This is a genomic window from Paracoccus sp. Ld10, from assembly GCF_045064235.1.
Classification (GTDB): Bacteria; Pseudomonadota; Alphaproteobacteria; order Rhodobacterales; family Rhodobacteraceae; genus Paracoccus.
Window position 1 is genome coordinate 1 of the sequence record NZ_JBISHD010000032.1, and the last position, 55,826, is coordinate 55,826.

The window sequence follows — 55,826 nt, forward strand, 5'->3', positions numbered from 1 at the left end:
CCAGGTTGCCCTTGGTGGTATAGCGCGCGGCGGCCTGCGGATCGGCCTTGATCTCCAGACAGGCCTCGGCCACGCCGGGGGAATAGGCGCGCGCCAGATCGCGGCCATTGGCCATCGGTTTGGTCGCCCGGATCTCAAGCTTGCCCGGTCGCGGAAACTCGTGATAATCCAGCGCCGCCTGTCGCGCGCTGTCCTGCCTGCGGTCATCCATCGGTATACGTGCCCCCCGTCATCGATTTGGTTGACCGTTAAACCATTCTGACGTCGGGGAACAGCAGCGTTCTGGACGTCTGCCCGCGTCTTGCACAAGCCCGCCCGCAAGCGCAGATTGGCGGCAGGATTGAATGGGGTGGACCATGACGATGTCATTGCTGGATGCGGCGCGCGATGTGCGTGAACGGGCCTATGTGCCCTATTCGAAATTCAAGGTCGGGGCGGCCATCCGCGGGGCATCTGGCACCGTCTATCGCGGCTGCAACGTAGAGAACGTGGCCTATCCCGAAGGCACCTGCGCCGAGGCCGGGGCCATCGCCGCGATGGTCGCCGCAGGAGAGACGCAACTGGTCGAGGTCGCGGTCATCGCCGACAGCCCCACCCCGGTGCCCCCCTGCGGCGGCTGCCGCCAGAAGCTGGCGGAGTTCGCCGAGGGCGACGTGCCGGTCCTGCTGGCCACCACTGACGGCGCCCAGATGCACACGACCGTTGGCGACCTGCTGCCGGGCCGTTTCGACGCGGGCCACATGGCGCGCACATGACCGATCCGCGTCCTGTCATATCGGCGATCCGCGACGGGCGCGGGCTGGACGGTCCGGGGGCGGCGCTGATCGCGCAGGGGCTGGCCGACGGGTCGGTCAGCGACGCGCAGGCGGGTGCCTTTGCGATGGCGGTGCTGACCAAGGGCGTGGGCCCGGCGGGACGCGTGGCGCTGACGCGGGCCATGCGCGATTCGGGGCATGTGCTGCACTGGGATCTGTCGGGGCCGGTGGTGGACAAGCATTCGACCGGCGGCATCGGTGATACGGTGTCATTGGTTCTGGCACCGCTGTTGGCGGTGCGCGGGGTGTTCGTGCCGATGATCTCCGGGCGCGGGTTGGGCCATACGGGCGGCACGCTGGACAAGCTGGAGGCGATCCCTGGCTATCTGTGCGATCAGCCCGAGGATGATTTCCGCCGCATCGTGCGTACCGTCGGCTGTGCAATCGTCGCGGCCACGGGCGACGTGGCCCCGGCGGACCGTCGCCTGTACGCGATCCGCGACGAATCGGGGACGGTGGAATCGATCGACCTGATCACCGCGTCGATCCTGTCGAAAAAGCTGGCGGCGGGGTTGGACGCGCTGGTTCTGGACGTCAAGGCGGGGTCCGGCGCGATCATGAAAAAGGCCGACAGCGCGGGGCGTCTGGCTCAGGCCCTGGTCGAGACCGCAAACGGCGCGGGTTGCCGCACCACCGCCTTCATCACCGACATGGACCAGCCGCTGGCCCGCAGCGCCGGAAACGCGCTGGAGATCCATGAGGCGATCCGCACCCTGCGGGGCGAGGCGGGGGCCCTGCGCGATCTGACGCTGGCGCTGGCGGCGGAATGCCTGACGCTGGCCGGGCGGTCCGCCGACGGGCTGGCCGATACGCTGGACAGCGGCGCCGCGGCCGAAGTCTTTGGCCGCATGGTCGCGGCACAGGGCGGACCGCGCGACCTGCTGGAGCGCCCCGAGGCGCATCTGGCCCGTGCGCCGCTGATCCTGCCGATCCCTGCGCCAGCGGCGGGCCGCGTCGGGCGCATCGACGTGACCGCGCTTGGGCACGCGGTGCTGGCGCTTGGCGGCGGACGCGTACGCGCGGCCGAGGCGATTGATCACCGCGTGGGACTGGACCGCCTTGCCAAACTGGGAGAGGAGGTCGGCCCCGACCGCCCCTTGGGCATGGTTCACGCGGCCGACGACACGGCGGCGCAGGTGGCGATTGCCGCCGTGCAGGCGGCCTACGCCCTGGGCGACGGCCGGTCCGGCCCGCTGATCCGCGACCGGATCGGCGCATGAGCCGGGCTTTCCTGATCGTCATGGACAGCGTGGGCATCGGCGGCGCGCCCGATGCCCACGCGTTCTTCAGCGACGGCCGCCCCGATACCGGCGCAAACACCGTGGGCCATATCGCGCAGGCCCGCCCGCTGCGGATGCCGGTGCTGGACGGGCTTGGCCTGGGGGCTGCGGTGCGGTTGGCATCGGGCGCTGATGCGCCGGGTTTGGGCGCCGACCCCCACGGCCTGTGGGGCGCGGCATCCGAGGTGTCGCGCGGCAAGGACACCCCCTCCGGTCATTGGGAGATCGCCTGCGTGCCCGTGCCGTGGGACTGGACCTATTTTCCCGACGCCGATCCCGCCTTTCCGCCCGACGTGACCGCGCGCATCTGCCAGTTGGCAGGGACCGACGGTATTCTGGGCAACTGTCATGCATCGGGCACGCAGGTCCTCGATGATTTCGGCGCGCGGCATCTACAGACCGGCTGGCCCATCTGCTATACCTCTGCCGACAGCGTGCTGCAGATCGCGGCGCATCAGGAGGCGTTCGGCCTGGACCGCTTGATCGCGCTGTGTCGCGACCTGTCGCCGATGCTGCACGCGATGCGCGTAGGCCGGGTCATCGCGCGTCCCTTTGTCGGCCAGCCGGGTGCGTTCCGCCGCACCGGCAACCGGCGTGATTTTGCGATTGCGCCGCCGGGCGACACCATTCTGGACATTGCCCATGGGGCAGGGCGCATCACCCATGCCATCGGCAAGATCGGCGACATCTTCAGCCATCGCGGCATCGCGCATCTGGACAAGGGTGCCGATGATGCGGCCTTGGCCGACCATCTGATCCGTCTTGGTGCGCAGGCCGAACCCGGCAGCCTGACATTCGCCAATTTCGTCGAATTCGACACCAATTTCGGCCACCGCCGCGACATTCCCGGCTATGCCGCGCAACTGGAATGGTTCGATGGCGTTGCGGGGCGGTTCCTGGCGACGCTGGCCCCCGGCGATCTGGCGATCTTTACCGCCGATCACGGCAACGATCCGTCCTGGACCGGTACCGACCACACCCGCGAACGCGTGCCCGTCCTGGGCTGGGGCGCGGGCGCGCGCGGCGTGGGGCAGGTGGGGTTCGCGGATATCGGCGCGTCGATCCTTGCGCATCTGGGGCTGCCCGCCCCCCGACACGGGACATCATTTCTATGAAAAAGATCGAACTGCACCTGCATCTGGAAGGGGCCGCGCCCCCGGATTTCATCCGCGGCCTGGCCAAGGAAAAGCGTGCCGACCTGACGGGTGTCTTTGATGACCGCGGGCATTACGCCTATGACGACTTTCCCGGCTTCCTGCGCTGCTACGAGGCCGCGACCAGTGTGATCAACGGCCCCCGCGACTATGCCCGCCTGCTGGCCGAGGTACTGGAACGCTGCGCCGAAGAAGGCGTGATCTATGCCGAACTGTTCGTGTCGCCGGAATTCTGCGGCGGTGCGGACCTGTCGGCGTGGCGCGACCATCTGGCCGCGATGACCGAGGTCGCCGATCGCGCCCGTGCCGACGGCATCGACAGCCGCGGCATCGTCACCGCGATCCGCCATTTCGGCGCCGACCGTGCGCGCAAGACGGCCCGCTGCGCAGCAGAGACCGCGGGCGGCTGGATCACCGGTTTTGGCATGGGCGGGGCCGAGCAGGTCGGACTGGCCACGGATTTCGCCTGGAGCTTTGATTGCGCGGCCGAGGCTGGGCTGGGCCTGACGTGCCACGCCGGTGAATGGGGCGGTCCCGCCAGCGTCCGGCAGGCGCTGGACCTGGGGTGCACCCGCATCGGCCACGGTGTGCAGGCCGTTGACGACCCGGCGTTGGTGCGCGACATGGCCGAACGCGGCGTGACGCTGGAGGTCTGTCCGGGGTCGAACATCGCGCTTGGGGTCTATCCGTCCTGGCAGGCCCATCCCATCGCACGGCTGGCCGATGCCGGGGTGCGGGTCACTGTATCCACTGACGATCCGCCATTCTTTCACACCACGATGCGCGACGAATACGATCGGCTTGCGTCGACCTTTGGCTGGGGCGATACCGAGTTCCGCCAGATCAACCAGTGGGCCGCCGACGCCGCGTTCTGTGACGCGCCCACCCGTGACCGCCTGAAAAAGGAATTCGCCTGATGCAACACCTGACCGTCGTCGATCACCCGCTGGTCCAGCACAAACTGTCGATCATGCGGCAGAAAGACGTGTCCACCGCCGGTTTCCGCCGCCTGCTGCGCGAGATCAGCCTGTTGTTGGCCTATGAGGTCACGCGGGAACTGGAACTGACCACGATGCGGATCGAAACACCAATGTGCGAGATGGAGGCTCCCACGCTGGAGGGCAAGAAGCTGGCCCTGATCTCGATCCTGCGGGCCGGGAACGGGTTGCTGGACGGCATCCTGGAACTGATCCCCGGCGCGCGCGTGGGCTTCGTGGGCCTGTACCGCGACCCTGAAACGCTGAAACCCGTCGAATATTACTGCAAGGTGCCGCGCGAACTGGACGCGCGGATGACCATCGTGGTGGACCCGATGCTGGCCACGGGCAACTCGTCCGTCGCGGCCATCGATATGCTGAAGGAACGCGGCGCCAAGAACATGCGATTCCTGTGCCTGCTGGCCGCCCCCGAAGGCGTCGAACGGATGCGGCAGGCGCATCCTGATGTGCCGATCTTTACCGCAGCGCTGGACGAACGCCTGGACGATCACGGCTATATTGTGCCGGGTCTGGGCGATGCGGGCGACCGGATGTTCGGGACGAAATAGGCCTGCCCGTTAACCGCCGTTTCACGGTTCTGCGCTAGGTCTGGGGCAGAACAACGGAATGGATGACAGATGATCGGGCAATTGCGGGTCTTGGCGATGCTTTTGCTGGGCGGTGCGGCGCAGGCCGCGCCCACGCCGCCGCCGCCCGACGGCTTTGCCGGGGCCCAGTACATCGATGGGAACGGCTGCGTCTTTATCCGCAACGGCGCGGTCTGGGCCGCGCGTCAGGACGGTCAGGGGCAAACGCTGTGTGGATTTCCCCCCAGCCTGGATGTGCGGCGGACCGATCCCCTGACGGAACGCGCGCTGCCGCTGACACAGGCGCCACCCCCGGACGTCGAGACGCTGTTGCTGGAACAGTTGTCGCGCGATCTGCGCCCCGGCGAATGGGCCGCAGATCCGGCACCGGCGGAAACGCGTTCCGAACCGGCGCCCGTGCGGGTTCCCGACCCGATGCAAACCGCGTTGCAGGATGCGCTGAAGATGGCACCGGCGCTGCGCGAGGCATCGGGCCTTTCGGGCAATCCCGCATTGTGCGCGCGATTGGGCTACAAGCCGGACCCGTCGGGTTCGGTGCAGGGGTCAACCCTTGGCCTGTGCCCCGGCATGCGCGCAGTCTCTGCGACTGCTGCTCTGACAACTGGTGTGGCGACTGCCCGTCCTCAACCAGAACCGACCGCCTTACAGAAACCGATTGCCGCGACGACTGTCGCCGTCGCACCGCCCGCACCGGCACGCCGCGCGGCTGCTCCGACAGGCGCTGCGCCAGTCGTGACCGCGCCTCCCGCCGCTGCGCCGAGGCAGACCACCGTACCTGGACCCGAAATGATCCCGGCGTCGGCGCGCTACGTTCAGGTCGGGGCCTATGGCGAGGACGGGAACGCGATGATCGTGCTGCGGGCCTTGGCCGCGCGCGGCTATCCAACAGGGCAGGGGCGCACCAACGATGGGTCAAAGCCTCTGCGGCTGATCATGGCCGGACCGTTCACAGACCGTCAGGCACTGATTGCGGCACTGAATGACCTGCGCGCGAATGGTTATCCCAAGGCGGTGGCGCGCTAAGCGCTGCGCACTGCCTCGATCATTCTGGCGACATTGTCGGGGTCGGCGTCCGGAGTGATGCCGTGGCCTAGGTTGAACACATGTGGCCCGCCCCGCAGCGCGCGGGTAATGCGCTGCGCCTCAGCCACAAGCTCGGGTCCGCCCGTGACCATATGACGCGGATCCATGTTTCCCTGCACGCACCCCTCGGTCTGGACGTGGCGCGCAGCCCAATCGGTCGACACGGAATTGTCCAGCGCGACACAATCGGCGCCGACCGCTGCCCGGAACCCGATGTACCGGTCGCCAGCCTCGCGCGGAAAGGCGATAACGGGCACATTAGGATGGCGCAATTTCAGCGCCGCGATGATGCGCTTTGTCGGGGCAATCGCAAAATCATCAAAGTCCTGGCCGTGCAGGCTTCCCGCCCAACTGTCGAACAGTTTGACAACCTCGGCTCCGGCCTCGATCTGGCGCGACAGATAGTGGATGGTTGCGTCCGTGATCAGGTCAATCAATGCCGCGAACGTCGCCCTGTCCTGATCCTTCAGCAGATGAGCAGGTCCCTGATCCTTGGTCCCCCTGCCAGCCACCATATAGGTCGCAACGGTCCAGGGGGCGCCAGCAAACCCGATCAGCGCGGTTTCCCGTGGCAGCTCGCGCGACAAGATGCGGAGCGTTTCGTAGACTGGCGCCAGTTGCGCGTCGACCTGAGCGGCAGGTTTCAATTTGGCCAGGTCTGCCGCGCTGGTGACGGTGGAAAGGCGTGGTCCCTCTCCGGTGACGAACCATAGGTCGGCACCCAGTGCCTGGGGGATCAACAGGATGTCGGCGAAAAGGATCGCTGCATCGAAACCGAACCGGCGGATCGGCTGCAACGTCACCTCAGCCGCAAGATCCGGGTTGTAGCATAGCGATAGAAAATCGCCCGCCTGCGCGCGCGTGGCACGATATTCAGGCAGATACCGCCCAGCTTGGCGCATCATCCAGATCGGCGGTGTGGGCAGGGTCTTGCCCGCCAAGGCGCGCAGCAAAAGTTTGGTCATGGGGCCTCCTGCGCCCCTTGAAGGTCAGGCGACAGGCGTTGTCAAGCGCAGCCCCGGCCGCTATGGCGTGACCCATGACACAGATGCCCACTCCCACCCGCCCGCTGAGGATCGGAACACGCGGATCGATCCTGGCGCTTGCTCAGGCCCATGAGACCCGCGACCGGTTGATGGCTGCGCATGGTCTGTCGCTGGATGCGTTCCGGATCGTTCCCATAAAGACCACCGGTGATCGCGTCCTGGACCGTCCGCTGTCGCAGATCGGCGGCAAGGGCCTGTTCACCCGAGAGATCGAAGAGGCCCTGACCGAGGGCGCCATCGACATTGCCGTGCATTCCATGAAGGATATGCCCACGCTGCAGCCTGACGGACTGGTTATCGATTGTCTGCTTCCACGCGAGGACGTGCGCGACGCCTTTATCAGCCCGCACGTGGCGTCGATCGGTGCGCTGCCGCACGGATCAGTGGTCGGTTCCTCCAGCCTGCGGCGGCGTGCGCAGCTTGCTCATCGTCGCCCGGATCTGCACCTGGTCGAGTTCAGAGGAAACGTCCAGACGCGTCTCCAGAAACTGGCCGATGGCGTGGCTGTGGCAACCTTTCTGGCGATGGCCGGCCTATCACGGCTCGACATGCGCCACGTCGCGCAAAGCGTCATTGATCCCGAAGAAATGCTGCCCGCCGTGGCACAAGGTGCCATCGGCATCGAACGTCGTGCCGACGATCACGACTGCGCGGCGCTGCTTGCGGCCATCAATGACCCGGTGACAGGCATACGAATAGCTGCAGAGCGTTCGTTTCTGCGCCGACTGGACGGTTCGTGCCAGACGCCGATCGCGGGTTTGGCGACATTGGATGGCGACCATCTCACGCTGCGCGGAGAAATCTTGCGACCCGATGGCAGTGAGGTCGTGGCGTCTGCTCGTACCGGGCTCGCGTCCGATGGTCCGCTGATGGGCGTTGAATTGGCGGAAGACCTGTTGTCCCGCGCAGGCCCCGGATTCCTGCACGTGTAAGAACGGGCCGGGGCAGTGCCCCGGCTTAAAATCAATAGCTGCGGATCAGTCCAACCAGCCGACCTTGGATACGTACCCGATCTTCGGGCAAAAGACGCGTTTCATAGGCCGGGTTGGCAGCTTCCAGCGCGATCATTGAGCCCTTGCGCCGATAGCGCTTCAGCGTCGCTTCCTGGTTGTCCACCAGTGCCACGATGATGTCACCTGTTTCGGCCGTATCCTGTTCCCGGATCACCACGACGTCGCCATCGTTGATACCGGCCTCGATCATCGAATCGCCCGTCACCTCGAGCGCATAGTGGTGTTCGCGACCGGACAGCATCGTTCCCGGCACTGCGATGTGGTGTGACACCTCTGAAATCGCTTCGATCGGCACACCTGCCGCGATACGACCCATCAGCGGCAACTGGACCGCGGGGCTGTCCACGACCGTCATCGCGCCGCGCGGACGTGCAGGACGGGTGTTCGAGATCACCCGTGGCGTGAACGCGGGGCGTGGCTCATCCGCCTTAGCCTCTGTCAGGTGGGACAGTGCGTCCGGCAATCGGATCACTTCCAGTGCGCGCGCACGATGGGGCAGGCGGCGGATAAAGCCCCGCTCTTCCAACGCGGTCACAAGACGATGAATCCCTGACTTGGACCGGAGGTCCAATGCGTCCTTCATCTCATCGAACGAAGGCGGCACGCCGTCCCGCGCCATCCGCCTTTGGATGAACTCAAGCAGTTGAATCTGCTTTTTTGTCAACATGGCCCGCCCTTTTCTTAATGTTCCGCGTCTGTTCTAGCTTATCACTAGAATCTCGTCAATCATTTGACCCTGAAAGGGTGAAAATACAGTTAACCAGCGGAGAGAGGGACATAGTGAACCAGATCGCCTGCGTGTCTGGCGGGGTCGTTCGGCGGCCGGACCAACAGCGCATTCGCTTGCGCCATCAAAGCTAACCGCGCAGAGTCCTGATCATCGAAAGGCGCAATCACCGGCAGGTCAGGCCCCGGCCTCAGTGACGCCCGGAGGTAGTGCTGACGCGGCCCCTCGGCAGGAAGATCCTGTGCCAAACGCGCGTTCTGCACCATCGGTGCAGATGGCAGCCCCTGCAATGCGCGGATCAGGGGCTGCATGAATAATACCGCGCAAACCATTGCTGAAACAGGGTTTCCTGGAAGGCCAAGCATCGCTCCGTGTTTCATTCGCCCTGCCATCAGTGGCTTTCCGGGACGCACCGCGACTTTGTAGAATGACTGTTGCATTCCATGTTCTTCGGCCATCTTGCCGATCAGGTCATGGTCGCCGACCGACGCCCCCCCGATTGTGACCAATAGGTCGGCACCCGCTGCTGCCCGAAAGCTGTCGCGCAGGCTGTCTTCCGTATCCCGCGCAATTGGAAGAATGAACGGATCGCCCCCCACATCCCGCACCATGGCCGCGATCGCGAGGTCGTTTGAACTGATGATCTGACCCGCTGCCGGTTCCGTTCCGGGGGGTACCAGCTCGTCCCCACCCGCCAGAATGGCGACGCGTGGGCGTGCGGCAACCGTCACTGTCGCGACGTTCATGGCAGCCAGCAGACCGATATGGGCGGCGCCAAGAATGATTCCCGGCGCAACCGTGTCGCCCTGCGCGAAATCATTGCCGCGTGCGCGGATGTTGCTGCCGCCCGACACGGTCGACACGCGAATGGTGTCGCCGTCCCGGGTGACGTTTTCCTGAAGCTCGACGTGGTCAAAGCCGTGCGGGACAGGTGCACCGGTAAAGATGCGGATCGCGGTTCCAGGGCGCGGCGTGCCATCCCAAGGATGTCCCGCCGCGCTGGTTCCGATCACGGTCAGCACAGAGTGCATATCCGCCGCGCGCATCGCATAGCCGTCCATCGCAGACGCATCGAAAGGGGGCTGGGTCAGCCGGGATACCGCAGGCTGCAGCAATGCGCGGCCATGCGCGTCCGCCAAGGCCACCGTTTCGGCACGCGGTGCGTCGGCAAGTTCCAGAACACGGTCCAGCGCCTCTGCGACGGAGATCATCGTGGCGCCTCGTACGGCCCGGATTTGCCGCCGTCCTTGCGCAACAGGCGGATATCCTGAATTTCCATCGATTTCTGTGCAGCTTTCAGCATGTCATAAACAGTCAGGCAGGCGGTGGTGACGGCGGTCAGCGCCTCCATTTCGACGCCGGTGCGACCGGTGGTGCGCACCGTGGCGGTCACGCGGATGCCGGGCAGGTCGGGATCGGGCACCAGATCGACCGCGACCTTGGCCAAGGCCAGCGGGTGGCACAGGGGAATCAGGTCCGCGGTGCGTTTCGCGCCCATGATGCCCGCCAGCCGCGCCACGCCCATGACGTCGCCCTTTGCGGCACCGCCCTGCGCCAAGGCCAGCGTTTCCGGGGTCATGACCACGCAGCCGGTGGCCACGGCCTCTCGCGTGGTGTCGGATTTGGCCGAGATGTCGACCATATGCGCCTGACCGGCGGCGTCGAAATGCGTCAGGGTCATGCGGCCACGTCCAGAATGGCGCGGGTGGCCGCGGTCACGTCGGCCTGCCGCATCAGGCTTTCGCCGATCAGAAAACGGCGGGCGCCGGTCCGCATCATGGCGCCAAGATCGGCTGGGGTGAACAAGCCGCTTTCGCAGACCAGCTGACGGTCGGCGGGAACGCGCGGCGCAAGATCGCGCGTTACATCAAGTGTGACCTCGAACGTCTTGAGATTGCGGTTGTTTACGCCGATCAGCGGCGATCTCAGGCGCAGGGCACGGTCCAGTTCGGGGGCGTCATGCACCTCGATCAGGACATCCATGCCCCAGTCCATCGCGGCGTCCTCCAGATCGCGCGCCTGCGCGTCGTCGACCGAAGCCATGATGATCAGGATGCAATCCGCGCCCCAGGCCCGCGCCTCGGTCACCTGATAGGTGTCGTACATGAAATCCTTGCGCAGCGCCGGCAGATCGCAGGCCGCGCGTGCCGCCTTCAGGAAATCAAGCGCGCCCTGAAAACTGGGGCCGTCCGTCAGGACCGACAGGCAGGCCGCACCGCCGGCCTGATAGGCACGTGCCAGCGCGGGGGGATCAAAGTCGGGCCGGATAAGACCCTTGGACGGGCTGGCCTTCTTTATTTCGGCGATCAGGGCGGGGCCACTGGCGGCGGCCCGGTCCAGCGCGCGGGCAAATCCGCGGGGGGCGTCGGCCGCACGGGCCTGCGCGTCGAGGTCGGCCAGCGGACGCGCGGCCTTGGCGGCGGCGATTTCTTCCAGCTTGTAGGCCTTGATCTTGTCCAGAATATCCATGCGCCCGTTCTATCCCCACCGTGCGGGCGGGGAAAGGGGGCGCGGGGGCTCAGCCGGTCCAATCGATCGGCACATGACCCTGCTGTGCCAGCCAATCATTGATGCGGCTGAACGGACGCGATCCGAAAAACCCGCGCCGCGCCGAGAGGGGCGAAGGATGCGCCGTGGCGATCACCATATCCTGTGTCCGGGGCAGCCCCGCCAGTGCCTTGCGCGCATGGTTTCCCCACAGCAGAAAGGCCAACTGGCCGTGGGTCTGCGCCTCGGCAACGGCCTGCCGCGCCAGCCGGTCCCAGCCCCAGTTCGCATGGCCGCCGGCCTGTCCGGGTGGCACCGACAGCGCGGTGTTCAGCAACAATACACCCTGGCGCGCCCAGTGCGACAGATCGCCCGTCGCAGGCGCATCGCCCAGATCGTCGCGCAGTTCCGCAAAGATATTGCGCAGCGACCGGGGCAATGGCGTGTCGGGCGTGACCGAAAACGCCAGCCCATTTGCGTGTCCGGGCGTCGGATAGGGGTCCTGACCCAAGATCACCACGCGCACGTCCCGTGGCGGCGTCGCCTGCAGCGCGGCAAAGAGGCGGTCGGGATCGGGCAGGAACACGCGCTCGGCCAGCCGGTCGCGGATGGCAGGCCAGTTCTGGCGAAAGAACGGCAGATGCGCCCAGTCGGACGGTGGCGTCACGATTCAGGCGCGCCGGTGACCTGCGACAGCGCAATCAGCCGCGCCTTGGCCGCGCCGCTGTCCAGTGATTCGGCGGCCATCCGGGCCCCGTCGCGCAGATCGGACACGCGGCCCGCGATCAGCAGGGCGGCAGCGGCGTTCAGCAGCACCGCGTCGCGATAGGCGCCACGGTCACCGTCCAGAAGCGCGCGAAAGGCCGCGGCATTGTGCGCAGGCTCGCCGCCCACAATGGCGGCAAAGGGGTGGCGCGACAGGCCTGCATCCTCGGGCGCGACGGTGAATTCGGTGATCTGGCCGTCCCTCAGCGCGACCACGTGGCTGTCCTCGGCGATCGACAGCTCGTCCGTGCCGTCGCCACCATGCACCAGCCAGGCTGCGGTGGACCCCAGGTCGCGCAGCACTTCGGCCATGGGCCGCAGCCAATCGGCGCTGAAGGCACCGGTCAGCTGATAGCGGACCCCGGCAGGATTGGTCAGCGGTCCCAGCAGGTTGAAGACCGTGCGCGTGCCCAGTTCGGTGCGTGGCGGGCCGACATGGCGCATCGCCGGGTGGTGCATGGGCGCCATCATGAAACAGATGCCGGCCTGATCCAGCGCGCGTTGTGCCACGGTGGGTCCGCCCAGCACGTTGATGCCCATCTGGGTCAGCGCATCGGCCGCCCCTGATTTCGACGACAGGTTGCGGTTGCCGTGCTTGGCCACCGGAACGCCGGCCCCCGCCACGACAAAGGCCGTCGCGGTCGAGATGTTCAGCGTCCCCTTGCCGTCGCCGCCGGTGCCCACGATGTCCATCGCGCCATCGGGGGCGGTCACGCGGTTCATGCGGGCGCGCATGGCACGGGCGGCGGCCGCGATCTCGTCCACGGTCTCACCGCGCACGCGCAGCGCCATCAGCAGGCCGCCGATCTGGGCGGGGGTCGCGGCACCGTCGAACAGCGCGGAAAACGCGGCCTCTGCCTCGTCGCTGGTCAGCGGGCGTTCGGCGGCAAGGCCGATCAGGGGGCGGATGTCGGTCATGCGGCGTCCTTGCGGACGGTGCAGCGGTCCAGGAAATTGCGGATCATCTCGTGTCCGAACTGGGACGCGATCGATTCGGGGTGGAACTGCACGCCCTCGATCGGCAGGTCGGAATGGATCAGGCCCATGATCGTGCCGTCATCCGATGTCGCCGTCACGCGAAGGCAGTTCGGCAGGGTTTCCGGCTCGACCGTCAGCGAGTGATAGCGCGTGGCATTCAGCGGCGATTGCAGCCCGGCAAAGACGCCCGTGCCGTCATGGCTGATCGCATCGACCTTGCCGTGCAGGATGCGGTTGGCGCGCACGACGCGACCGCCAAAGGCCTGGCCGATCGCCTGGTGGCCCAGGCAGACCCCAAACAGCGGCACGGCGCGATCAGCCGCCACGCGGATCAGGTCCAGGCAGATCCCGGCCTGCGCCGGGTCGCAGGGCCCCGGAGAGATCACGATCCCGTCCGGCGCCATCGCCAGCGCCTCGTCCACGGTGATCTGGTCGTTGCGGCGCACCACGACCTCGGCCCCGGCCTCGCCCATGTAGTGGACCAGATTCCAGGTAAAGCTGTCGTAGTTGTCGATCAGGAGGATCATCGAAGTACCTTGCAGGCAGAAGAAGGGGGGCGGTTTCCCCCGGAAAAAGCGTCCGCTATAGATGGGCCAAAGCGCAACCGGGGGTCAAGGCCGACCGGACGCACAGCACGGACGGGGCAGGAATGGCACGGGGTTTTCTGGCGGGGGCGGCGACGGGCGGTCTGGTGGGGGTCGTCGCGCTGGCCGCACTGTCGCTGGCGGTGCCGCTGGCACCACAGGGTCACGACGCGCTGTCGGTCGGGCTGCCGATCGGGTCCGAATTCGGGCGCGGCGGCGATGTGGCACCCACGCTGCCCGCGCCCGGTGCGGTCAGCCAGCGCGATGCGGCAACCCGTGCCGCGATGCCTGCGCCCCGGGACGAAGCCGCCCGCGTGGCCGATGACACGATGCGCCCCGACCTGCAGCCGACCGACCGGATGCCCGCCCAGCCCGTGCCCGACACGATCGATGATGCGCCCGGCCTGGCCCTGCGCGGCGCGGCGCCCGCGACCGTGACCGGACCCATACCCCGGCCCGCTGTCCGTGCCACGCAGGACGGTCTGCCCCGGATCGCGCCGCCCGACGACGCCCCGATGGACCGGGCGCCCGCGATGCCCGCACCCGCGCTTGACCTGTCGCTGCCCCCGGATCTGACCGACCTTCGCAGAATGGAGCGAAACTGACATGCGCCCGCTGAACCCAGCCCTTGCCGCGACCTTTGCCCCGCCGGTGATGGAGGCGCGCCGCTGGCTGAGCGGTGTCAGCTTTCCGGCCGACCGCCCCCTGATCAATGTCAGTCAGGCCGCCCCCGTCGATCCGCCGCCCGAGGGTCTGCGCCGCGCCATCGCCGATGCGGCCCTGCACCGCCCCGAGGCGCATCTGTACGGCCCGGTCCTGGGCAACACCGACCTGCGCGATGCGGTGTCGGCGCAGTTTTCCACCGCCTATGACGGTGCCCTCACGGGGGCGAATGTCGCGATCACGCAGGGGTGCAATCAGGCGTTCTGTGCGGTGATGGCGACGCTGGCGGGGCAGGGCGATCAGGTGATCGTACCGACGCCCTGGTATTTTAACCACAAGATGTGGCTGGACATGGCGGGCGTGGCGACCGTGCCGCTGCCCTGCGGCGCGGACATGCTGCCCGATCCTGATCACGCGGCAGCCCTGATCACACCTGCCACGCGGGCGATCGTGCTGGTGACGCCGAACAACCCGTCGGGGGCGGAATATCCGGCTGATCTGGTAGGGCGGTTCTTTGATCTGGCGCAGGCGCACGAGATCGCGCTGGTCGTGGACGAGACCTATCGCGATTTCGACAGCCGGGACGGCGCCCCCCATGACCTGCTGACGCGGCCGGACTGGGACGGCACGCTGATCCAGCTGTACAGCTTTTCCAAGGCCTATCGCCTGACCGGGCACCGCGTGGGCGCGATCGTCGCCAGCACCGACCGGCTGGAACAGGTCGAAAAGTTTCTGGATACGGTGGCGATTTCCCCGTCGCAGCTGGGACAGATCGGCGCGGTCTGGGGAATGGAGAACCTGCGGGACTGGTTGGCCGGGGAACGGTCCGAAATTCTGGCGCGCCGTGCCGCGGCAGCAGCGGCGTTGGGCAGGCTGCCGGGTTGGCGACTGAAAAGCGCGGGGGCGTATTTTGCATGGGTCGAACACCCGTTTGCCGAACGCTCTGCTGAGCTGGCGCGGCGGATGGTGCGGGACGCAGGCGTGCTGGCGCTGCCCGGCACGATGTTCACACCTGACGGTGACGCTGCCGGAGCGCGACATCTGCGCATTGCGTTTGCGAATGTCGATGCTGACGGAATCGCGACCCTTGCGGCACGGCTGGCGGCGCTTTCGGCCTGATCCACTTGTGGCGGACCCGCCCGCGCCCTAAAGACGGGCGGGACACGACCACGAGGAAGGCCGCGCCATGTCACAGCTGCGTACCAAGGGCAAATCAACCGTCGTCTGGATCCTGATGGGTCTGATGGTGCTGGGGCTGGGGGGCTTTGGTATCACCAGCTTTTCGGGCGGCACGACCGAGATCGGTTCGGTTGGCGACACCAAGATCACCGCGGACGACTATGCCCGCGGCCTACAGGCGGAAATGCGGTCCTTTTCCCAGCAGACCGGCCAGCAGATCACCATGCAGCAGGCCCAGCAGATGGGTCTGGCGCAATCGGTTCAGGCCAACCTGATCGCGGCGGCGGCACTGGCCGAACAGGCGCGCGCCATTGGCGTGTCGGTGGGCGATGCGCAGGTCGCGCAGACAATCATGCAGGCGGGCGCGTTTCAGGGCCCGACGGGGACATTCGACCGCGCCGCCTATGCCGAGGTGCTGCGCCGCGAGAACCTGACCGAAGCCGAGTTCGAGACCACCGTCCGCGAGGACGAGGCGCGCCTGCTGTTGCAGCGGGCCGTTGTCGGTGGCGTCACCGCGCCGGCGCCGATGGTCGATCAGACCGCCCGCTGGCTGCTCGAGACGCGCGATTTCAGCTGGCGCGAACTGACCGAGGAGCAGCTGCCCGCAGCCGTCACCGAGCCCGACGAGGCGACGTTGCGTGCCTGGCACGAGGCCAACGGAGAGCGATTTACCGCGCCCGAAACCCGCGCCATCACCTATGCCTGGGTGACGCCCGACATGCTGTCGTCCGAGGTGCAGCTGAACGATGCCGCCCTGCGCGACACCTATGAGCTGAACATCGACCAGTTCCAGCGCCCCGCGCGTCGGATGGTCAGCCGCCTGGTCTTTCCCGACGAGGCACAGGCACAGGCCGCCCGCGAACAGATCGACGCTGACGAGGCGCCATACGAATCCTTTGTTCTGCAGCGCGGCCTGACCCTGGACGACGTCGATCTGGGCGAGGTCACCGAAGCCCAATTGGGCGCGGCCGCCGAGGCCGTCTTTGCGCTGGACCAGCCGGGTGTCGCGGGGCCGCTGCCGACCGATCTGGGACCGGCGCTGTTTTCGGTGAACGCGATTCTGGACCCGGTGGACATTTCGTTCGAGGACGCGCGCGAGGGTCTGCGCGGAGAGGCTGCGCTGTCCGCTGCGGCGCGCCAGATTCAGGATCGCATCCTGGATCTGGAGGACGAACTGGCAGGCGGCGCCACGCTGGAGGATCTGGCCGAGCAGAGCGAACTTGAATTGGGCCGCATCGACTGGACGGCCGAAGCGGTTCCTGCCGAAGGCAGCATCGCTGGATACGAGGCGTTCCGCGAACGTGCGTCGCAAATGGAGAGCACCGATTTCCCTGAATTGGCCGAACTGGCCGATGGCGGCGTGTTTGCTATGCGTCTGGACGAGATCGTGCCCCCGACCCTGCGCCCATTCGAGGAGGTTCGCGACGAGGTTCTGGCCGACTGGCGTCGCGCCGAGGTCCAGCGGCAGCTGCTGGAACTTGCCGCCGATCTGAGCCTGGCCGAGGTTGCCCAGACCGATGCGACGCCGGACGACGCACAGGCCGACGATACCGCCGCCTGGAGCGCGGAGACCGGTCTGGCGCGCAGCGACTGGATGGACGGCCTGCCCCCGCAGTTGCTGTCGCAGGCCTTTGAGGTGACCGAACCCGGTCAGGCCGAGGTCGTCGACGCGGGCGACCGGGTGTTTGTCGTGCGGCTTGACCAGATCAATGATGCCGACCTGTCGCAGCCAGATGCGGCGCAGGTTCTGGACGGTGTGCGATCGCGGCTGGATCAGTCGCTGCAGGTTGATCTGTTCGATTATTATGCGCGCCATGCGCAGCGTCAGTCCGCGGTCCAGCTGAACCAGTCCGCGATCAACGCCATCAACGCCCAGGTCCAGTGATGCAGCTGACGCCGGAGTTTCCGCAGTTCGAGGCCGAATGGGTCGCAGGGCGTAACCAGCTGGTCACGATCCGGCTGGCCGCCGATCTGGACACACCGGTCAGCCTGATGCTGAAGCTGGCCGAGGCCGCCCCGCAGAGCTTCATGCTGGAATCCGTCACCGGGGGCGAATTACGCGGCCGCTATTCGATCGTCGGGATGAAGCCCGATCTGGTCTGGGACTGCCGCGATGGCCGTGCGCGGATCAACCGTCAGGCACGGTTTTCGGGTGATTTTGAGGCCGATCCACGCCCCGCGCTGGACAGCCTGCGCGCCCTGATCGCGGAAAGCCGGATCGATGCGATGCCCGAAGGCGTGCCGCCGGTCGCGGCGGGGCTGTTCGGATATCTGGGGTACGACATGATCCGGCTGGTCGAGGATCTGCCGGATGTTAACCCGGATCCGCTGGACCTGCCTGATGCGATGCTGATGCGTCCGTCGGTCGTGGCCGTGCTGGACGGCGTTCGCGGAGAGGTGACGCTGTGCGCGCATGCATGGCATGATGGTACCGACAATGCGCGCGCGGCCTATGCCCGAGCCGCCGAACGGGTCATGGACGCGCTGCGGTCGTTGGACCGCCAACCGTCCGAGCCCCGGGTGATGGGCCATGAGACGCAGATCGGCACGCCGGTATCCAATTTTGCCAAGCCCGATTATCTTGCCGCGATCGAAACCGCCAAGGACTACATCCGTGCCGGCGATATTTTTCAGGTCGTTCCCAGTCAGCGTTGGCGGATGGACTTTCCACTGCCGCCCTTTGCGCTGTACCGCAGTTTGCGGCGGACAAACCCGTCGCCCTTCATGTTCTTCCTGAATATGGGCGCATTTCAGATCGTCGGTGCAAGTCCCGAAATCCTGGTACGCCTGCGCGACGGCGAAGTGACGATCCGCCCCATCGCCGGAACCCGCCCGCGCGGCGCGGACGATGCGCAGGACCGCGCGCTGGAGGCTGATCTGTTGTCCGACCAGAAGGAACTGGCAGAACACCTGATGCTGCTGGACCTTGGGCGGAACGACGTCGGCCGGGTTGCCAAACCGGGCACCGTTCGACCGACCGAACAGTTCGTCATCGAACGCTATAGCCATGTCATGCATATCGTGTCGAACGTGGTCGGCGAATTGCGTGACGGAGAGGATGCGCTGTCGGCGCTGTTGGCGGGCCTTCCCGCAGGCACGGTATCGGGAGCACCCAAAGTCCGGGCGATGCAGATCATCGACGAACTGGAGCCTGAAAAACGTGGCGTCTATGGCGGTGCAGTCGGCTATTTCGCCGCCAATGGCGAGATGGACATGTGCATCGCGCTGCGGACCGGGGTGGTCAAGGACAAGGCACTGTACATTCAGGCCGGTGGGGGCGTTGTCTATGATAGCGACCCGGAATCGGAGTTTGAGGAAACGGTGAACAAAAGTCGCGCGCTGCAACGTGCGGCCGAGGGCGCATCACGCTTTGTTCGCGGAAACGACTGACGTTACAACAGAAAACGGCGGCCACAAGGACCGCCGTTCGTCTGTCGTGAAGAAAGATCAGTTTGCCGGTGCAGGTTCGGTCGTCATGTCGCCGGTCGGCTCCGTCATCATATCGTCCGCAGGTTCGGTGGCCATCGGGTCTGCCATCGGATCAGCAGGTTCCGTCGCCATGGGGTCTGCCGGCTCTGCCGCCATCGGATCGGCGGCAGGTGCCATCGCCGGGTCTGCGGCAGGATCGGACATCATATCGCCGGCAGGTGCTTCCTGATCGCGGAACACATATTCCGGTGCCGCGTCTGCCTCTTCGCGCGTCAGATCACTGGTGATCTCCTGCGCGTCCGAATTCACCGTAAGATCAGCCCACGGCAGTGCGATTTGTTTCTGGCCTATGCCCAGAAAACCGCCAACGCCGATGATTGCGGCCTTCATCTCGCCGGTTTCGCTGTCGACGATCAGATCGCTGATCGAACCGATATCGGCTCCATCGGGTGACATCACGCTGGTGCCAGTGATCCAGTCGAGACGCCACTCGTTCTCAGCCTGCTGGACCTCGACCTTTTCCGCGGCGGATGCTGCGGCGGCGGAATCATCCGCGTCGTCTGTGGCCATATCGTCCGCTGCCATGTCCGGGGTCGCAGTCTCGGTCATCGGTGCAGTTTCAACGGGGTCCATCGCCGGGTCGGCGGCAGGCGCGGTATCTTGCGCAAACGCCGCGCCGAGGGTCAGAGGCAGAGCAAGGGTAGTGGTCAAAAGCAGCTTACGCATGTCTTTGGTCTCCTGTGTGTGCCTTGCGAGGTGCTTGGGCACCCCGCCATTGGATGCTCAATGCATCGGCACGACCTCAGGTTCCCGCATATGGTGTCGAACATATGGCAGATGAACATCAAGTCATTGATTATAAATCAGTCTTCGCCACGAAACGGTTGCACGTACTGCAATGCCATGTCCCAAGGAAAGAAAATCCATGTATCTTGGCTGACTTCGGTGACGTAGCTTGCGACCATCGGTTTGCCCTTTGGCTTGGCATAGACAGTCGCCAGGTGGGCCTTTGGGTACATTTCGCGGATCAATTCCAGCGTTCGCCCGGAATCGACCAGGTCGTCGACGACCAGAATGCCTTCTCCGTCGCCCATCAGCGCGGGGTCGGGGCGTTTGAGAACCTCCAGCTGGCCCTGGCCCGCTTCGGTTCCGACGCCCTTGTAGGACCGGATCGAGATCGTGTCGATCGTCCGGATGTCCAGCTCCCGGGCAACGATCATCGCGGGAACAAGTCCGCCGCGCGTTACGGCTACGACGGCACGCCAGTCGTGGCCATCCATGCGCCACGCCAGTGCGCGCGCGTCGCGATGCAGCTGGTCCCAGCTTACGTGAAAGCCTTTTTCGTGCGGCAGGCGGTCGTTCATCGTTGTCTCTCCTTCACGGGCGCAGGACCAGGGACAGGCCAAGGGCGGCAATCGCCAACCCGGCCCCCCGGTCGATCCAGAATTTCAGGGCCGCATAGCGTCGCCGCAACAGCGGCAGCGCCATCAGGCTGGCCAGTGCGGTATAGAAGAACAGTTCGACCGACAAGGCCACCGCATAGATCGCGCCCTTGTCGGCGGCGCTGAGGACGGCCGGAAAGATCGACAGCAGGACGGCCGAATAGAACAGCGCGGGTTTGGGGTTCGACAGGTTCAGTGCCATGCCGGACCACAGGCTCATCCCGCCGGAGGCGGCGTCGGGCATGGGGTCGCGGGCGTGGATCCACATCAGGATGCCGATGCGGATCAGATAGGCCCCGCCCAACAGCTTCAGCAAAACCAGCGTCCAGGGGGCGATGCGGAACAGCGCGGTCAGGCCCAGCAACGCGACCAGGCACCAGACCGATGCCCCGATCGCCAGGCCCCACCCATAGGTTAGCGCCCGTCGGCGGCCAAGGGCGAACGCGCCCTGGCTAACGGCGATGACCCCGGGACCGGGGGACAGGATCGCGGCCGACAGCGTGGCCACAAAGATGCCCATCTGTTCGGCCGTGATCTGGATCATCGGAACAGCGCGCCCGTCAGTCCTTCTTGACGGTAGCGATGTCGGGCGCGTCGACAGCCTTCATGCCAACGACATGATAGCCTGCATCGACGTGATGCGTCTCTCCGGTGACGCCGGCGCCAAGGCGGGACAGCAGATACAGGGCGGAATTGCCCACGTCCTCCTGCGTGACATTGCGTCGCAGCGGAGAGTTCAGCTCATTCCACTTCATGATATAGCGGAAGTCGCCGATGCCGCTGGCGGCCAGTGTCTTGATCGGACCCGCGCTGATCGCGTTGACGCGGATATTGTTCTTGCCGAAATCCTCGGCCAGATAGCGGACCGACGCCTCCAGCGCGGCCTTGGCGACGCCCATGACGTTGTAATGCGGCATCACGCGTTCGGCGCCGTAATAGGTCAGCGTCAGCATCGACCCGCCGTCCTTCATCATCGCCGCGGCACGGCGCGCGACAGCAGTGAAGGAATAGACCGAAATGTCCATTGTCATCAGGAAGTTGTCGCGCGTGGTTTCCGCGTACCGCCCGCGCAACTGATCCTTGTCGGAGAACCCGATGGCGTGGACCACGAAATCCAGGCCGTCCCATTTCGCGGCCAGATCGGCGAACAGGGTGTCGATCGACGCCTCGTTCGACACGTCGCAGGGCAGAACCGTGTCCGACCCAAGCTGTGCCGCCAGCGGGTCCACGCGCTTTTTCAGCGCATCGCCCTGATAGCTGAACGCCAGCTCCGCCCCTTCGGCGGCCAACGCCTTTGCGATGCCCCATGCGATCGACTTGTCGTTGGCCAATCCCATGATGAGACCGCGCTTGCCGGCCATCAGGCCGGGCCTCTGCTCGCTTGACATGTCCTGTCCCTCACGCTTTCAACCGTTTCAACGGTGATTAGGGCAACTGCCCTGTCGCAGCAAGCACAAGGAATGCGCGATGAGTGATCGGACCGGAATCTTCGCGGGCGACGACCCGTTCGACATCGCCCGCGCGTGGTTGGGCGAGGCGCGGGCGTCAGAACCCAACGACCCCAATGCCATCGCCCTGGCCAGCGTCGATGCCGACGGCCTGCCGGACGTGCGGATGGTCCTGCTCAAGGACATAGACGGGCAGGGGATGGACGGATCGTTCGTGTTCTATACCAATTATGACAGCGCCAAGGGCCACCAGATCGAGGCTTCGGGCAAGGCTGCCTTTGTGATGCACTGGAAGTCGCTGCATAGACAGATCCGCGTGCGTGGCACTGTCACGCGAGAAGACGGTCCGCAGGCCGACGCCTATTATGAAAGCCGCGCATTGCAGAGCAGGCTTGGGGCGTGGGCCTCGCGGCAGTCGCAACCGCTGGACGCGCGCGCGACGCTGGTGGCCGCGGTCGCCAAGGCCGGGCTGCAGCAAGGGCCGCGACCGGCGCGCCCGCCGTTCTGGGGCGGCTACCGTATCATCCCGTCGCAGATGGAGTTCTGGGCGGACGGCGCATTTCGCCTTCATGATCGCTTCCGCTGGACACGCGGTTCAGGTGCCGGATGGTCGGTCGAAAGATTATCGCCATGATTGCCGCAAATTTCAGATCGACGAACTGGAACAAACCTTTGTCAAGTCTGTTGGCATAGTGCCGTTTCTGCGGCACTGTTGTGTTGTAGTCGGTGCGGGGCGTCATTACTGTCGTGGGGAATTCGGATAGCGTGAACACGGAAATGAAATGACAGAAGAAGGCAGCCTCAAGCTTGTGACAGGGTTGGTCAAGTGGTTCGACCCCTCAAAGGGCTATGGCTTCATTCTGGACGAAAACGGCGGAAGCGATATTCTGCTGCACGGGAACGTGCTGCGCAATTTCGGACGCAGTTCCGTCGCTGATCAATCGCGTGTCCAAGTGCTGGTGCAGCATACAAGCCGCGGCGTTCAGGCCGCCGAGGTCGTGTCCGTAGAGCCGCCGGAAACGGACGGTCAGGCGCCGATCGCCGATCTAGACACTTATATCATTGATAACCTTGACAGCCTTCCGTTGCGCCCTGCACGGGTAAAGTGGTTTGACAAGTCGAAGGGCTTTGGTTTCGCGAATATCTTTGGCCATTCCGAAGATGTTTTTATCCATATCGAGGTGTTGCGCCATTCCGGTTTTGCAGACCTTGTCATCGGCGAGGCGCTCTGCTTGCGGGTCGTCCAAGGGCCCAGAGGGTTGATGGCGGCCCAGATCGCCGCGTGGGATGCGGCCCAGAACCCCGGCGACGCGTCGTCTGATGTCGGATCGTTGTCACATGTCGCTGAGTAAGCTTGCCCTTGCCATCACCCTTGCGCTCGCCGCGCCTGTTTCCGCCCAGCAGGTGGTTCCCGTCGCCGACGTGGAATGCCGCGCCGATCTGGCGCTGATCCAAACGTCGCAACAAGAGGCGCTGGCGTTTGACATAGAGATCGCCGACACACCCGAATCGCGTGCGCAAGGTCTGATGTTCCGCCGTGATCTGCCCGCCGGGCAGGGGATGTTGTTCATATATCCAAACGCACAACCTGTCAGCTTCTGGATGCGTAACACGCTGATTCCCCTTGATCTGGTCTTTGCGGACGATACGGGCGTCATTCGCCATATTCATCCCAATGCGCGTCCGCTGGACGAGACGCCTATTCCCGGGGCCGCTGTGGGCGATCCGCAGCCAGCGAGGATGTACGTCCTTGAAATCGCTGGCGGAGAGGCTGCCAGACTGGGCCTTGCACCCGGGCAACCGCTGGCCCATCCCTCGCTCGACGGCACCGCCGCGGCCTGGCCGTGCAGCTAGGGCTTTTCACCGGCGTCGGCTTGCGCTAAAGCGCGTGTGTCGGGGCGTAGCGCAGCCTGGTAGCGCGACGGTTTTGGGAACCGTAGGCCGTAGGTTCGAATCCTATCGCCCCGACCATTATTGAGCCCCGCTAGACGGTCGTGGGTTGCAAGTGTTGTGTCGGTTGCGCAGCTCACAGCGTCTCAGCCAAGCCATCCGAAATTGCCAGTAACAACGCCACCTACCGCTCGATCACCGCCGCAACGTGTTTCAAAGATCAGGCCATGTGCGTGGCGATTTCCTTGAGATCGGCACCTGTTTCCAGAAGACGCTTGGGCGCCGTGGAGTCCATTAGTCGCGGCGGTCCAACGAAAGGGATATGATTAGCCCGTTTGCCGCAGGAGTGGTGGATGGCTGGAAAGCCAGAGATACCCTAGGGTGTTGTGCTGAACCTGCGGCACGTTGGAGTTCTGCAAGAGGGGGTACGGCAAGTCGGTATAGGAAGCTGTGCGGCAGATCGGCGCGACGGTGCAGATCTATTGCCAGTGGCGCAAAGAGGATGTTGGGATCAGCCAGGATCAGCGCAAACGGCTGAAGGAGCTCGAGACGGAGAATCAGCGCCTCAGACGAGTGGTATCTGAACTAGCGTTGAACAACATAACTTTGGGGGAGGCTGCCTGGGCAAAACTCCCAGCCCTTCCCGCCGTCGAGAGTGCATCGATCATGTGCGGCAGATTGTCCGAATCTCCGAGCGTCGGGCCTGTTGCACACTGGGTCGACAACGGTCCATGTCAGCAGCAAAGGTCCCTGCGGTCTGGCCGACGAAGAGCGGCTGAACGAGGACATCATCGCGCTGACGCAAGAGTTCGGGCGCTATGGCTACCGCATGATCACCGGCACGCTGAACAACAGCGGCTGGCATTTGAACCATAAATGGGTCGAACGGATGTGGAGGCAGAAAGCGCTGCACGTCCCGCAAAAGCAAGCCAAGAAAGAGCGGCTTTGGTTGAACGATGATTCCTGCGTCCGGCTGAGGCCGGAAAGACTCGATCACGTCCGGTCCTATGATTTTGTCCAGGACCGCGCGTAGGATGGGCAATTTGCCTCACCATCATTGACGAGGTCACGACAGAGGCCCTGATGATACGGGACAAACGCAAGCTCAACTCGACCGACGTCGTCGACGCCTTGACCGTTCTGTTTTATCCTGCGCGCTCGTCCGGAGTTCAGAAGGTCGGACGATAGCGGTGAATTCACGGCCAAAAAAAATGCTGGTCTGGTTTGGGGCGGTCGGTACCAAAACAACCTCTATCACGCCAGGATCACCATGAGAGAACGGCTACTGCGAGAGCTTCATTCCCGGTTTCGGGACGAGTTCCTGAACGACGAGGTCTTCTCCACGCTGCGTGAGGCCCGGATCCTGATCGAGCGATGCCGCCGCCATTACAACATCGTAAGGCCGCATAGCTCCCTCCGATACCGCCCGCCCATGCCCGAGAGCGTCCTGCCAACATGCCGACCATGCACCAACAATCAAATCCGACCATTCGGGGCGCACGCCAGACCGCAGTTACGAATCCCATCGCCCAGACCACATCTTCCATCAAGGTATGGAAAAGGGGCCACAGGGCCCCTTGGTTTCGCGTTGTGTCTGTTTCAGGCAGCTTTGTAGGCGTCCAGCTCACTGACGATGGGCTGCATGCCGTCTCCGCGCGTATAGTATCCGTACATCTGCTCCAACGCGGCGTCTGCTTGCTGGCTGCGTTTGCGATCCGCGATGCTTAGCGGCTTTTGTGTCTGGTTCGACATTGTGATTCTCCGATCAGGGCGTTTCCTCCCACGGGGGTCAGATATCCACGAAGACGCCACATTACACCCGCCGTGACGCAAGGTCAGGGCGGGTGCAAGGCAGCCATGCGCCCGTAGAGGGTCAGCCGATGCGCAGCATCCGGTGCTTTTTCTTGCCGATCGAGATTTTGATCCCCCGCTCCAACGCCGACGGATCAATCGTCATCTGTGGGTCGGTGACCGGTTCGTTGTCGGCACGCAGGCCGCCTTCGGCCACCAGACGCTTGACCTCCTTGCCGCTTGCCACGATGCCCGACTGGACAAGGGCCTGCGCGATGGTCACGCCCTGGGCCTGGTCGGCGGGCAGCAGCGCAACTTCCAGATCGCCGCCGGCACCACCCTCCTGAAAGACCGCGCGAGCGGTGGCCTCGGCGCTGGCGGCGGCCTCGGCGCCGTGCAGCAGGGTCGTGACCTCGTTGGCCAGGCGGACCTTGGCCTCGTTGATCTCGGATCCTTGCAGCGCGCCCATGCGGTTGCATTCGTCCACCGGCAGTTCGGTGTACAGCTTCAGGAACCGGCCAACGTCAGCATCCGTGGTGTTGCGCCAGAACTGCCAGAACTCATAGGGCGACAGCATGTCCGCCGACAGCCAGGTGGCACCACCAGCCGACTTTCCCATCTTGCGCCCGTCGCTGGTGGTCAACAGCGGCGATGTCAGGCCCCACACCTGCGCATCGTCCACGCGGCGGGTCAGGTCGATACCGTTGACGATGTTGCCCCACTGGTCGGACCCGCCCATTTGCAACACACAACCGTGGCGGCGGTTCAGTTCGAGGAAGTCATAGGACTGCAGAATCATGTAGTTGAACTCAAGAAAGCTCAGCGACTGTTCCCGGTCCAGCCGCGACTTGACCGACTCGAACGACAGCATCCGGTTGACACTGAAATGGCGGCCAATGTTGCGCAGAAAGGTCAGATAATTCAGCCCGTCCAGCCATTCGGCATTGTTCAGCATCATCGCCCGGTCGGGACCATAGTCCAGATAGCGGGCAAACACGCGGCCCATCCCGTCGATATTGCTTTGGATCGCCGCGTCGTCCAACAGAGGACGCTCGTCGCTGCGAAACGATGGATCACCGACCTTGGTGGTGCCGCCGCCCATCAGGGTCAGGGGTCTGTTCCCGGTCTTCTGGAACCAGCGCAGCATCATGATGTTCAGCAGGTGGCCGACATGCAGGCTGGCCGCCGTCGCATCGTAGCCGATATAGGCCGTGATGGGCCCAGCCATCAGCGCCTGATCCAGACCCGCATAATCCGTGCAGTCGGCCAGATAGCCGCGTTCGGACATGATGCGCAGAAAGTCGGACTTGGGCTGATAGGTCATGGGCTTCATCCTTTTGTGTCCGCGCGATATACAAGCTGGAACAGCGAAGGAAAAGCGATGATCCGGGCTTTGGGGATGATGTCAGGTACGTCGCTGGACGGTGTCGATGCGGCGATGATCGACACGGACGGCGTGCGGATCGGTGGGTTCGGCGACAGCGCCTTTCACGCATACGGGAGCAACGAAGCGGCCGTTCTGCACGCAGGGTTGGGTCTGTGGCCCGACGCGCCACAGGTCCCTGACCTGGCCGAACTGGTGCAGGCGGTCCATGCTGATCTGGCGCGGCAGTTCACGGACGCCCAGCTGATCGGGTTTCATGGTCAGACGCTGGCCCATGATCCACGCGGGCGCGGCACGCATCAGGCGGGCGACGGTGCGGCGCTGGCGCGCGCCTTGGATCGTCCCGTCGTCTGGGATTTCCGCTCTGAGGATGTGCGTCAGGGAGGCGAGGGCGCGCCGCTGGTGCCGTTCTTCCATTGGGCCTGTGCGAACTGGGCCGTAGGGCAGGGGCATCTGCCTGCCGCTCCGGTGGCGTTTCTGAACCTTGGCGGGGTCGGCAACATCAGCTGGGTCGACCCCACGGCCTGTGCACCCGAGGCGTCGGGCGCCTGTATCGCGTTCGACACGGGCCCCGCGAATGCGCCCCTGAACGACCTGATGCGCCGGCGCAGGCACCAGTCGCACGACGAGGGCGGCGCCCTGGCCGCCAGCGGGACCCCTGATGCGACGGTCGTAGCGGCGTTTCTGGATGATCCGTGGTTTCGTAGGCCGCCGCCCAAATCGCTGGACCGTGATCATTTCGCGGACCTGTCGCATGCTGTCGCGTCGCTGCCGGACGGCGATGCGGCGGCGACGTTGGTCGCGGCATTGGCCGGATCGGTCGCCGCTGGCATGACATGGCTGCCGTCCGCGCCGACACAACTGTTGGTCTGCGGCGGCGGTCGGCACAATGCCGCGATCATGGCAGCGCTGAGACGCGTCGTACCGGGACCGGTGCATCCGGTGGAAGCGATCGGGCTGAACGGCGACATGCTGGAGGCGCAGGCCTTTGGCTGGCTCGCCGTCCGGGTGCTGCGGGGGTTGCCGATTTCGGGGCCGATGACCACGGGCGTTCCCGGGCCGGTCTGCGGTGGTCGCATTAGCCACCCACGCTGATGTGAGGAGACCAGACAAATGTTTAAGGAACGGTCGGCAGATTGACGGCGTTGATGCTGTGAAGATGACAAAAGATGTCGTTGAAACAAAGTATTGATGCGGAGATCTAGAATGAAAACCCTCATGGTGACGACGGCTGCTGCGATGGCATTTGCGACGCCCCTGTTTGCACAGGATGCGACGACCCCCCCGGCCACCGATGCGATGCCGGCAGAGACGATGCCTGCCGAGACGATGCCGACCGACGCGATGCCGGCGGAGACCATGCCTGCAGAAACGATGCCTGCAGACGAGATGGCGACCGACATGAGCGACATGGAAGTGATGCTCTCGGCCGAAAATCTGGGTCTGACCGCATCATGGCTGCAGGGCCGCGCGATCTATACGACCAATCAGCCGTCGACGACCGAATGGACAGATGCGACCGGCGACGCCATTCCGGATGAGTGGAATGAGATTGCAACCGTGTCCGATATCGTGATGTCCCCAGAGGGACAGGTCATGGGCTATATCGCGGATATTGGTGGTTTCCTGGGGATGGGCACGCACACCGTGCTTCTGGATCGCGAAACCCTGAACATGGCGATGTTCGGTGACGATACGGTTCTGGCAACCAACTACAGCCAGGAAGAACTGGAAGCGCTGCCGGAATTCGACATGGAAACGATCCGCGACTGATCCGGCTTTGTTCATTACCAGTTGCATGGTTCATCGGGGTGCCCACTGGGCGCCCCTTTTGCGTTGTTTGCGTTTTGTTTCAATGATTTGCCTAAAACCGGCAAAATTCGTGCAACGCGCCCTTGACGCCGTGCCACGGGCTGCGTAAACCCCGGCCTACTCCGGCGGGCGATCGTCCGGGGGATGAGTTGGGCGGTTGTAGCTCAGTTGGTTAGAGTACCGGCCTGTCACGCCGGGGGTCGCGGGTTCGAGCCCCGTCAACCGCGCCACAACTCATCATTCGCCCGAAGGAAATGCGCGGTTGTAGCTCAGTTGGTTAGAGTACCGGCCTGTCACGCCGGGGGTCGCGGGTTCGAGCCCCGTCAACCGCGCCATTTCTTCCCTTTCCCTCATCGACAGGATCACGCTAAGACAGCGGCGATTTTGCGTATCGGAGGATGTGATGACGGACACGGTCCAAGCCCGGCAACTGATCGAGGCACTTGGCGCTGCGGCACGCGACGCTGCTGTGGTGCTGGCGCAGACGCCAGCGGGACCAAAGCGTGCGGCCCTGCTGGCCGCAGCAGACGCCATCACGACCCGCACCCCCGACATTTTGGCCGCCAACGCCCTTGATCTGGATTATGCCCGGAAAAAAGGGCTTTCGGACGCGATGCTGGACCGGCTGAGACTGGATGAACCGCGCATACTGGCCATCGCGCAAAGCCTTAGGGATGTGGCCGAACAGGAAGACCCCGTCGGGCAGGTGATTGCGGAATGGGATCGGCCAACCGGTCTGCATATCCGCCGCGTGCGCACACCGATCGGTGTCATCGGGGTGATCTATGAAAGCCGGCCGAATGTCACCGCGGATGCCGGGGCGCTGGCGCTGAAATCCGGCAACGCGGTGATTCTGCGCGGCGGGTCCGAAAGCCTGCATTCCAGTGGTGCGATCCATGCCTGCATGGTCGACGGCCTTCGCGCGGCGGACCTGCCGGAAACCGCCATCCAGATGGTGCCGACGCGCGACCGCGCGGCGGTCAGTGCCATGCTGGGCGCGCAGGGGTTGATCGACGTGATCATTCCGCGCGGTGGCAAGGGTCTGGTGGGCCTTGTGCAGGAGCAGGCGCGTGTGCCGGTCTTTGCGCATCTGGAGGGGATCTGCCACATCTATGCGGACAGGGCCGCCGATCTGGACAAGGCGCGCCGGGTTGTGCTGAACGCCAAGACACGGCGCACGGGGGTCTGCGGATCGGTCGAATGCCTGCTGATCGACCGTGCGTTTTACGCGCGTCATGGCGATGTGCTGATCCGCGACCTGCTGGACGCCGGAGTAGAGGTGCGGGCCGACGGCGAACTGGCTCAGATCAGGGGTACAGTCGCGGCCAAACCGGATGATTTCGGGCGCGAGTTTCTGGACATGATCATTGCCGTCAAGCTGGTGGACGGCGTTGCCGAGGCCATCGCCCATATCCGCCGCTATGGCAGCCAGCATACCGAATCGATTCTGACCGAGGATGACGCGACGGCCGAACGGTTCTTTGCCGGTCTCGACAGCGCGATTCTGATGCGCAACGCCTCGACCCAGTTTGCGGATGGCGGTGAGTTCGGCATGGGAGCGGAGATCGGTATTGCGACGGGAAAGATGCATGCCCGTGGCCCGGTCGGGGCCGAACAACTGACCAGCTTCAAATATCTGGTGACAGGCGACGGCACGATCCGCGCCTGAAGGGCGGCGGCGGCGAAGGTTGAGTGTCATGCGCGGTTACATTCGCCCGTCCTGCCCCAATACGCACCTTTTGGTGCCGTGATCGCCTGTCTGGTGGTGTCCACCATGACCCGGCTGCGTCAGGCGTCTGTAATGCGCGCGGACATTATTGCGCTTTGCGTGATGGCAGTGGTGCCCAGCCGCGACGACGCGGCGGTCACGGACTTTCGGTTATCTGTCGTCCTGTTCTGAAACGGTCTGAACGCAAGAGACACGGTGCAACGAACATGCGCAGACCGGCCGCCAAACCCAGTGCTATCTAAACTCATCTGACATCAAATGTACGGACCCGATCGCGGCATTTTCCGACCGTGGTTTCGCGTATTTGGCGACCATGTTTTCGCAACGATCGGCCCTTTCCACCGTGGTGGCATAACGTGCGCACCATACGACCTGCACCTGAGGGGCGGTGTCACGACGGTCGAGATTGTGAGCCACGTCGGCTGTTGCAGATGATCGACGACTGCCCCGGGCGCTGGTTCACCGGCCGGTCGCATCCCGACCCTCAATACGTTTGGGATATGACCCGCGCATCTGCCACAAAAGTGTCATTGCTGATCTTTTTTCGGCCCATGCGGTGCAGGGTCAGAACGCGATCTCGCCTCCGGTATCGTCGAATTCGTGGTGCAGGGTGCAGTTCTCGGCGCGCGACGCCTCTGCCAACAGGGCAAAATGAACCTCGGACGGGGTCAGTGGGCGCGACTGAATTCCGTCCAACCAGCCCCACACAGCCGGGTCGATCTTGCTGCGGTCGCATTCCGCGACCAGGCGCCAACGCTGGCCGTCACGCAGCACGATGACCCGACCGCCCCAAGGCATCGCGCTTTCCATGCACATCACCGCCAGGATCAGCATTCGGATCTGCGGTCGCGAGAAATCTCCATCGGCGTCCAAGGTGATCGTCAATCGACCCTGGCCCGCCATGCCGTCCAGCAATCGCGCCAGCTCGGCCATGCCGATGCGCTGCTCGCCCTGCGCCATGCCGAACGCCATGCGATAGGCCTGAATGCGCGCGCGCGCAGCGCCGACCGCCTCGGCGATCAGGCGCAGTTCAGGGGACTGGGCCAGCCCCGGAAAGTCAGGTGACATTTCCAGAAGCTCGACGCCGTTGCCGATGGCACCCAAGGGCGACACCAGATCATGGCACAGCCGCGACCCCAGCAATGCGGCCAGATCGCCCGCCGCGATCCGCGTTGTATCGACCGTCATGTGTGATTACCTTCCAGACAGTAGAAAAATGGAGCTTTCGCGGTGAACGACATCCTTGAACCCGGCATGATCGTGCGTCACCCCGGCGCACCCGAATGGGGCCAGGGGCAGGTCCAGTCCCGGATCGGCGACCGCATCACCGTGAATTTCACCGAAGCCGGCAAGCAGGTCATCGACGGACGCAGGGTGACGTTGCTGATACTACGCATGGGCAACATGTAAATTCCTGAATTCGCTTGCACAAGATGCAACTACTGGTTGCGTCTGGCAAGGGGAACTTCGATGGGTCGCGCGCATGTGTTGCATTGCTGACGCGGCTTTCCTAGACAGGCTGCATCTCAAGCATCGAGGCCATTCGTGAACCGCGCCGACCCTGCCTTTTTCCAGATCCGCCTTGCCACGACGCCCCGCGACCTGATGGCCGCGCAGCGCCTGCGCTATCGCGTGTTCATCGAGGAACTTGGTGGCACCGGTCCGCTGGTCGATCACGACGCCCGGCTGGAAAAGGATGAATTCGACCCTGTCGTCGACCATTTGTGCCTGATCGACACGCGTCGTGACGCGGATGCGCTGGATCATGTCGTGGGCGTCTATCGCCTGCTGCGCAGCGACGTTGCCGCCGGTTTTGGCCGGTTCTATTGCGATGGCGAATATGACCTGACCCCGCTGCGCGACAATGGACGGCCGCTGCTGGAGCTGGGGCGGTCCTGTGTCGATCCGGACCATCGGGGTGGGGCGGCGATGTTCCTGATGTGGAACGCGCTGGCGGATTACGTGCTGGATCACGGCATCCAGATCCTGTTCGGAGTGGCCAGCTTTCACGGCACCGACCCGTCGCTGCTGGCACCGTCGCTGTCGTGGTTGCACCACCACCATCTGGCCCCGCCGGAGTTGCGCCCCCGGGCGCGGGCTGACGGGTTCCAGACGATGGACCTGATCGCCCCCGATCGCCTGGACCGGCGCGAGGCGATGGTCGGCATGCCGGCGTTGATCAAGGCCTATCTGCGCCTTGGCGGTCTGGTGGGCGAGGGGGCGTTCATCGACCGCGCCTTCAACACCACCGACGTGTTTCTGTTGATGGATACGGCCGCCATGTCGGCCAAGCACAAGCAGTTCTACGAAAGCCGCTGGCAACCCGCATGAGCCCGACCTGGCGTGATGCCGACCCGACGATACCAGCCCCACCGCGGGGGCTGCGCGCATGGCTGCGCGTCATCCGTCGTGGAGTGCCTGCGGTTTTTGTGTTGATTGTCGGCGTGCTGCTGATCCTGCCGCTGCGCGCGGTCGAACGACTGGTCCACGGTCGCCGCCGTCCATGGACCGGCCCGCATGTCCAGCTCGTCTGCCGTCTGGTGCTGGCTTGTATCGGTTTGCGCTGGCGGCGCAAGGGTTTGCCCCTGCGCGGTCCGGGCGCGGTGGTGGCCAACCACTCCAGCTGGCTGGACATCCTGACGCTGAACGCCGCCCTGCCGGTCTTTTTCGTCAGCAAGTCCGAGGTCGCCCACTGGCCCGGCATCAATATTCTGACACGCGTGACCGACACGCATTTCGTGACGCGCGACCCGAAGCTCGCGCGCGCGCAGGCGCAGGAGTTTGCCGAACGCATCCGCGCAGGCCACCGCCTGTTGTTCTTTCCCGAGGGGACATCGAGTGACGGTCGCCGGGTGCTGCCGTTCAAGGCAACGCTGTTCCAGGGGTTTCTGGCCGACAACCTGCCTGCCGATCTGGCGATCCAGCCCGTCAGCGCCATGTATCATGCGCCGCCGGGGCAGGACCCGCGATTCTATGGCTGGTGGGCCGACATGGATCTGGGGCCGCACCTGCTGTCGATACTTGCGGCAAGACGCCACGGGCATGTGACCGTTCGGCTGCACCCGCCGATTCCCGTTGCAGGAAGCGACCGCAAGACCCTTTCCGCGGCATGCTATTCTGCGATAGACGCGGATTTCCGCAGATCGGCCACACCCGGCTGAAAGCGTCCGCGCGATCGCTGTCAAGACCTTGTCAGCCGCGTCTTGGCGCTATATCTGGTGTCCAAACCTGAACAAACCACCAAGGAATGAGCGCATGACTCGCTTTGCCGCCCCAATCGCCGAACAAATCTGGGATATGAAATACCGGATGAAGGATGCCGAGGGGCAGGCCGTCGACGGTTCGGTCGAGGATAGCTGGCGTCGCGTCGCGCGCGATCTGGCACGCGTCGAAAGCGACCCGGCCAAGTGGGAAGACAAGTTCTATTCCGCGCTGGAGGACTTCAAGTACCTGCCAGCGGGCCGTATTCTGGCGGGCGCCGGCACGGGGCGGTCGGTCACGCTGTTCAACTGTTTCGTCATGGGCACCATCCCCGACAGCATGGGCGGCATCTTTGACATGTTGAAGGAGGCCGCGCTGACCATGCAGCAGGGCGGCGGCATCGGCTATGACTTCAGCACGATCCGCCCGCGGGGCGCGGTGGTCAAGGGCGTGGCGGCGGATGCGTCGGGTCCGCTGTCGTTCATGGACGTCTGGGACGCGATGTGCCGCACGATCATGTCGGCGGGTTCGCGCCGCGGCGCGATGATGGCAACGATGCGCTGCGACCACCCGGACGTGGAACAGTTCATCGTGGCGAAACAAGACAGCGCCCGTCTGCGCATGTTCAACCTGTCGGTGCTGATCACCGATGATTTCATGGACGCCGTCCGCGCCGACGCGCCGTGGGATCTGAAATTCGAGGGCCGGGTCTACAGCACCGTTCAGGCGCTGGACCTGTGGAACCGGATCATGAAGGCGACCTATGATTTCGCCGAGCCGGGCGTGATCTTCATCGACCGGATCAACAAGGCCAACAACCTGTCCTATGTCGAGACGATCGCGGCGACCAACCCTTGCGGCGAACAGCCTCTGCCGCCCTATGGTGCCTGCCTGCTGGGGTCGATCAATCTGGCGCGGCTGGTGACGAACCCGTTCACCGATGCCGCAGAACTGGACCCCGAAGGTCTGGACGATCTGGTCCGGACCGCCGTGCGGATGATGGACAACGTCGTCGACGCGTCGAAATTCCCGCTGGACGCGCAGGCCGATGAGGCGCGCAACAAGCGCCGCATCGGTCTGGGCGTGACCGGCCTGGCCGACGCGCTGCTGATGTTGGGCCTGCGCTATGGCGCGGACGATGCGGTCGCGCAGACCCGCGTCTGGATGAAGGCCATCGCGCGGTCGGCCTATCTGGCATCGGTCGATCTGGCCAAGGAAAAGGGCGCGTTTCCGCTGTTCGACGCCAAGAAATACCTGGCATCGGGCTTCATGTCCAAGATGGACGCCGACGTTCGCGACGCGATCGCCAAGCATGGCATCCGCAACGCGCTGCTGACCTCGATCGCGCCGACCGGCACGATCAGCCTCTATGCGGGCAACGTATCGTCGGGCATCGAGCCGGTTTTTGCCTATGCCTACAAGCGCAAGGTGCTGCAGAAGGACGGATCGCGCACCGAGGAGGAGGTTGTCGATTACGCCGTCCAGATGTGGCGTGACCTCAAAAGCGATGCCGCGCTGCCGGATTACTTTGTGAACGCGCAGACGCTGGCGCCCAAGGACCACGTCGCCATGCAGGCGGCGGCGCAGGAATGGGTCGACAGCTCGATCTCCAAGACCATCAACTGCCCCGAGGATATCGGGTTCGAGGATTTCAAGGACGTCTACATGGCGGCCTGGGATCTAGGCTGCAAGGGCTGCACCACCTATCGTCCGAACGACGTGACCGGGTCGGTGCTGTCCGTCAGCGAGACGACCGAAAAGGCCCCCGAGGCCGACAAGGGCGCCGACGTGGTCTATCTGACCGAGCCGCTGGACCGTCCCGCAGCCCTGGAGGGCGCGACCTACAAGCTGAAATGGCCGGGGTCGGAACACGCGATCTATATCACCATCAACGACATCATCCACGGCAACCACCGCCGCCCGTTCGAGATCTTCATCAACTCCAAGAACATGGAGCATTACGCCTGGACGGTCGCGCTGACGCGGATGGTTTCGGCCGTGTTCCGCCGCGGCGGTGATGTCAGCTTTGTTGTCGAGGAGCTTAAGGCGGTGTTCGATCCGCGCGGCGGGGCTTGGATGCAGGGGCGTTATGTCCCCTCGATCCTGGCGGCCATCGGCGGCGTGATCGAGCGTCACCTGATCGAGACGGGCTTTCTGGCAGGCGAGGGGCTGGGCCTGAAATCCGACCCGCAGGCCGAGGTCATGGCAGTCGGCGAAGCGCCACGTGGCCCCGCCTGTTCCAGCTGTGGCCAGTACGGGATGCGCATGGTCGAGGGTTGCATGACCTGCCCCAGCTGTGGTCATTCCAAATGCGGGTAACCTGATGCCGCTTGCATCTGTACACCGACAGCAAAAGTTTTCCTGTCCCGCCTGTAACTTGTCCTTTTCCAAGGCATAAGTTCTCCACCGAGCAGAGGCGCTGAAATGACACGAGGCGGCCCGCCAGGCCGCCTCGTGTCATTTTCCTAGTCCAATCGGATCAGACCAAGATCTTGGCTTACCTGAATTCCGGAGGCGCGATCTGAGCGGGATTTGGGGACTCCGCCTCCTGCCACATATCGACTTATGCAAACTAGTTGGGAGGCGGGATTGGTGAGGCAAGACCCAGACCGTCGCAAGACGAAGCCACCACGCAGGTAGGGGCGTGGCCATGACGATTGGGAGGTGGCTCTGGTCAGGCCCATGCTTCGTCGCGAAGGCAAATTCTCCATCGACCAGGATGTCCTTGTCCACTTCTCCCGGACCACCCTGTCGATCAATCATCGGCTGATCGGACAGATCAGGAAGGGTCAGGCAGGGCGATCGGTTGATCCTGCGTTGGCTTCGGAGTTGGAGCGCTATCTGGCGTCATGGCCGGATCTGGACCCGGCTCAGTGTCCTAGGTGACGAGCTGCTAATTAAGGCGCATGAAGCGATGATTGCCGCCATCCAGACCTTAAACGCTGTGGGAATGACCTTTTGCGGCGATATGTTCCCTGTGGCCAATGTCATCGCGCGGACATACTTTCTGCATGCCTGGTTCAGGAGGGAAGGCATCGGCGTTGTTGCAGAACTTCAGCCCGCCGCGGCAGGCACGCTGGCGGGCTGGCGGGGTGGCAGGGTAAGCGTCACGGCATAAGTAGACGTGAGGCTGCCCGCTACCGCACGATGAACTGGAAATCCCACATCGAAGCCCTGAGGCGGCGGGGGTCGCTGCTGATCTGGCTGGATAAGGACATAGCGTGGTTGGCCGCCAAGGCGGGGTGTCCCGGCCACTCGCCTGTGTTGTCCGATGCCGCAATCCAGTTCTGCCCGGTGGTGAAAGTGCTCTTCGGGCTGCCGCTTCGGCAAACAACAGGGATGGTGGGCAGCATTCTGGGAATGGCAGGGCTCGACTGGCCGGTTCCGCGAACATGGACCGCTGAACCTATTGGTCGACAGCTCCAGGATCATGTTTCTCGGCGACGGAGAACGGCTGGCGCGCAAGCATGGAATGCCTCTCAGACGCCGATACCGCAAGGTCCATCTGGCGAAGTACACAGCCACCTGAGATATCTTTGCGGTGGAATTCACCTTAAGCCGTGATGGTGTCAGCCCCGTGCTGCCGGATTTGCTGGACCAGATCTCGGCCGATGAACAGGCCGGCACGGTGACCGGCGACATTGCTTTTGACACCCGACGCTGTCACACCGCCGTCGTAGATCGCGGCGGCACATCCGTCAGACCCAACCGCAGGAACGGAAGCCTCTGGAAAGATGACTACCCTGCCGCCCGCGCCCGCAACGACATACTAAGGCTGAGTTCTGCAACAATGCCTAGGGCCTGTATCTCCGGTTCCAGATCGCGCACGAAAACAAAGAACAACGACAAGCGGCTATATAGAAGGAGCAACTTTGTCCGGTTCGCTGATGGATCGGAGCCGCGTCGCATGGTGGTGCGACAGACGCGCTAAGCATTCCCTGTCCGCGATCGCACCAGTTGCAATTTACCCGTTATCGCTGTGACCGACAAACAGCCGTGATCGTTACAAACGCAACACCGTTCGTGGCATGTGCGATGCAGCAGGGGCGGGATCCACCGCCCCCGGGAACAGGTGCAGTCGCGTTTTGCCACCTTTGAATCGCGCTATTTGTTTTTGGCCGCGACGGCAGCCGATACGACGTCCTTGGTGCTGGGGGCCGAGGCGTTCGTCTTGGGCTTTTCCTTCTTCGGCTTTTTCTCATCGCGTTTGCGTTTGTCCATGCCCTTGGCCATGTTTTTCTCTCCAATAGCCGCCGGGGACCGACGGGGTGTGAATGATACGCCTTTCCTGTCCAAAAGACAGACACTTGATTGGCATCGCTCAGATAAAGGAAAGTTCAGGGTTCATAGCCGGGTTCGTACTCGACAAACGCACTCATGCAGAGGTTGGCACAAGGGTCGCTAGGTGGCGTGCAGGCGGACAGCGCCAAAACGGCGCAGAATGACAGGCGAAACATGGTACTGGCTCCGATACTTGTATCTTGAATATGGGCCTTTTGTCCAATTTGCTAACCTGTCTTTCCGGTCAGGCAGGGCTCGTTCCTGTCGCCCGCATTGGACTGACGACAGTCTGATCGCATGTGCATGTCAAACGGGCGCGCGTGTCCGACGCGCATCGTGATGGTCGGCACAGTCACGACATGTCCGCCGTGTCCGCAACGATGCAACAAGCCGCCGGAACGTGGCCAATGCTGAACGGCTCTGACGCCGTGTTTTGTGCCGCGGCGGCCGGTGCGCCGCCAGGTCTTCGATCCCCTGTGCTGGCCACAATGCGGTGGGCCCAACTATGTCGTGCAGCATGTCGCTATTTCCGTCACTGCCGTTGGTGGTGTCGGTTGACGCGCATCCGGCGGCTGTTCAGGAAAGGGTCTGTGACAGGCAGGCCATTGCATTGCTACTGCTGGCCCCTTAGCCGCTGAAACGGTCAGAAGGGGAACGATCCGCGCGGATGGCCTGTTTGACAGTTATCGTTGCAGCAACGCGTCTGTTACACTGTCACCCGTGACGCGCCGCCGGGTGGGCGCCGATGCACCCGGACGCCTTGACGCAGGGCGTAGTTGTTACGGCGGTTGACCTATGCGCCGCCAGAAACCATCTAGAACAGGATGACCGCCCGGCGCCATGTCGCGGTCCGGCCCCTGACATGGATTGGCGATGATGCGGTATCTGTCCTCTTCGACGTTGGCCTTTCTGGCGATCCTTGGTTTTCTGGCCTTTTGGATCGGAGGCGGCATGTTGAACCGCCAACCCCCCGAAGAGGTCGCCCCGGTCGAGGTGGCGGTTCCCCATGTCGCCGCCAGCATCTCTGTCGCCGAGGAAATCGTGCCACGCACGGTGTTGTTCGGCAACGTCGTGCCTGACCAGACCTCTGTCTTGCGGGCACGCACCGCGGGCATCGTCGAAGAGGTGGTTCGACAGGGCCATGTTGCCGAACAGGGCGACCAGTTGGCCCTGTTGTCCGCCGACGACCGCGAGGCGGGCGTGGCGCGCGCGCAGGCCGCGGTGGGATCGGCGGAGCGCGATTATGACGCCGCCCGGCAATTGCGCGAACGCGGCGTGACGTCCGAGGCCGAACTGCAATCGCGGTTCGCGCAGCTGGAATCGGCGCGGGCCGAATTGCGCGCCGCGCAGTTGGAGTTGCAGAACACCCGCCTGACCGCGCCGATCGGCGGCACGGTCAGCAATGTCATGGCCGAGCTGGGCAGTTTTGTCGACGCGGGCGGCGAGGTACTGGAAATTGTGCGCAACGACCCCCTGATTGCCCAGATCGAGGTCCGCCAGTCCGAGATCACCTCGGTTTCGCTTGGACAGACCGCACGGGTCGTCTTTCAGGGCGGGCGCGAGGCTGAGGGTCGCGTTCGCTTCATCGCGCCGGTGGCCACGGCCGAGACGCGGACCTTTCGGGTCGAGGTCGAGGTGCCGAACCCCGGCAATGCCGTCCCCGCGGGCCTCAGCGCCCAGATATCGCTGGCAATGGACGGGGTGCAGGCGCATCGCCTGTCGCCCGCGCTGATCCGGCTGGACGATGCCGGGCGGATCGGGGTGTTCGTGGTCGGGGACGACGACCGCACCCTGCGTTTCGCGCCGGTCCAGATCGTGCAGGCCCGCGCCGAGGCGATCTGGGTCACCGGGCTGCAGGATCGCGCGCGGGTCGTCACCATCTCTCAGGGTGCCCTGAGCGATGGGCAGCAGGCCCGCATCAGCGACACGCCCGACGCATATCGCGGCGTGGTGGGCGAGGGGGCGACCGATGCGGCCGCCCTGCTGGGCACCGCGGACGGCGCGGCAGGGCCATGAACGGGATCATCGCCGCGGGCTTTTCCCGCGCCCGCACGGTGATGATGGTTATGATCGGCCTGCTGCTGGCGGGGTTCATAGCCTACGTCACGATTCCCAAGGAATCGATGCCGGCAGTCGACATCCCGATCTTCATCGTAAACGTCACCTATAGCGGTGTCAGCGCCGAGGATGCCGCCACCCTGCTGGCCGAACCGATCGAACGGCAGGTGAACGCGCTGGACGGCCTGCGCCGGATGGAAACCGTGGCCAGCGAGGGCTTTGCCTCGGTCACGCTGGAATTCCGCCCCGGCTTTGATCAGGCCGAGGCCCTGCAATCGGTCAAGGACGCCGTCGACGATGCGGGCCCCGACATCCCGCCCGAGGCCGACGGCCCCTTCGTGCGCGAGATCGACATGGGGTTGTTTCCGATCCTGACGGTTGCGCTGTCCGGCCCCGTCCCCGAACGCGAACTGATCCGCCTTGGCCGCGATCTTAGCGACGAGATCGAGACGGTGACCGGCGTCCTGCAGGCCGACCTGACCGGTGAACGCGAGGATCAGCTGGAGATCCTGATCGATCCACTGGCGCTGGAAACCTATGGCATCTCTCCGGGGCAGCTCTCGCAGGCGATCCAGGCCAACAACCAGCTGATCGCGGCAGGGTCGTTCGACACCGGGGCGGGCCGCATCGGCGTGTCGATCCCCGGCACCGTCGTTCGCCTGGATGAGATCATGTCGATCCCGGTGCTGGTCGACGGCGCGACCGTGCTGCGCGTTCAGGACGTGGCCGAGGTCCGCCAGACCTTCAAGGATCCGATCAGTTTCGCCCGCATCGACGGGCAGCCCGCACTGGCCATCGACGTGCGCAAGACCGTTGGTGCGAACGTCATCGACACCGTCGAGGCCGTCCGCGACGTGGTGGCCCAGACCCGCGCCGACTGGCCCGATCAGGTCGGCGTCGTCTTCATGAACGACCAGTCCGAGGAAATGCGCACCCTGCTGTCGGACCTGCAGAACAACGTGATCGCCGCCGTCATGCTGGTGATGCTGGTGACGGTGCTGTTTCTGGGCCTGCGCGCGTCGCTGTTGGTGGCGGTGGCCATTCCGGGGGCGTTCCTGGGCGGCATCCTGATCATCTGGGGGCTGGGCTTTACGCTGAACGTAATTGTGCTGTTCGCGCTGATTCTAGTGGTGGGCATGCTGGTCGACGGCGCCATCGTCGTGGTCGAGATGGGCGAACGCCTGATCGCCAAGGGCCACGGCAAGGCCGAGGCCTATCTGATGGCGGCACAGCGCATGGCCTGGCCCATCATCGCGTCCACGGCGACCACGCTGGCGGTGTTCTTTCCGCTGCTGTTCTGGCCCGGATTGGCGGGACAGTTCATGTTTTATCTGCCCGCGACGATGATCGCCACGCTGCTGATGTCGCTGGTCATGGCGCTGGTCTTTGTCCCCGTGGCGGGCGGCGTTCTGGGCGGGGGGCGGGCGTTGCCGCTCGAACCCGATGCCGACGACACGTCGGGTGCCATGGCGCGGCTGTCGATCTGGACCATCGCGCGGCCCGGCGCCACGCTTGGCCTGTCGATCCTGTCCGTGCTGGTGATCCTCTATGCCTATTCGCACCTGAACCGCGGGGTCGAGTTCTTTCCCGAAACCGACGCCGAACGCGCGCAGGTCCAGATCACCGCCAACGGCAACCTGTCGGTGCAGGAAAGCGACCGTCTGGTGCGCCTGATCGAGGCCCGCGTGCTGGGGTTCGACGGCATCGAACGCGTGTATTCCCGCACCATCGGCAGCGTCGAGGAACGCGTTCGGTCCAGCCTGTCCAGCGACGTGATCGGCCAGATCCAGGTCGAGTTCACCGACTGGCGCACCCGTGCGCCATCGACCGAAGTGATCGAACAACTGCGCGTCGCCACCGCCGAGGTGCCGGGTCTGGGCATCCAGATCGAGGCCGCGGCATCCGGACCCGGTGCCACACGCCCCGTTCAGATCGAGATATCCGCCGCCAGCCGCCCGGTGCTGCAACAGGCATCGGCCAGGATCGAACAGCTGATGCAGGCGCGGGGCCGGTTCGTGGACATCGCCAACGACACGCCCCGCCCGAACCCCGAAATCCGGCTGCAGGTGGACCGTGAGGAGTCGGCACGTTTCGGCATCGACATGGATACCATCGGAACGGCCGTGCAACTGCTGACAACGGGGGTGAATCTGGGCACCTATCTGCCCGATTTCGCCGATGACGAGGTCGACATTGCGCTCCGTTATCCGTCGGACCAGCGCAACCTGGAAAACCTGTCGTCGCTGCGGGTTGCGGGACCGTCGGGCGCACAGGTGCCTATTTCGAACATGGTGCAGATGATCCCGGCGCCCGCGCCATCGGCCATCACCCGCATCGGCGCACGCGAGACGCAGACCCTGACCGCGGACCTGGCCCCAGGCGCGACCCTGCAGGCTGAACTGGCGCGCATTCAGGCCAGCATCGACCAGGCCGATCTGCCCGACGACGTCGAGATCGCCTTTGGTGGCGAGATCGAGGACCAACAGGAGGCGATGACCTTTCTGACGGGTGCCTTTGCCGCGGCCATCTTTCTGATGTTCACGATCCTGCTGATCCAGATGAACAGCTTTTTTCAGGCGTTGCTGGTGCTTACCGCGATCGTCTTCTCCATTTCGGGGGTGTTCCTGGGTCTGATGATCCGGCAGGAGGCGTTTTCCATCGTGATGAGCGGCATCGGCATCATGGCATTGGCCGGGGTGGTGGTGAACAACAACATCGTGCTGATCGACGCCTACAATGAATATCGCGGGGGCGGCGACGATCCCGACCGCGCGGCGCGGCGTGCCGCGTCCGAACGTGTGCGCCCGGTGATGCTGACGGCGGGCACGACGGTCATTGGATTGGTGCCGATGGTACTAGGTATGACCATCGATTTCACCGGCCGCGACCTGTTTCTGGGCGCACCGTCCGGACAGTTCTGGATTCAGTTGTCGACCGGCATCGCGGGCGGTCTGGTCGTGGCCACCGCCGTCACGCTGATCCTGACGCCAACGCTGCTGGCGTGGGACGGGCGCAGGCGCGACCGCAGGCAGGCCAGGCGCGCCGCTGTAAAACCCGCCGAACAGGGCTGACGGGCCGCCCGGATGGGGCGGCCCGAAGGTCGGTCAGTCGAAGGCGCGGTCGGTGATGGTCGACACCCATGCCCCTTCGGGCGCGGCCTGGATCACCGGATCGGAACCGCCCGCCAGTAGGATGTCGACGGTGCGCTGGTAATCGGCCTCGTCCAGGGTGCCGTCCGACCCTTCCAGCAGCTTGGCGATCTCGGTCATCATGCGGGTCTGGTGTTCCAGGGTCTGGGCGCCGGTCTCGTCGTTGTCCAGAACGATCTGGGCGGCCTCCTCGGGGTTCTCGGCCGCATATTGCCAACCACGCATGCTGGCGCGCACGAATGCTACCAGATCGGTGACCTTCTCGCTGTCCTCCAGCGTCTCTTCCAGCACGTACAGGCCGTCCTCCAGCGTGGCTACGCCCTGATCCTCATACTTGAAGGTCACCAGATCGTCCTCGGCGATACCGGCGTCGATCACCTGCCAGTATTCGTTATAGGTCATGGTGCTGATGCAGGCCGCCTGTTTCTGCAGCAGCGGATCGACGTTGAAGCCCTGCTTCAGGACCGTCACGCCGTCCGTTCCCCCTTCGGTGGACAGGCCAAGCGTGTTCATCCAGGACAGGAACGGATATTCGTTCCCCGCGAACCAGACACCCAGTGTCTTGCCCGCGAAATCGGTCGCCGGATCGGTGATCCCGCTTTCGTTCAGGCAGGTCAGCATCATGCCCGAGGCCTTGAACGGCTGCGCGATGTTCACCATCGGCAGGCCCTTTTCGCGCGCGGCAAGGGCCGCGGGCATCCACTCGACGATCACGTCCGCTCCGCCACCCGCCAGAACCTGGGTCGGCGCGATGTCGGGGCCGCCGGGCAGAATCGTCAGGTTGACGCCCTCTTCCTCATAGAAACCCTGTTCCTGCGCGACGTAATAGCCCGCGAATTGGGCCTGCGTGACCCATTTCAGCTGCAGCGTCAGATCGCCCGCCTGCGCCCCACCTGCTATCAACGCAAGGGTCGCTGCCCCGGTCATCAGTCGTGTCATTTCCCGTCTCTCCTGTTGGTGGGGGCCCAGATTTGGATAGGGCCCCGGTTAGTTGCGCTGTGATGGGTGCCAGAACGTCACCTTCTTTTCGATCAGCGCGACAAGTCCATAGAACAGCGTCCCCGCAAGCGCCGCTACGACAATCTCGGCCCAGACCAGCGGCAGGTCCAGACGTCCCACCGCGGTCGAGATGCGGAACCCCATGCCGCGCGTCGGGCTGCCGAAAAATTCGGCAACGATCGCGCCGATCAGGGCCAGTGTGGTTGTGATCTTCAATCCGTTGAACAGGAACGGCATCGCCGCTGGCAGGCGCAGCTTCCACAGCGATGCGCCATAGGGGGCGGCCCAGCTGGCCATCAGGTCGCGCTGCATCGCGTCGGTGGCGCGCAGCCCCGCGACCATGTTCACCAGGATTGGAAAGAACACCATGACCACGACCACCGCGGCCTTGGAATGCCAGTCGAAACCGAACCACATGACCAGGATCGGTGCGATGCCGACAATCGGCAGGGCCGCGACAAAGTTTCCGATCGGCAGCAAGCCGCGTTGCAGAAATGGGCTGCGGTCGATGGCGATGGCGGTCAGCACCGCCGCCACGGCCCCCATCAGCCAGCCGGTGACGGCGCCCTTGACGATGGTCTGGACAAAGTCGGTCCACAGGATCCCGGTATTAGCGGCGAAACTGGTCGCAATCAGGCTTGGGGCGGGCAGGATCACGGTCGGCACCTGATAGGCGCGGACGATCATCTCCCACAGCAGGATCACGGTCGCGCCAAAAATGATGGCGACCAGCATGCGCGTCGTGCGGGTGTCGAACCGCGACAGCCAGATGTTCAGGGCCCAACCGCCCAACCAGACGCCAATGATGGGCAGCGCGCTCATCGGGCCAACCCCATGCGGGACAGGGTGCGCCGTTCCATGACGCCGACCAGTGCCACCAGCCCGGCGGCCAGCAGGGCGGCAACGAACAGCGCCGACCAGATCTGAACCGTCTGGCCGTAATAGCTGCCCGACAGCAGGCGCGCGCCCAGTCCGGCTGTCGCCCCGGCGGGCAGTTCGCCGACGATGGTGCCGACCAGCGCCGCAGCGATCGCGACCTTGAGGCTGGCGAACAGATAGGGCAGCGACGATGGCAACCGCAGCCGCCAGAACACCTGGGCGCGGCCGGCGCTCCAGCTGCGCATCTGGTCAAGCTGCATCGCATCAGGGGTGCGCAGGCCCTTGACCATGCCGACCAGTACCGGAAAGAACGACAGCCACGCGGCGATAAGCGCCTTGGGCAGCAGGCCGGTGACGCCCATGCTGGACAGGACAACGATCACCATCGGCGCGATCGCCAGGATCGGTACGGTCTGGCTGGCCACCGCCCAAGGCATCACGGACTGTTCCATGCTGCGGCTGTGCACGATGCCGACCGCAAGCAGAATGCCCGCGCCTATGCCAATGGCAAACCCCGCCAAAGTCGCCGACAGCGTGACCCAGGCATGCCACACCAGACTGCGGCGCGAGGTGATGGCCTGTCCGGCCACGCCCTCCCATAATCCGACGGCGACCTGATGGGGGGCGGGCAGCACGGGGCGGTCCTGGACCAGGCTGCGCGCGACAATGTCGGGCAGGGTCAGCGTGACGTCGGCGCGGGCGGCCTGATCATATTCCCATTGGGCGTTCATTCGGATCGCGGCAAGGTACCAGATGGCGACGATGGCCATCAGCACTGTCAGGACAGGAACGATCCGGCCCCTAGTCATGGCCGTGCCCGTCGCGAAGGCCTTCGCGGACCTCATGGGCCAGAGCGATGAATTCGGGCGTGTCGCGGATGTCCAGCGGGCGGTCCGGGGGCAAGGTGCTGTTGATGACCCGCGTGATCCGGCCCGGACGCGGAGACATGACGACGATCTTGGTCGACAGGTAAACCGCCTCGGGGATGGAATGGGTGACAAAGCCGATCGTCTTGCCGGTCTTGCGCCACAACGACAGCAACGCCTCGTTCAGGTGGTCACGCACGATCTCGTCCAGGGCGCCAAAGGGTTCGTCCATCAATAGGATGTCGGCATCAAAGGCCAACGCGCGGGCGATGCTGGCGCGCTGCTGCATGCCGCCCGACAGCTGCCACGGAAACTTGCCGCCAAAGCCGGACAGCTGGACCAGATCCATGACCCGGGCAATGCGTTCCGTACGGTCTGCCTTGGAGAATCCCATGATCTCAAGCGGAAGCGAGATGTTCCCCGAAATCGTCCGCCATGGATACAGCCCCGGCGCCTGAAAGACATAGCCATAGGCGCGCGCCCGACGGGCGGCGTCCGGCTCCATGCCGTTGATGCGCAACGTGCCGCCCGTGGGCGTCTCCAACGCGGCGATGCTGCGCAGGAACGTCGTCTTGCCACAGCCGGACGGCCCGATGAAACTGACGAATTCGCCGGGCGCGATGGACAGGTCCACATCCTTGAGGGCGTGGACCGGCCCGTCGGCAGTCTGGAACGTCAGGCTGACGCCGCTTGCCTCGATAACGCTCAACTCACACCCCGCTTGCGGGAATGCCGCCGCGCTGCACCGGGCGAGGGGATGTCAGGTCTTTCCAGGCGGACAGGGCGCGGTTGACCTGGCCGCGCGGTTCGCGGGCCACGAACTCGCCATGCCCCTCGCGGCTGTCGACTTTGCCCTCGGTCACGGCAACGACGCCGCGGGTCAGCGTGAACCGTGGCAGGCCCTTGACGGTTTTTCCCTCGAACACGTTGTAATCGATGGCGGATTGCTGCGCACTTGCGGTGATGGTCTTGGTCGCCTCCGGGTCCCAGACCACCAGATCCGCGTCGCTGCCGACCAGGACCGCGCCCTTTTTCGGATACATCCCAAGGATCTTGGCGATGTTGGTCGATGTAGCGGCGACGAATTCGTTCGGTGTCAGACGACCCGTAACGACCCCATGCGTCCACAGCATCGGCATCCGGTCCTCCAGGCCCCCCGTACCGTTCGGGATCTTTGTGAAATCACCGATCCCGGTCCGTTTCTGGTCCGTGGTAAAGGCGCAATGATCTGTCGCCACGACCGACAGGCTGCCCGATTGCAACCCTGCCCACAGGCTGTCCTGATGCAGCTTGTTTCGGAACGGCGGCGACATGACACGACGGGCGGCATGGTCCCAATCCGCGTTGAAATATTCGGATTCGTCCAGCGTCAAGTGCTGGATCAATGGCTCTCCCCAGACCCGCTTGCCTGCGGCACGCGCCCGGCGGATCGCCTCATGGCTGTCTTCGCAGCTGACATGGACCACGTACAGTGGCACGCCTGCCATGTCGGCCACCATGATGGCGCGGTTGGTGGCCTCGCCCTCGACCTGCGGCGGGCGGGAATAGGCATGCGCCTCGGGGCCAGTGTTCCCCTCGGCCAACAGCCGCGCCGACAGTTCGGCCACCACATCGCCGTTCTCGGCATGCACCATCGCAACGCCGCCCAGATCGCCGACCCGCCGGAACGACGCGAACAACTCGTCGTCGTTCACCATCAGCGCGCCTTTGTAGGCCATGAAGTGCTTGAAGCTGGTGATGCCCCGGTCGACAACCGCCTGCATCTCTTCGAATACCTGCTGACCCCACCATGTGACCGCCATGTGATAGCTGTAATCGCAATGCGCGCGACCCGATTTGTTGTCCCACATCTGCAGCGCATCCAGCAGCCCCTGACCGGGGGAGGGCAGCGCAAAGTCCACAACCATCGTGGTTCCCCCCGCCAGGGCCGCCCGCGTACCGCTCTCGAAATCATCGGCCGAATAGGTCCCCATGAACGGCATTTCCAGATGCGTGTGCGGATCGATTCCGCCGGGCATGATGAAGCAGCCGCCCGCATCCAATACAGTGTCGCCCACCAATCCCTGGCCGATCGCCGCGATCCGACCGCCCTCGATCAGCACGTCCCCCTGATAGGTCAGGTCCGCCGTGACGATTGTTCCGCCCCTGATCACCGTGCTCATGGCATCCCTCTTCTTTTGCGTTCAATACCATCAGGTCCGGGGGTGCTCCCCCGGGCCGTCTCCGCATCAACCAACGATTTCGGCCGCGTCCAACACGGCGTGCAGCAGGACGTCGCATCCCGCGCGTGCCCAGTCCGGCGTGATCGCCTCTGCCTCGTTGTGGCTCAGTCCGCCTTCGCAGGGGCACATGATCATCACCGTCGGCGCGACCTTGGCGATCCAGCAGGCGTCATGCCCCGCACCCGACACGATATCCATATGGCTAAGGCCCAGCCTCTCGGCGGCCCCGCGGACTGTGCAGACCAGATCTGCATCGAACGTCACCGGGTCGAAATGACCGACAGGCTCTATCTCGATGTCCAGCCCCAATTCCCCTGCGATCGTAGTGGCTTCTGCCTCTAATCTCGACCGCATCGATGTCAACTTCCCCAGATCCGGTGACCTGAAGTCGATACAGAACACCGCCTTGCCGGGTATGACGTTGCGACTGTTCGGGTACAGGTTCGCCTGACCCACGGCACCGACGGCATCGGGCTGATGATCCATCGCGATGCGATGCACCGCCTCGATGATCCGTGCCATGCCCAGGCCTGCGTTCACACGCATGGCCATCGGCGTGCTGCCGGTATGTGCATCCTTGCCGGTCAACGTCACCTGCAGCCACCACAGCCCCTGGCCGTGGGTCACGACGCCAATCTGCTTGCCCTCGGCCTCCAGAATGGGACCCTGTTCGATGTGCAATTCGAACATCGCATGGATCTTGCGGTCGCCCGGCGCCTCGGTGCCGCGCCAGCCGATGCGGTCCAGCTCGTCGCCAAACCGTTTTCCATCGGCGTCCTGGCGGCTGTTGGCGTAATCTTCGGTCAGTACTCCTGCGAACACGCCCGACGCCAGCATGGCAGGTGCGAAACGCGCGCCTTCTTCGTTGGTCCAGTTCGTCACAACGATCGAGCGCCGTGTCCTGATCCCCAGATCACGGATCGAGCGGATGACCTCCAGCCCCGCCAGTACGCCCAGCACGCCATCATAGCGCCCGCCGGTCGGCTGCGTGTCCAGATGACTGCCGATATAGACGGGGTCTAGATCAGGGTCTGTCCCCTGATGGTGCATGAACATGTTGCCCATTCGGTCCACGGCCATCGACATCCCTGCATCCTCGCACCAGCGCTGAAACAGCGCGCGGCCCTCGGCATCGGCATCGGTCAGGGTCTGACGGTTGCTGCCACCGGCAATGCCGGGGCCGATCTGCGCCATCTGGTCCAAGCTGTCCCACAACCGGTCGCCATCAACCGTCATGTTCGCAGCCACTACCACGCCACTTGCGTCGCTCATTTGCAGTCCTTCCTGTCGGGCCGCCCCGTTCTGTCGCGGGGTCGGCTGGATGGGTCTTCGGCCGCCTAGGCGGCGGTCTTCAGCACCTCGCCAAGCGTGCCGATCAGATGATCGATCTGCGCCTCGCTGATGATCAGGGGTGGCGACATCGCGATGATGTCGCCGGTCACGCGGATCAGGATGCCGGCCTCGAACGCGCGCACGAAGATGTCAAAGGCGCGCTTGCCTGGCTGACCGTCGATCGGGGCCAGTTCGACCGCACCGATCAGGCCCATGTTGCGGATGTCGACCACGTTCGGATGATCGCGCAGTCCGTGGATCGCCTCCTGCCAGTAGGTCTCCAACGATGCGGCCCGCGTCAGCAGGCCTTCCTCGGCATAGGTGTCCAGCGTGGCGATGGCCGCGGCGCAGCTGATCGGGTTGCCGGAATAGGTATATCCGTGGAACAGCTCGATGATATGCTCCGGCCCCTGCATGAACGCATCGTAAATCTGCGCGGTCGCCAGCACGGCACCCATCGGGATCACGCCGTTGGTCAGACCCTTGGCACAGCAGATCATGTCCGGCGTCACGCCGAAATGCTGGGCCGCAAAGGGGCTGCCAAGACGACCGAACCCGGTGATCACCTCGTCAAAGATCAGCAGGATGCCGTGTTTTTTCGTGATCGCGCGCAGCCGTTCCAGATACCCCTTGGGCGGCATCAGCACGCCTGTCGAACCGGCCATCGGCTCGACGATCACGGCGGCGATCGTTTCGGCGCCATGCAGGGCGACGATGCGCTCCAACTCGTCGGCCAGGTTCGCGCCGTGTTCGGGCTGCCCCTTGGTAAAGACGTTCTCGGGCAGATGGGTGTGGGGCATGTGATCGACGCCCGCAAGCAGGGTCCCGAACTGTCGGCGGTTGTTCACGATGCCGCCCACGGAAATCCCGCCAAAGCCGACGCCGTGATAACCACGCTCACGTCCGATCAGGCGGGTCCGGGCCGCATCGCCCCGCGCGCGGTGATAGGCCAGCGCGATCTTCAGCGCGGTATCGACCGCCTCGCTGCCCGAATTGGTATAGAACACATGGTCCATTCCGTCGGGCGCGATGTCGACGATGCGGTTCGCCAGTTCAAACGCCAGCGGGTGGCCCATCTGGAATGCCGGGGCATAGTCCAGTTCCGCGACCTGCGCCTGCACGGCTTCGGTGATGCGGGGGCGGCAATGGCCAGCGTTGCAGCACCACAGTCCCGCGGTTCCGTCCAGCACCTGTCGACCGTCCGCGGATGTATAATGCATGTCCTTGGACGCGACCAGCATCCGCGGTGCCGACTTGAACTGGCGGTTTGCGGTATAAGGCATCCAAAAGGCGCGCAGGTCATTCGGGGCGGGCTTGCGGTCGAGCGGCATGGAGATTGTCCTCACGGATTATTGACCAAACGGTCAGGATCAGGCTAGCACGGGCCGGGGGGCAGTCAAGCGTCCTGACAAATCGGGTGACAATTCCCACCGATCTGCCCAAAATCGGATCATGCCAGAGCCGGAGATTCGATGACAGAGAGCAACATGCCCCAGATGACCCGGATCCAGCAGAAAAACCGCGAGCTGATCCTGAACGGTGCGTTGGAGGCGTTTTCGGCCAACGGCCTGCGTGGTGCCACGATCGATCAGATTGCACGTGCTGCGGGTCTGTCGAAACCGAACGTGCTGTACTATTTCGGATCAAAGGACGACATCCACAAGGCGCTGCTGACAACTCTGCTGGACATGTGGCTTGCGCCCATGCACCGGGTCGATCCGGATGGAGACCCGTTGTCCGAAGTTCTCAAATACGTTCAGGCCAAACTTTTGATGTCGCGCGACTATCCGCGCGAAAGCCGGCTTTTCGCGCATGAAATCCTGCAGGGCGCGCCGCACCTGACGGAAATCCTGGGCGGCGATCTTCGCCAGATTGTTGACCGCACCGTGGCCGTGCTGGAGGCGTGGATGGATCGCGGCCTGCTGGCGCGGGTCGAGCCGCGCCACCTGATCTTTTCGATCTGGTCGATGACTCAGCACTATGCCGATTTTGAAACCCAGGTCCGTGCGGTTCTTGGTGATGGCCGCGACCCTGTGGCCGAGGGCGCGGCGTTTCTGGACAATCTGTACCGCAAGCTGCTGACGCCTTAGGCAGGCTTGTCCAGCATTTCCGCCGCAGTCAGAATCAGCGACAGGTTCTGATGCGCAGCGGCAATAAAGTCTTCGCGGACGCCTGCGACCCAGTCCTTCGTTGCGGCATTGGTTGCGGCGATAATGGCTGCTGCCAGAATTTCAATCACACGCTCGTCAGAGCCAGGCATGCGACGGTGCAGAAGTGTACGCATCTGAGCGCGCCGGGCCAGCATCGCGCTGTTGCGCAGGGCCTCCAGCTTTGGGTCCTGATCAGACAGGGCCAGCATCGCCCCGATCAGTTCGCGCTCGTTCAGGTAACGGGTCAGGTGCGCCTCGATCAAAAGGCATAGATCATCGATCAGTCGACCATTGCCCGCGACAAAGGCATCGGACGCCTCTGGCGGGTAATCGGGCGGCGGTCCCATCAGCGCCGCTTCCTTGTAGGGATAGTAGTTGAAGAACGTGCGTGTGCTGATGCCCGCGTGGCGCGCGATCGCCTCGGTTGTGACGTTGGCCAGGCCGTCGCGAACGGCAAGTTCTATGGCTGCGCCCTGAATTGTCTTGGCTGTCTTGAAGCGGCGCGTTTCGAGGGGGCTCATGCAAGTCCGATCTTGGCTTTTTCTTGCGCACAGGGTCGCAAGACAGAGTGGCGGCGGCAAGCCCGAAATATGCGTAAAACGCCGTCTGCCATTGGCAGAGGGCGTTTGCGCGTGGCGAGACGGGCGTTTGGGCTCAGCTGCCCCAGGTGCGGACGGGTCCGCAATCCATATGAACAAAGTTCGACCGGCTATAGCGACCGACGCCGCCGGCACGGCACGCGGCGGCCGCCTGATACATCTGACCGACCGAACGCGACTTCAGTCGCAGATCGGCCGCCTTGCCTGTCATGTGCAGGGAGTTCTGCGCCACACCGCCGGACTGACGCCGCAGCATTGCGTTGGTCCGGGGAGAGCGATAGCCCGACAGCATCATGTAGGGTTCATTGGTCTGCAAAAGACGCGATGACGCGGCGGCCACGTCGACCATCCGCGGGTCGATGCCGATCACCTCACCCGTGCGCCAGTCGCGCATGAAGACGTTGATCTCGTTCAGCGCCTCGCGGATATACTTGCCGTCGACCCAATACACGGTGTCGATGCTTTCACCGGTCCGACCGTTGTACATCTTGACCCGGCGCATGTCGCCTGCGTTGCCGCGCAAAAACCCGAAGGCATTGGCCATCACTGGAGTCGCCGCAACGGTGGTGGCCGCGAACACACCCAAGATGCCGCGACGGGAGATAATGTCCATTGTCATGTCAGATCGCCTGTCCTGCTTCGTTTTTTTCAGCCGGCGACGCATCGCGGCTTGTCGTGGTTTATCCCCGACCTGATTAACAATATGTCAAAAGGCTGTGCGCAACGAAACGGATTCTGCCCTAAAGCTTGAGCCATGCACGTTCTTCGGCAAGATTTCGCCTATAACGGGCAATGTTGCAGATCGGCGCAGGGCCTGTGGCGTTTTAGCAACCAGCGCTTTTCCTCTGCACAAACAAACGCGTGGGACGTGGCGCCTATGGCGGCGACATGGGACAATGCACCATTGATTTCGGGGGTTCAAATGGCGGTTCGGATGCGTGATTGCGTGCTGGCGCTGATGCTGGCTGGGGTGATCGGGGCGGTTCCCGGCGCGGTATTCGCACGCGATCCTCTCAGCGACGTGACCGTGGCCGTGGCGCCACGCCTGGATTTCACTGCGGAACAGATGGCCATGGCGACGGCTGTATCGGGCGACCCCGATCTCGCCGCATTCTATGGCAACAACGGCCTGCAGCCGATCTTTCTTGGCCCCCTTGCCGAGGCTCGTCGCGCCGCTTTGCGTGACGCGATCGGGGCTGCGCCACGTCACGGAATACCCGCCGCTCGCTATCACCCCGACCGCTTGGACGCCGCCCAAGGTCTTGCGGCCGAGATCGCGCATGCCCGCGCCTTGTCGCGCCTGTTGCGCGATCTGTCGGGGGGCGTGCTGGACCCGACCCGCGTCGACTCCGAGATAAAGCGCCGGCCAACGCGCACGTCCGTCACGCCCCTGTTGATGCAATTCGAAACTGCGGCCGATCCTGCGGCCATGTTGGCGGGGGTGGGGCCTGATCACCCCGCCTATCTGGCGTTGCAGCAGGCTTTGACAGGTCCGGCGGACCTGGTCGTACCGCAGGGCCTTGCCCGCATCGCGACAGGTATCTGGCGACCGGGGCAGCATGCGGCACCCGTCGCTGATCTGCGTGCGCGCCTTGTGTCGATCGGTTACGCAGAGGTCGCGCCGGATGCGGCCCTGTATGATGAGGCGCTGACCCGCGCGGTGGCCGATTATCAGCGCGCGGCAGGGCTTCCCGCTGATGGTGTGGCAGGGCCACAGACGATCGCTGCGCTGAACGGCGACGGTGCCACGGGCCAGGACGCCCGGCAGCGTGCGATTCTGGTCGCGATGGAGCGCATGCGGTGGATGGCGTCCGAGGATCTGGACAGCCGCCACGTCTGGGTCAATATCCCCGAATTCAGCACCACCATCGTCGAGAACGGAGCCGAGGTCTTTCGCACGCGTAGCGTCATGGGCAAGGACACGCCCGATATGCGCACGCCCGAGTTTTCGGAACTGATGGGCCATGTCGTGGTCAATCCCAGCTGGAACGTCCCGCGGTCCATCGCCGTTCGCGATTACCTGCCCCGGCTGCAGGGCAACAGGCATGCACTGTCGCATCTTGACGTGGTTGATGGCGCCGGTCGGGTGCTGGCGCGCGATGGCATCGATTTCAGCCGCTACACGGCCGCCAGCTTTCCGTTCCGCCTGCGACAAAAGCCCAGTGATGACAACGCTTTGGGCGTGGTCAAGTTCATCTTCCCCAACCGCTGGAACATCTATCTGCACGACACCCCGTCCAAGCACCTATTCGCCAACCGGGTGCGCGCGGATTCGAACGGTTGCATCCGCATCGGCGATCCGGTCGATCTGGCACGCGCCTTGCTGTCGCGCCAGACCGACGATCCGGCAGCGATGTTCCAGCGCGCCCGCGACCGCGAGCGTGAAACGTGGTTGTCGCTGACGCCCCCGGTGCCCGTGCATCTGGTCTATTTCACCGCATGGCCCGGTCCCGACGGGCGCATCGGGCTGTTCGACGATATCTATGGCCGCGATGCCCGCATCTGGGACGCGCTGCAGGCAGAGGGGTTCGGCGTAACGGCACCCGCGGTGGTGGCGGATCTGAACCCAGGGTTGTGACCCGGCCCGCGACGCAGGCACTGGCAGCAGCCCCGCAAACACGCTAAGTGCTTGCGCGAAAGGGGGGGCCATGGTCCTGACGATGGGTGAGCTAGCGCGGGCTTTGGACGCGCAGTGCTGGGGTGACCAGTCGATCCGGGTATCGGGCGCAGCAGAGCCCGCGATGGTCGGTCCGGTTGATGCGCATGGCGGGACATTGGCCCTGGCCATGGCACCGAAATACGCGGAAATGCTGAAACCCGGCAGCATCGCCATCCTTGCGCAGGGCATGGATCCCGACGCCTATGGATTGAAGGCCGCCATTTTTGCCCCCCGTCCGCGTCTGGTCATGGCCGGATTGACGCGCGCTTTTGATCCCGGTCCGGACATCGCGCCAGGAATCCATCCGACCGCTGTCATCGACAGCTCAGCCACGATCGGTCAAGACGCCGCGATTGGGCCATTCGTGGTGATCGGCGCGCATGTCCAGATCGGGCAAGGTGCCCGGATTGGGGCGCATGTCAGCATCGGGCGTAACGCGCGCATCGGGGCCATGGCGCTGATCCATCCGGGCGTGCGCATCGGCCATGATGTGGTTGCGGGGGACCGGCTGATCGTGCAGCCAGGCGCCACGATCGGCGGCGACGGGTTTTCTTTTGTCACGCCCGAGGAATCCGGGATCGAGGAGATCCGTCGCACCCTTGGGGCCCGTGCCGAAGTGACCCAACAGCACTGGACACGCATCCATTCGCTTGGCGCGGTCGAGCTGGGTCACGACGTGGAGATCGGTGCGAACGCGACAATCGACCGCGGCACGATACGATCGACGCGTGTCGGAGACGGAACCAAAATCGATAATCTTGTCATGATCGGCCACAACGTCGTTGTCGGCCGCGACTGCCTTTTGTGCAGTCAGGTCGGTATTGCCGGGTCGTCGGTCATTGGCGACCGGGTTGTGCTTGCGGGGCAGGTGGGCGTCAGCGACAACATCCACGTCGGCAACGACGTGATCGCGGGGGGCGCGACCAAAATCTATTCCCGCGTACCTGCGGGCCGTGTGGTTCTGGGCAACCCAGCCGTCAAGATGGAGACCCAGATGGAGATCCAGAAGGCCATGCGGCGGTTGCCGCGTTTCGCACAACAGCTATCCAAGCTTCAGGAAACCGTTACACGCCTGTTGGAAAAAGGCTGAACAGGAGGCGACATGACCGACGACATCACGCAGCGCATTCGGGCCATCATCGCGGAG

Annotated in this window: 55 protein-coding genes, 3 tRNA genes and 2 pseudogenes (1 of these 60 running past the window's edge); 35 read left to right on the plus strand and 25 right to left on the minus strand. The window is 64.3% G+C overall.

Going from position 1 to position 55,826, the window contains the following annotated elements; translation table 11 throughout:
• Positions 1-211: pseudogene (locus ACJJVR_RS13820) on the minus strand (hypothetical protein); the annotation flags it as partial.
• 151 nt (positions 212-362) lie between these two features.
• Here ACJJVR_RS13820 and ACJJVR_RS13825 point away from each other — a divergent pair.
• The 6 genes from ACJJVR_RS13825 to ACJJVR_RS13850 all read left to right on the plus strand — a co-directional run bounded on the left by ACJJVR_RS13825 (position 363) and on the right by ACJJVR_RS13850 (position 5,857).
• The gene (locus ACJJVR_RS13825; protein ID WP_405406449.1) at positions 363-755 is read left to right on the plus strand and encodes a cytidine deaminase; all 393 of its coding nucleotides are present in this window, start codon (positions 363-365) and stop codon (positions 753-755) included.
• The gene (locus tag ACJJVR_RS13830) at positions 752-2,035 is read left to right on the plus strand and encodes a thymidine phosphorylase (RefSeq protein WP_405405430.1); all 1,284 of its coding nucleotides are present in this window, start codon (positions 752-754) and stop codon (positions 2,033-2,035) included. Before ACJJVR_RS13825 ends, ACJJVR_RS13830 begins: the two co-directional genes overlap by 4 nt.
• Positions 2,032-3,210, plus strand: coding sequence for a phosphopentomutase (locus ACJJVR_RS13835; RefSeq protein ID WP_405405432.1), 1,179 nt, complete (start codon positions 2,032-2,034; stop codon positions 3,208-3,210). The genes ACJJVR_RS13830 and ACJJVR_RS13835 overlap by 4 nt, the downstream gene beginning before the upstream one ends.
• Entirely contained in the window at positions 3,201-4,166 is a 966-nt protein-coding gene (locus tag ACJJVR_RS13840) for an adenosine deaminase (RefSeq protein WP_405406451.1), read from the plus strand. Before ACJJVR_RS13835 ends, ACJJVR_RS13840 begins: the two co-directional genes overlap by 10 nt.
• Positions 4,166-4,795 (plus strand): uracil phosphoribosyltransferase, encoded by a 630-nt coding sequence (gene upp, locus ACJJVR_RS13845; RefSeq protein ID WP_405405434.1) that lies wholly within the window; start codon positions 4,166-4,168, stop codon positions 4,793-4,795. The genes ACJJVR_RS13840 and upp overlap by 1 nt, the downstream gene beginning before the upstream one ends.
• A 69-nt stretch (positions 4,796-4,864) precedes the next feature.
• Complete coding sequence (locus ACJJVR_RS13850; protein WP_405405436.1) at positions 4,865-5,857, plus strand: SPOR domain-containing protein; 993 nt, start codon at positions 4,865-4,867, stop codon at positions 5,855-5,857.
• On the opposite strand, the gene hemE is transcribed toward ACJJVR_RS13850, so the two are convergent.
• On the minus strand, positions 5,854-6,882 hold the full coding sequence (gene hemE / locus ACJJVR_RS13855; protein ID WP_405405437.1) for a uroporphyrinogen decarboxylase: 1,029 nt from the start codon (positions 6,880-6,882) through the stop codon (positions 5,854-5,856). The two genes, ACJJVR_RS13850 and hemE, sit on opposite strands and share 4 nt — an antisense overlap.
• A gap of 74 nt (positions 6,883-6,956) precedes the next feature.
• Here hemE and hemC point away from each other — a divergent pair, with 74 nt between their 5' ends.
• Positions 6,957-7,895, plus strand: a complete 939-nt coding sequence (hemC, locus tag ACJJVR_RS13860; RefSeq protein WP_405405439.1) for a hydroxymethylbilane synthase — start codon at positions 6,957-6,959, stop codon at positions 7,893-7,895.
• Positions 7,896-7,926: 31 nt separating this feature from the next.
• On the opposite strand, the gene lexA is transcribed toward hemC, so the two are convergent.
• The 7 genes from lexA to ACJJVR_RS13895 form a co-directional block, all read right to left on the minus strand.
• A complete protein-coding gene (lexA, locus tag ACJJVR_RS13865; RefSeq protein ID WP_405405441.1) occupies positions 7,927-8,643 on the minus strand; it encodes a transcriptional repressor LexA in 717 nt (238 codons plus the stop codon).
• A gap of 89 nt (positions 8,644-8,732) precedes the next feature.
• Positions 8,733-9,914 (minus strand): gephyrin-like molybdotransferase Glp, encoded by a 1,182-nt coding sequence (gene glp / locus ACJJVR_RS13870; RefSeq protein WP_405405442.1) that lies wholly within the window; start codon positions 9,912-9,914, stop codon positions 8,733-8,735.
• Positions 9,911-10,384, minus strand: coding sequence for a cyclic pyranopterin monophosphate synthase MoaC (gene moaC / locus ACJJVR_RS13875; protein WP_405405444.1), 474 nt, complete (start codon positions 10,382-10,384; stop codon positions 9,911-9,913). The genes glp and moaC overlap by 4 nt, the downstream gene beginning before the upstream one ends.
• On the minus strand, positions 10,381-11,172 hold the full coding sequence (gene trpC, locus ACJJVR_RS13880; protein ID WP_405405446.1) for an indole-3-glycerol phosphate synthase TrpC: 792 nt from the start codon (positions 11,170-11,172) through the stop codon (positions 10,381-10,383). The genes moaC and trpC overlap by 4 nt, the downstream gene beginning before the upstream one ends.
• 49 nt (positions 11,173-11,221) lie before the next feature.
• On the minus strand, positions 11,222-11,857 hold the full coding sequence (locus tag ACJJVR_RS13885) for a uracil-DNA glycosylase (RefSeq protein ID WP_405405447.1): 636 nt from the start codon (positions 11,855-11,857) through the stop codon (positions 11,222-11,224).
• Positions 11,854-12,873: an anthranilate phosphoribosyltransferase gene (gene trpD / locus ACJJVR_RS13890; protein WP_405405449.1), complete on the minus strand. Its 1,020-nt coding sequence runs from the start codon at positions 12,871-12,873 to the stop codon at positions 11,854-11,856. Before trpD ends, ACJJVR_RS13885 begins: the two co-directional genes overlap by 4 nt.
• The gene (locus tag ACJJVR_RS13895; protein WP_405405450.1) at positions 12,870-13,460 is read right to left on the minus strand and encodes an anthranilate synthase component II; all 591 of its coding nucleotides are present in this window, start codon (positions 13,458-13,460) and stop codon (positions 12,870-12,872) included. Before ACJJVR_RS13895 ends, trpD begins: the two co-directional genes overlap by 4 nt.
• Positions 13,461-13,582: 122 nt before the next feature.
• Here ACJJVR_RS13895 and ACJJVR_RS13900 point away from each other — a divergent pair, with 122 nt between their 5' ends.
• The 4 genes from ACJJVR_RS13900 (at position 13,583) to trpE (ending at position 18,749) form a co-directional block, all read left to right on the plus strand.
• Complete coding sequence (locus ACJJVR_RS13900) at positions 13,583-14,122, plus strand: hypothetical protein (RefSeq protein ID WP_405405451.1); 540 nt, start codon at positions 13,583-13,585, stop codon at positions 14,120-14,122.
• A gap of 1 nt (position 14,123) precedes the next feature.
• Entirely contained in the window at positions 14,124-15,299 is a 1,176-nt protein-coding gene (locus ACJJVR_RS13905; RefSeq protein WP_405405453.1) for an aminotransferase, read from the plus strand.
• 67 nt (positions 15,300-15,366) lie between these two features.
• Positions 15,367-17,244: a SurA N-terminal domain-containing protein gene (locus ACJJVR_RS13910; protein WP_405405455.1), complete on the plus strand. Its 1,878-nt coding sequence runs from the start codon at positions 15,367-15,369 to the stop codon at positions 17,242-17,244.
• Positions 17,244-18,749 (plus strand): anthranilate synthase component I, encoded by a 1,506-nt coding sequence (gene trpE / locus ACJJVR_RS13915; RefSeq protein WP_405405457.1) that lies wholly within the window; start codon positions 17,244-17,246, stop codon positions 18,747-18,749. Before ACJJVR_RS13910 ends, trpE begins: the two co-directional genes overlap by 1 nt.
• Before the next feature lie 57 nt (positions 18,750-18,806).
• Here trpE and ACJJVR_RS13920 read toward each other — a convergent pair whose 3' ends face one another.
• The 4 genes from ACJJVR_RS13920 to fabI form a co-directional block, all read right to left on the minus strand.
• Entirely contained in the window at positions 18,807-19,514 is a 708-nt protein-coding gene (locus ACJJVR_RS13920; protein ID WP_405405459.1) for a PRC-barrel domain-containing protein, read from the minus strand.
• 137 nt (positions 19,515-19,651) lie between these two features.
• Positions 19,652-20,152 (minus strand): xanthine phosphoribosyltransferase, encoded by a 501-nt coding sequence (gpt, locus tag ACJJVR_RS13925; RefSeq protein WP_405405461.1) that lies wholly within the window; start codon positions 20,150-20,152, stop codon positions 19,652-19,654.
• Positions 20,153-20,165: 13 nt separating this feature from the next.
• Positions 20,166-20,774 (minus strand): LysE family translocator, encoded by a 609-nt coding sequence (locus ACJJVR_RS13930; protein ID WP_405405462.1) that lies wholly within the window; start codon positions 20,772-20,774, stop codon positions 20,166-20,168.
• Positions 20,775-20,790: 16 nt separating this feature from the next.
• A complete protein-coding gene (gene fabI / locus ACJJVR_RS13935; protein ID WP_405405464.1) occupies positions 20,791-21,618 on the minus strand; it encodes an enoyl-ACP reductase FabI in 828 nt (275 codons plus the stop codon).
• Positions 21,619-21,697: 79 nt separating this feature from the next.
• On the opposite strand from fabI, the gene pdxH reads away from it, so the two are divergent.
• The 6 genes from pdxH to ACJJVR_RS13965 all read left to right on the plus strand — a co-directional run bounded on the left by pdxH (position 21,698) and on the right by ACJJVR_RS13965 (position 25,183).
• Positions 21,698-22,312 carry a pyridoxamine 5'-phosphate oxidase gene (gene pdxH / locus ACJJVR_RS13940; RefSeq protein WP_405405466.1) on the plus strand — a complete coding sequence of 205 codons (615 nt, stop codon included), beginning with the start codon at positions 21,698-21,700 and terminating at the stop codon, positions 22,310-22,312.
• A 148-nt stretch (positions 22,313-22,460) separates the two neighbouring features.
• Positions 22,461-23,030, plus strand: a complete 570-nt coding sequence (locus ACJJVR_RS13945; protein ID WP_405405467.1) for a cold-shock protein — start codon at positions 22,461-22,463, stop codon at positions 23,028-23,030.
• Complete coding sequence (locus ACJJVR_RS13950) at positions 23,017-23,532, plus strand: DUF192 domain-containing protein (protein ID WP_405405469.1); 516 nt, start codon at positions 23,017-23,019, stop codon at positions 23,530-23,532. Before ACJJVR_RS13945 ends, ACJJVR_RS13950 begins: the two co-directional genes overlap by 14 nt.
• A 40-nt stretch (positions 23,533-23,572) precedes the next feature.
• A tRNA-Pro gene (locus ACJJVR_RS13955) sits at positions 23,573-23,649 on the plus strand.
• Positions 23,650-24,274: 625 nt separating this feature from the next.
• Positions 24,275-24,601, plus strand: coding sequence for an IS3 family transposase (locus ACJJVR_RS13960; RefSeq protein ID WP_405405470.1), 327 nt, complete (start codon positions 24,275-24,277; stop codon positions 24,599-24,601).
• Positions 24,602-24,838: 237 nt separating this feature from the next.
• Positions 24,839-25,183 (plus strand): integrase core domain-containing protein, encoded by a 345-nt coding sequence (locus tag ACJJVR_RS13965; protein ID WP_405405471.1) that lies wholly within the window; start codon positions 24,839-24,841, stop codon positions 25,181-25,183.
• Here ACJJVR_RS13965 and ACJJVR_RS13970 read toward each other — a convergent pair.
• Positions 25,168-25,320: a hypothetical protein gene (locus ACJJVR_RS13970; RefSeq protein ID WP_405405472.1), complete on the minus strand. Its 153-nt coding sequence runs from the start codon at positions 25,318-25,320 to the stop codon at positions 25,168-25,170. The genes ACJJVR_RS13965 and ACJJVR_RS13970 overlap by 16 nt on opposite strands.
• Positions 25,321-25,441: 121 nt before the next feature.
• A complete protein-coding gene (gene tyrS, locus ACJJVR_RS13975) occupies positions 25,442-26,683 on the minus strand; it encodes a tyrosine--tRNA ligase (RefSeq protein ID WP_405405474.1) in 1,242 nt (413 codons plus the stop codon).
• A gap of 57 nt (positions 26,684-26,740) precedes the next feature.
• On the opposite strand from tyrS, the gene ACJJVR_RS13980 reads away from it, so the two are divergent.
• The 6 genes from ACJJVR_RS13980 (at position 26,741) to ACJJVR_RS14005 (ending at position 30,455) form a co-directional block, all read left to right on the plus strand.
• Positions 26,741-27,838 carry an anhydro-N-acetylmuramic acid kinase gene (locus tag ACJJVR_RS13980; protein WP_405405475.1) on the plus strand — a complete coding sequence of 366 codons (1,098 nt, stop codon included), beginning with the start codon at positions 26,741-26,743 and terminating at the stop codon, positions 27,836-27,838.
• A 234-nt stretch (positions 27,839-28,072) separates the two neighbouring features.
• Complete coding sequence (locus tag ACJJVR_RS13985; protein WP_405405476.1) at positions 28,073-28,516, plus strand: hypothetical protein; 444 nt, start codon at positions 28,073-28,075, stop codon at positions 28,514-28,516.
• A 192-nt stretch (positions 28,517-28,708) separates the two neighbouring features.
• Positions 28,709-28,785, plus strand: a tRNA-Asp gene (locus ACJJVR_RS13990).
• 28 nt (positions 28,786-28,813) lie between these two features.
• Positions 28,814-28,890: transfer RNA gene (locus ACJJVR_RS13995), tRNA-Asp, on the plus strand.
• Between the two features lie 68 nt (positions 28,891-28,958).
• Positions 28,959-30,224, plus strand: a complete 1,266-nt coding sequence (locus ACJJVR_RS14000; RefSeq protein WP_405405477.1) for a glutamate-5-semialdehyde dehydrogenase — start codon at positions 28,959-28,961, stop codon at positions 30,222-30,224.
• A 78-nt stretch (positions 30,225-30,302) separates the two neighbouring features.
• Positions 30,303-30,455, plus strand: coding sequence for a hypothetical protein (locus ACJJVR_RS14005; protein WP_405405479.1), 153 nt, complete (start codon positions 30,303-30,305; stop codon positions 30,453-30,455).
• A gap of 393 nt (positions 30,456-30,848) precedes the next feature.
• Here ACJJVR_RS14005 and ACJJVR_RS14010 read toward each other — a convergent pair whose 3' ends face one another.
• The gene (locus tag ACJJVR_RS14010; RefSeq protein ID WP_405405480.1) at positions 30,849-31,472 is read right to left on the minus strand and encodes a histidine phosphotransferase family protein; all 624 of its coding nucleotides are present in this window, start codon (positions 31,470-31,472) and stop codon (positions 30,849-30,851) included.
• A gap of 42 nt (positions 31,473-31,514) precedes the next feature.
• Between ACJJVR_RS14010 and ACJJVR_RS14015 the strand changes: the two genes are divergently transcribed.
• The 8 genes and pseudogenes from ACJJVR_RS14015 to ACJJVR_RS14050 all read left to right on the plus strand — a co-directional run bounded on the left by ACJJVR_RS14015 (position 31,515) and on the right by ACJJVR_RS14050 (position 42,895).
• Positions 31,515-31,694: a DUF3553 domain-containing protein gene (locus ACJJVR_RS14015; protein ID WP_405405481.1), complete on the plus strand. Its 180-nt coding sequence runs from the start codon at positions 31,515-31,517 to the stop codon at positions 31,692-31,694.
• Between the two features lie 195 nt (positions 31,695-31,889).
• Positions 31,890-32,615: a GNAT family N-acetyltransferase gene (locus ACJJVR_RS14020; RefSeq protein WP_405406453.1), complete on the plus strand. Its 726-nt coding sequence runs from the start codon at positions 31,890-31,892 to the stop codon at positions 32,613-32,615.
• On the plus strand, positions 32,612-33,445 hold the full coding sequence (locus tag ACJJVR_RS14025; protein ID WP_405405482.1) for a lysophospholipid acyltransferase family protein: 834 nt from the start codon (positions 32,612-32,614) through the stop codon (positions 33,443-33,445). The genes ACJJVR_RS14020 and ACJJVR_RS14025 overlap by 4 nt, the downstream gene beginning before the upstream one ends.
• A 94-nt stretch (positions 33,446-33,539) precedes the next feature.
• Positions 33,540-35,804: an adenosylcobalamin-dependent ribonucleoside-diphosphate reductase gene (locus tag ACJJVR_RS14030; protein ID WP_405405483.1), complete on the plus strand. Its 2,265-nt coding sequence runs from the start codon at positions 33,540-33,542 to the stop codon at positions 35,802-35,804.
• A gap of 487 nt (positions 35,805-36,291) precedes the next feature.
• Entirely contained in the window at positions 36,292-36,603 is a 312-nt protein-coding gene (locus tag ACJJVR_RS14035; RefSeq protein ID WP_405405484.1) for a DUF3644 domain-containing protein, read from the plus strand.
• Positions 36,600-37,260 (plus strand): annotated as a pseudogene (locus tag ACJJVR_RS14040) (transposase); the annotation flags it as partial. The gene ACJJVR_RS14035 and the pseudogene ACJJVR_RS14040, both read left to right, overlap by 4 nt.
• A gap of 1,379 nt (positions 37,261-38,639) precedes the next feature.
• Entirely contained in the window at positions 38,640-39,782 is a 1,143-nt protein-coding gene (locus ACJJVR_RS14045) for an efflux RND transporter periplasmic adaptor subunit (RefSeq protein WP_405405485.1), read from the plus strand.
• The gene (locus ACJJVR_RS14050; protein ID WP_405405486.1) at positions 39,779-42,895 is read left to right on the plus strand and encodes an efflux RND transporter permease subunit; all 3,117 of its coding nucleotides are present in this window, start codon (positions 39,779-39,781) and stop codon (positions 42,893-42,895) included. Before ACJJVR_RS14045 ends, ACJJVR_RS14050 begins: the two co-directional genes overlap by 4 nt.
• 33 nt (positions 42,896-42,928) lie before the next feature.
• Here the strand turns inward: ACJJVR_RS14050 and ACJJVR_RS14055 are convergent, their stop codons facing one another.
• The 7 genes from ACJJVR_RS14055 to ACJJVR_RS14085 form a co-directional block, all read right to left on the minus strand.
• Positions 42,929-43,912: an ABC transporter substrate-binding protein gene (locus ACJJVR_RS14055; RefSeq protein WP_405405488.1), complete on the minus strand. Its 984-nt coding sequence runs from the start codon at positions 43,910-43,912 to the stop codon at positions 42,929-42,931.
• A gap of 48 nt (positions 43,913-43,960) precedes the next feature.
• A complete protein-coding gene (locus ACJJVR_RS14060) occupies positions 43,961-44,794 on the minus strand; it encodes an ABC transporter permease (RefSeq protein WP_405405489.1) in 834 nt (277 codons plus the stop codon).
• Positions 44,791-45,660, minus strand: a complete 870-nt coding sequence (locus ACJJVR_RS14065; RefSeq protein ID WP_405405490.1) for an ABC transporter permease — start codon at positions 45,658-45,660, stop codon at positions 44,791-44,793. Before ACJJVR_RS14065 ends, ACJJVR_RS14060 begins: the two co-directional genes overlap by 4 nt.
• Complete coding sequence (locus ACJJVR_RS14070; RefSeq protein ID WP_405405491.1) at positions 45,653-46,426, minus strand: ABC transporter ATP-binding protein; 774 nt, start codon at positions 46,424-46,426, stop codon at positions 45,653-45,655. The genes ACJJVR_RS14065 and ACJJVR_RS14070 overlap by 8 nt, the downstream gene beginning before the upstream one ends.
• Before the next feature lies 1 nt (position 46,427).
• Positions 46,428-47,879 carry a dihydropyrimidinase gene (gene hydA, locus ACJJVR_RS14075; protein ID WP_405405492.1) on the minus strand — a complete coding sequence of 484 codons (1,452 nt, stop codon included), beginning with the start codon at positions 47,877-47,879 and terminating at the stop codon, positions 46,428-46,430.
• A 66-nt stretch (positions 47,880-47,945) separates the two neighbouring features.
• Positions 47,946-49,211 carry a Zn-dependent hydrolase gene (locus ACJJVR_RS14080; RefSeq protein ID WP_405405494.1) on the minus strand — a complete coding sequence of 422 codons (1,266 nt, stop codon included), beginning with the start codon at positions 49,209-49,211 and terminating at the stop codon, positions 47,946-47,948.
• A 65-nt stretch (positions 49,212-49,276) separates the two neighbouring features.
• Positions 49,277-50,602 carry an aspartate aminotransferase family protein gene (locus ACJJVR_RS14085; RefSeq protein WP_405405495.1) on the minus strand — a complete coding sequence of 442 codons (1,326 nt, stop codon included), beginning with the start codon at positions 50,600-50,602 and terminating at the stop codon, positions 49,277-49,279.
• Between the two features lie 141 nt (positions 50,603-50,743).
• On the opposite strand from ACJJVR_RS14085, the gene ACJJVR_RS14090 reads away from it, so the two are divergent.
• Positions 50,744-51,361 (plus strand): TetR family transcriptional regulator C-terminal domain-containing protein, encoded by a 618-nt coding sequence (locus tag ACJJVR_RS14090; RefSeq protein ID WP_405405497.1) that lies wholly within the window; start codon positions 50,744-50,746, stop codon positions 51,359-51,361.
• Here the strand turns inward: ACJJVR_RS14090 and ACJJVR_RS14095 are convergent.
• Positions 51,358-51,942, minus strand: a complete 585-nt coding sequence (locus ACJJVR_RS14095) for a TetR/AcrR family transcriptional regulator (RefSeq protein WP_405405498.1) — start codon at positions 51,940-51,942, stop codon at positions 51,358-51,360. The two genes, ACJJVR_RS14090 and ACJJVR_RS14095, sit on opposite strands and share 4 nt — an antisense overlap.
• Before the next feature lie 133 nt (positions 51,943-52,075).
• A complete protein-coding gene (locus tag ACJJVR_RS14100) occupies positions 52,076-52,639 on the minus strand; it encodes a YcbK family protein (protein WP_405405500.1) in 564 nt (187 codons plus the stop codon).
• A gap of 315 nt (positions 52,640-52,954) precedes the next feature.
• Between ACJJVR_RS14100 and ACJJVR_RS14105 the strand changes: the two genes are divergently transcribed.
• From ACJJVR_RS14105 to ACJJVR_RS14115, 3 genes are all read left to right on the plus strand, one after another.
• Positions 52,955-54,598, plus strand: coding sequence for a murein L,D-transpeptidase (locus tag ACJJVR_RS14105; RefSeq protein ID WP_405405501.1), 1,644 nt, complete (start codon positions 52,955-52,957; stop codon positions 54,596-54,598).
• 70 nt (positions 54,599-54,668) lie between these two features.
• Positions 54,669-55,769: a UDP-3-O-(3-hydroxymyristoyl)glucosamine N-acyltransferase gene (lpxD, locus tag ACJJVR_RS14110; RefSeq protein ID WP_405405502.1), complete on the plus strand. Its 1,101-nt coding sequence runs from the start codon at positions 54,669-54,671 to the stop codon at positions 55,767-55,769.
• Positions 55,770-55,781: 12 nt separating this feature from the next.
• On the plus strand, positions 55,782-55,826 hold the beginning of the coding sequence (locus tag ACJJVR_RS14115; RefSeq protein ID WP_405405504.1) for an acyl carrier protein. The gene runs 222 nt beyond the window's last position; 45 of the gene's 267 nt are visible here — the first part of the coding sequence; the start codon lies at positions 55,782-55,784; its stop codon lies off the right edge, out of view.

Excerpts from the sequence above, each read along its gene's own strand:
- ACJJVR_RS14065 (WP_405405490.1), bottom strand. The coding sequence starts at position 45,660 with ATGACTAGGGGCCGGATCGTTCCTGTCCTGACAGTGCTGATGGCCATC.
- ACJJVR_RS13900 (WP_405405451.1), top strand. The coding sequence starts at position 13,583 with ATGGCACGGGGTTTTCTGGCGGGGGCGGCGACGGGCGGTCTGGTGGGG.
- tyrS (WP_405405474.1), bottom strand. The coding sequence starts at position 26,683 with ATGACCTATCAGCCCAAGTCCGACTTTCTGCGCATCATGTCCGAACGC.
- lexA (WP_405405441.1), bottom strand. The coding sequence starts at position 8,643 with ATGTTGACAAAAAAGCAGATTCAACTGCTTGAGTTCATCCAAAGGCGG.
- ACJJVR_RS14050 (WP_405405486.1), top strand. The coding sequence starts at position 39,779 with ATGAACGGGATCATCGCCGCGGGCTTTTCCCGCGCCCGCACGGTGATG.
- ACJJVR_RS13945 (WP_405405467.1), top strand. The coding sequence starts at position 22,461 with ATGACAGAAGAAGGCAGCCTCAAGCTTGTGACAGGGTTGGTCAAGTGG.
- ACJJVR_RS14010 (WP_405405480.1), bottom strand. The coding sequence starts at position 31,472 with ATGACGGTCGATACAACGCGGATCGCGGCGGGCGATCTGGCCGCATTG.
- ACJJVR_RS13965 (WP_405405471.1), top strand. The coding sequence starts at position 24,839 with ATGAGAGAACGGCTACTGCGAGAGCTTCATTCCCGGTTTCGGGACGAG.
- ACJJVR_RS13825 (WP_405406449.1), top strand. The coding sequence starts at position 363 with ATGTCATTGCTGGATGCGGCGCGCGATGTGCGTGAACGGGCCTATGTG.
- ACJJVR_RS13985 (WP_405405476.1), top strand. The coding sequence starts at position 28,073 with ATGCCGACCGACGCGATGCCGGCGGAGACCATGCCTGCAGAAACGATG.
- ACJJVR_RS14095 (WP_405405498.1), bottom strand. The coding sequence starts at position 51,942 with ATGAGCCCCCTCGAAACGCGCCGCTTCAAGACAGCCAAGACAATTCAG.
- ACJJVR_RS13970 (WP_405405472.1), bottom strand. The coding sequence starts at position 25,320 with ATGTCGAACCAGACACAAAAGCCGCTAAGCATCGCGGATCGCAAACGC.
- ACJJVR_RS13920 (WP_405405459.1), bottom strand. The coding sequence starts at position 19,514 with ATGCGTAAGCTGCTTTTGACCACTACCCTTGCTCTGCCTCTGACCCTC.
- hydA (WP_405405492.1), bottom strand. The coding sequence starts at position 47,879 with ATGAGCACGGTGATCAGGGGCGGAACAATCGTCACGGCGGACCTGACC.
- ACJJVR_RS13830 (WP_405405430.1), top strand. The coding sequence starts at position 752 with ATGACCGATCCGCGTCCTGTCATATCGGCGATCCGCGACGGGCGCGGG.
- trpD (WP_405405449.1), bottom strand. The coding sequence starts at position 12,873 with ATGACCGACATCCGCCCCCTGATCGGCCTTGCCGCCGAACGCCCGCTG.
- glp (WP_405405442.1), bottom strand. The coding sequence starts at position 9,914 with ATGATCTCCGTCGCAGAGGCGCTGGACCGTGTTCTGGAACTTGCCGAC.
- ACJJVR_RS14000 (WP_405405477.1), top strand. The coding sequence starts at position 28,959 with ATGACGGACACGGTCCAAGCCCGGCAACTGATCGAGGCACTTGGCGCT.
- hemC (WP_405405439.1), top strand. The coding sequence starts at position 6,957 with ATGACACAGATGCCCACTCCCACCCGCCCGCTGAGGATCGGAACACGC.
- trpE (WP_405405457.1), top strand. The coding sequence starts at position 17,244 with ATGCAGCTGACGCCGGAGTTTCCGCAGTTCGAGGCCGAATGGGTCGCA.
- ACJJVR_RS14090 (WP_405405497.1), top strand. The coding sequence starts at position 50,744 with ATGACAGAGAGCAACATGCCCCAGATGACCCGGATCCAGCAGAAAAAC.
- ACJJVR_RS13895 (WP_405405450.1), bottom strand. The coding sequence starts at position 13,460 with ATGATCCTCCTGATCGACAACTACGACAGCTTTACCTGGAATCTGGTC.
- trpC (WP_405405446.1), bottom strand. The coding sequence starts at position 11,172 with ATGGATATTCTGGACAAGATCAAGGCCTACAAGCTGGAAGAAATCGCC.
- ACJJVR_RS14100 (WP_405405500.1), bottom strand. The coding sequence starts at position 52,639 with ATGACAATGGACATTATCTCCCGTCGCGGCATCTTGGGTGTGTTCGCG.
- ACJJVR_RS14025 (WP_405405482.1), top strand. The coding sequence starts at position 32,612 with ATGAGCCCGACCTGGCGTGATGCCGACCCGACGATACCAGCCCCACCG.
- moaC (WP_405405444.1), bottom strand. The coding sequence starts at position 10,384 with ATGACCCTGACGCATTTCGACGCCGCCGGTCAGGCGCATATGGTCGAC.
- lpxD (WP_405405502.1), top strand. The coding sequence starts at position 54,669 with ATGGTCCTGACGATGGGTGAGCTAGCGCGGGCTTTGGACGCGCAGTGC.
- pdxH (WP_405405466.1), top strand. The coding sequence starts at position 21,698 with ATGAGTGATCGGACCGGAATCTTCGCGGGCGACGACCCGTTCGACATC.
- ACJJVR_RS14020 (WP_405406453.1), top strand. The coding sequence starts at position 31,890 with ATGGCCGCGCAGCGCCTGCGCTATCGCGTGTTCATCGAGGAACTTGGT.
- ACJJVR_RS13950 (WP_405405469.1), top strand. The coding sequence starts at position 23,017 with ATGTCGCTGAGTAAGCTTGCCCTTGCCATCACCCTTGCGCTCGCCGCG.
- ACJJVR_RS13835 (WP_405405432.1), top strand. The coding sequence starts at position 2,032 with ATGAGCCGGGCTTTCCTGATCGTCATGGACAGCGTGGGCATCGGCGGC.
- ACJJVR_RS14085 (WP_405405495.1), bottom strand. The coding sequence starts at position 50,602 with ATGCCGCTCGACCGCAAGCCCGCCCCGAATGACCTGCGCGCCTTTTGG.
- ACJJVR_RS13910 (WP_405405455.1), top strand. The coding sequence starts at position 15,367 with ATGTCACAGCTGCGTACCAAGGGCAAATCAACCGTCGTCTGGATCCTG.
- hemE (WP_405405437.1), bottom strand. The coding sequence starts at position 6,882 with ATGACCAAACTTTTGCTGCGCGCCTTGGCGGGCAAGACCCTGCCCACA.
- ACJJVR_RS13905 (WP_405405453.1), top strand. The coding sequence starts at position 14,124 with ATGCGCCCGCTGAACCCAGCCCTTGCCGCGACCTTTGCCCCGCCGGTG.
- ACJJVR_RS13850 (WP_405405436.1), top strand. The coding sequence starts at position 4,865 with ATGATCGGGCAATTGCGGGTCTTGGCGATGCTTTTGCTGGGCGGTGCG.
- ACJJVR_RS14030 (WP_405405483.1), top strand. The coding sequence starts at position 33,540 with ATGACTCGCTTTGCCGCCCCAATCGCCGAACAAATCTGGGATATGAAA.
- gpt (WP_405405461.1), bottom strand. The coding sequence starts at position 20,152 with ATGAACGACCGCCTGCCGCACGAAAAAGGCTTTCACGTAAGCTGGGAC.
- ACJJVR_RS14045 (WP_405405485.1), top strand. The coding sequence starts at position 38,640 with ATGATGCGGTATCTGTCCTCTTCGACGTTGGCCTTTCTGGCGATCCTT.
- ACJJVR_RS13930 (WP_405405462.1), bottom strand. The coding sequence starts at position 20,774 with ATGATCCAGATCACGGCCGAACAGATGGGCATCTTTGTGGCCACGCTG.
- upp (WP_405405434.1), top strand. The coding sequence starts at position 4,166 with ATGCAACACCTGACCGTCGTCGATCACCCGCTGGTCCAGCACAAACTG.
- ACJJVR_RS14080 (WP_405405494.1), bottom strand. The coding sequence starts at position 49,211 with ATGAGCGACGCAAGTGGCGTGGTAGTGGCTGCGAACATGACGGTTGAT.
- ACJJVR_RS13980 (WP_405405475.1), top strand. The coding sequence starts at position 26,741 with ATGATCCGGGCTTTGGGGATGATGTCAGGTACGTCGCTGGACGGTGTC.
- ACJJVR_RS14055 (WP_405405488.1), bottom strand. The coding sequence starts at position 43,912 with ATGACACGACTGATGACCGGGGCAGCGACCCTTGCGTTGATAGCAGGT.
- ACJJVR_RS14060 (WP_405405489.1), bottom strand. The coding sequence starts at position 44,794 with ATGAGCGCGCTGCCCATCATTGGCGTCTGGTTGGGCGGTTGGGCCCTG.
- fabI (WP_405405464.1), bottom strand. The coding sequence starts at position 21,618 with ATGTCAAGCGAGCAGAGGCCCGGCCTGATGGCCGGCAAGCGCGGTCTC.
- ACJJVR_RS14105 (WP_405405501.1), top strand. The coding sequence starts at position 52,955 with ATGCGTGATTGCGTGCTGGCGCTGATGCTGGCTGGGGTGATCGGGGCG.